Genomic DNA, 53362 nt, shown 5'->3' with positions numbered 1-53362 from the left:
AGAGGGGAACCCGCTTGACGTCCCGGCCGCGGAACAGTTCCTGCGCTCGCTTGAGGGCGTTTCGCTGGACCTCCCAGCGCCGTTGACAGAACTCACAGTGCTCGGTGTCCGGCGCGACGAACCAGTCCTCGTCGAAGTCCGCGACGTCGGCGAGGTCCTCGCTGACGCGGTTGACGACGACGGTGTTGACCGGAATGCCGAACTCCTCTAAGCGGTCGATGAGACGTTCGCTTTCGACGACGCTCATCTCCTCCGGAACCATCACGACCCGGAAGTCGGTGCGGGCGGGGTCCCGAAGCGCCGCGCGCAGGCGCTCGATCTTCGCCGAGAGTTCCTTCAGGTCGTCCATCCCCTGGTCCATCTCGGCCTCGGGGTCGTCGCCGCCGAAGAGGCCGCCGAGGTTGCTGAGACTGCCGGCCATCCCCGAGAGTTTCTCACGGAATGAAAGCAGACGACCGACCATCGAATCCATCACGTCTGGGAGTTCGAGCAGTCGGAGGGTGTGGCCGGTCGGGGCGGTGTCGACGACGACGCGGTCGAATCGCGGGTCGTCGAGGTACTCCAGCAGTAACTGCATCGCCGCGGCTTCGTCGGCACCGGGCATCGCCCCGCCAGCGAGCGGGTGGCCACCGCCACCGAGCATCTCTGCCATACCGCCCATGCCACCCATCCCATCGTCACCACCCATCGGGCCGAAACCGCCGGCGTCCGCGTCGGCCCCACCTTCGGCCTGCGGCCCGCCCTCGGCTCCGGCCGTGAAGGGCCCTTCAGGCGCGGCCTCCGGGTCGATCTCGACCGCGAACAGCGGGATATCGTCCTTGATCTTGGCGGGCTCCGAGGGGATGTCGGTGCCCAGCGTGTCCGAAAGCGAGTGGGCGGGGTCCGTCGAGACGACGAGCGTGGCCGTCCCGTCGCGGGCGCTGGCCAGGCCCGTCGCGGCCGCGCAGGTGGTCTTCCCGACGCCGCCCTTGCCGCCGTAGAGGACGTATTCGGGGGCGTCGATACCCGCCGGCACGTCCGCGTCGTCGACCGATTCGACCGGTTCGACGCTGAGTTCGCTCATACGCGCGCTGGGAGTTCGCCGCTTGTGTACCCGTCGATACGGTGACTGCCGCGATCAGCCCAGTCGCTCTTCCCAGTCACCCGCCGGCATCGATTCGGCCGTCACGCCACCCGGTTCCTGTTCGAGTAGGAGGACAGCCGCGTCGTTCATCACGTCGGGGTCGAGAATCCCCTCTCGTTCTTCCTCGGGCAGGTGGTCCCAGAAGCCCGTCTCCGCGCGGCCGCCGGGGTCCAGACAGTTGACGTTGATATCCGGTTCGACTTCGTAGGCGAGCGTCCGCGAGAACCCCTCCAGCGCCCACTTCGAGGCGACGTAGGGCGCCCAGCCGGCCTCGCCGCGGCGGCCCAGCCCCGAGGAGATGTTGATGACGTTGCCCCGGTCCATCTCGGGAATGGCGTGCTTCGCACAGAGGAACGGCCCGGTCGTGTTGACCTCCAGGATGTGTCGCCAGTCCTCGGCGTCGATATCGGGTACCTCCCGCAACTCGTCGTAGAGTGTCAACAGGCCGGTCGCGGCGTTGTTGACCAGCCCCGTCAGGTCGCCGTATTCGTCGACTGTCGCGGCGACCAGTTCTTCGACCGATTCCTCGTCGGTCACGTCGGCAGTCACGACCAGCGTCTCGCCGTCGACCTCGTTGGCCACCGCCTGCAGGTCGTCGGCGCTCCGGGCCGACAGTACGGTGTTGGCGCCCTCGCGGGCGAACCGTTTCGCCATCTCGGCCCCGAGGCCGCGGCTAGCACCGGTTACGATGACCGTCTCGTCGTCGAGTCGTCCCATACCCGATTCCTCGCGGCGAGCGGTCAAAAACGCGAGGGGCGCGGTGAGATGCGAAGCTACCGGAGTGGCGTCGAAAGAAAATCGATAGTCGGAAAGCGGGACAGACGCGAAGCGGCGGGCCTTAGCTCGCGGAGATGACGTCGTCGATGCGGACGATCATCGTCGCCGCTTCGGTCGCGGCTTCGACGGCCTCGCGCTTGACTGCGGCGGGGTCGAGGATGCCGTGTTCGACGGGGTCGCCGACGTTGCCGGTCTGGCCTTCGCTGATGAGGCCGGCGCGGCCCTCGGCGTCGTGGGTCGAGCGGAGGTCGACCAGCGCGTCGATGGGGTCGGCACCCGTGTTCTCGGCGAGGGTGCGCGGCAGGACGTCGACGGCGTCGGCGAAGGCCTCGATGGCCAGCTGGCGACGGCCCTCGACGGCTGCGGACTCCGAGCGGATGTGGTCGGCGATGGCGATCTCGGTCGCGCCGGCGCCGGGCACGACGCCGCCTTCCTCGATGGCTGCGGTGACGACGTCGAGTGCGTCACGGAGCGCGCGCTCGAGTTCGTCAGCGACGTGTTCGGTGCCGCCGCGGGCGAAGACGGTCACCGTCTTCGCGGCCGTGCCGCCCTCGATGAAGGCGAGTTCGTCGTCGCCGAACTTCTGGACACTGATGGAGTCGGCCTCGCCGAGAACCTCGCTGTCGAGGTCCGAGAGAGTGCCGACGGTCCGCGCGCCGGTCGCGCGGGCGATGGAGGCCGCTTCGTCGTCGTCGACGCCGTCGAAGGCGAGAACGCCCTTTTTGGCGAGATACGAGGCGACGACGTCGTCGATGTCACCGGTGACGAAGGCGACGTCGACGCCGGCGTCGGCGACCGACTCGGCGTAGCCGCGGAGTTCGGATTCCTCGGCCTCGATGGCGGCGTTCAGCTGGTCGACGTCGGAGATGTCGTATTCGGCGTCGATCTCGGCCTCGCGTACCTCGAGGTCGAGGTCGAGGACGGCGACGGAGGCGTCCTCGAAGGCGCGGGGCATGTCCTCGTGGAGGGGCTCTTCCTCGCTGATGACACCCTGGACGAGTTCGGTCGCGGAGGCGCCGGCACCCGTCTGGGTGCGGATGGTGATGGCGTCGCGGTCGATGCCCTCTTCGCTTCGGACCTGGAGGACGGCATCGACGACGGTTTCGGCGAGGGCGGCGGCGTCGATGTCGCCGGTACCCTTGCCGGTCATGGAGGATTCCGCGACTGCGCGGAGTTCGTCCTCGTCGACGTCGTCCGCGAGGGTGACGTCCTCGATGGCTTCGAGCGCGAGGTCGGCAGCCGCTCGGTAGCCCTCGACGATGGTCGTCGGGTGGACGTCGTCGTCCAGCAGGTCCTCGGCCTGCGCGAGGAGCTGGCCGGCCAGCACGGAGGCGGTCGTGGTGCCGTCACCGACCTCCTCTTCCTGTGTCTGAGCGACCTCGACGATCATCTGTGCGGCCGGGTGCTCGATGTCCATCTCCTGCAGGATGGTCGCGCCGTCGTTGGTGATGACGACGTCGCCGGAATCGGAGACCAGCATCTTGTCCATCCCGCGGGGGCCGAGCGTCGTCCGTACGGACTCGCTTACGGCCTTCCCGGCGGTGATGTTCGACGATTGGGCGTCCTTGCCACGGGTACGCTCCGTGTCCTCGCTGAGAATGAAAAGCGGCTGACCGCGCCGCTGGCGCATCTGCTGTGACATGTTCATTGAATATGTGGTCAGCAGTTCTATATAAAAGTTCCGTAACGACCGAACGATGGGAAGTCCTCAAAGCGGCTCGCGTCGGGGGGTTTATCTGTTATCGTAAACTGCGACCGCCCGGTCGGCGCGGTCCGACCAGCCGTTCGGGTTCCGCTTGGGGCTCCGGTCGGTGTAGCGTGCGCGGAGGCCATCCGCGTAGCCGCCGACGCTGCCGACGAGGACGCTTCGGCCGTTGCCGAACCAGCTCGTCGGTTTGGCCTCGCCGCTGGCGACGTCTCGGAGCGCGCGGTAGGCATCGCCCATCGCGTGGCGGACCGTCCGGAAACCGACGGTCGGATGGAAGCCGTAGTTCTTCGCCAGCCGGTAGGAAAGCGACCGGTATCGCGAGGTCCAGTCGCGTTCGTCGAGGCCGCCGTCGGCGGCCGTCTCCCGGGAAACGCACATCTCCGAACTCCACGCGATGCCGAAATCCTGGCCGGCGAGTCGGTGGGCGGCATCGCGGGCCCCGCCGGTGTCGAGATACTCGTCAAAGCCGTCGATGGCCTCGATGACCGCGCGGTCGAAGGCGACGTTGCCGCCATTGAAGTAGGTGATAGAACGGCCACGGATGGTGCGTGATTCGACGGTGTCGGTGGCGACGCCGGCGCGTAGCTCCTCGTGGGTGGGGCCGGTAGCCACGTCCGCCTCAGCGAGCGTCTCGAGGGCCGCCTCGCGCCAGCCCTCCTCGACGGTCAGCCCCGGGTTGACGAAGGCGACGGCGTCGCCGCGGCTCCGGTCGAGGCCGGCGTTACGGGCGACGTTGGCGTTCCGTTCGTCGATCTCGACGAGGACCGCCACGTCCTCGCGCTCCCGGACCATGCCGGAGGTACCGTCCGTCGAGGGGCCGTTGACGACGATGATTTCGGTGGGGGCCTCCGCGGCGAGCGCGTCGAGACAGCGGCGAAGCTCGTCGCGGTCGTTGAGCGTCGGGACGACCACCGAGATGTCCATACCCCGGATAGCGGGGCCGATGCCTAAAAGTTCCGCGGGTGGCGGCTAACCGAGTTATTCGGTGACGCGCGTATCCCAGTAGGAGACCGAGGCGAGTTTATCGCCGACGGGCGTGCGGCCGAGCGTCTGGTCGAACTTCCGGAACGGGCGGGCCAGCCAGCCCGGCACCTCCCGATAGAAGCCGTAGGGGAAGACGAAATCGTGGCCGGCGTCGACGAGTTCGAGTTCGGCGCCGACGACGAGTTCCTTGACCTCGCGTTCGGAGTAGAGCCGCGACCCCATCGGCAGCGCCCAGTTGTAGATCGAGCGGGTCGAATAGCGGTTGAAGGTATCGAAGAAGACCTGTTCGCTCGTGACCCGGCGCATCTCCTTGATGAAGCCCTCGGGGTCCGGCGCGAGGTGGAAAAAGCGCATGGCGAAGACGGCATCGAAGTGATCGTCGGGGAAGGGAAGGCGGCCGGCGTCGCCCTGCATGAACTGGAGCGTCTCCTCGAGGCCGGCGGCGTGGGCCTTCTTGCGGCCCTGTTCGAGCATGGCCTCGGAGATATCCATCCCGACGATATCCGCGCCCTGCTCGGCGAGCATGACAGTAAAGCGGCCGGTTCCGCACGCGACTTCGAGGATCTTCTTGTCCTCCAGCGGCGCCAGCGCGTCGAGTACCGCCTGCTTCTCGCGGCGGTCGATGAAGCGGCCGCCCTGGGAGAAGCGCTTCTCGTCGTACGCTTCCGCGATATCGTCCGCCTGATACCACTCCTGTCCCTTCACGTTATCCGATTCGACCCGCCCACAGCATAAAAGGATGCTGGATACGACGCCCTCGAGGGGTCATACTGTCGGCCGTAATTCCGTGAAGATGGTCCCGAGAGGCGGGGACCCAGAGGGGACGAAGCTCCGGAAATCGAACACGTGTTAAGATAGTTACAGCCGACCGTATCAGTCGCCGGCCGTGACGACCCGGGTAGGGCGTGTCTTGATCAGCACGCGCGCGCCCGATTCGTCGCCGTGGTGTGGATACTCGTCGACCCCCATATAACGCCTCGCGAGCGCGTCGATATGGTCGACGGCCCCCTCCTCGGTCACCTCGTCGACGACGCCCCGCACGGAGACGTACCGGTACGGGTCCTCGGGGTCGCACATGCTCACGCCGACCTTCGGGTCCCGCTCGACGTTGTCGACCTTCCGTCGGCCCCGCGCCGTGTTGACGAGCACGTGGTTCGCCTCGGCGTCGTAATCGACCCAGACCGGCGTCGAATGGGGCGTTCCATCCGGCATGAGCGTCGAGAAGTGAGCGATAGTTTCCGTGTCGAACAGTCCGTGGAATCGTTCGGGGATCCGCTCCATGCAGGGCCGTCGCGCGCCAGCCGGATAACCGCCAGGTCGGTCCGGAAACGTCGCCGAACCCCCTCCGAATCGAAACTCTCAACGAAGGGTCGGTTCTCGGAAAACGTACCAGAATACAGACTATATTGTCGGTGGTGGGTGGGACCACAGCACAGTCGCCGGCCGATAGTATATGAAAGAACCGTGAAGAACCGGCGTTTCACCCACATTTCTTGCCGCAATTGTTGCCAGCGCATACCATGTAAGCGTTCAATGTATAAGGGGTCATTATACACACCCAAGTGTACGTATTGTTTTGTCACACATATAGCGAAGTTTTACCAGTAGGTTTCCCACAGGGGGCAGTATGAGCACGACCACGGAGGAACGCTCACGCCAGACCGACTCGCCACTATCAGATCCCGAGTTCCGCGATACCCTTCGCGAACTCCCCCCGAGCGCCAAACTCGTCGCCAAGGTGCTTGAAGGCGCCTCGCCGCTTTCGCAGGGCCAACTCGCCGAGGAATCGCTCCTGCCCGATCGGACGGTCCGCTACGCGCTCAACCGTCTCGAAGAGGAGGATCTCGTCGACTCCCGGTACTCCTTCCACGACGCCCGCAAGCAGGTCTACTTCCTGACCGAGTAATAACTCCACTTTCTGGGCGGACCTCCCGCCGCCCACTCTTAAGCCCCCGCCGTCGTACCCTTCGGTATGCACATCGAGCGGATTCCCGTGGACGTGCCGACCCGTGCGCCGACGGGACGGACCGCCGCCTACGTTCTCGGCACCGACGACGCCCTGCTCGTCGACCCACCGGCGCCCGACGAGCGCATCGAAGCGCAACTCGACCGGGTCGGCCACGTCGCCGTCACCCACCACCACCCCGACCACGTCGGCGCCGTCGCCGACTACGCCGCCATCACCGACGCCACCGTCTGGTGTCGCTACGGTCGCGAGGACGCCTTCGTCGACGCGACCGACGCCGAACCGGACCGCACGTTCCGTGAGGGAACCCGTATCGACACCGGACGCGGCCCCGTCGTCGTTCGTGAGACCCCCGGTCACGCACGCGAACACGTCGCCTTCGAGGCTGCCGGCGACCTCGTCGCCGGCGACCTCGCCGTCGCCGCCGGCAGCGTCGTCGTCGGCCCACCCGACGGCGATATGCGCGCCTACATCACCTCCCTTCGGCGGGTTATCGGTATGGCGCCCGACCGCATCTATCCGGGTCACGGCCCCGTTATCGACGACCCACGCGCGACCTGCGACCGACTCATCGGACACCGACTCGACCGCGAGCGGCGCGTCCTCGATGCCGTTTCGGCCGGCAACGAAACCCTCGCGGAGATACTCGATGCCGCCTACGTGAAGGACCTCTCGGGCGTCCGTGACCTCGCGGCGGCCACCGTTCGTGCACACCTCGAAAAGCTCGCCTACGAGGGACGCGTCGACTGGGACGGCGACCGAGCTGTCCCCGCTTGACCGCGATTCGGATTTCATATCGCCCGGAGCCACCCAAGAAATATGTCGGGACGACGCACAGAGAGGTGTATGAGTGCGTGGGTGAGGTTGGGGAGATATATAGGAGCGTTAGGGCTGGTCGTCGGTGGGGCGGCGGCCGGCCTGTACATGGAGGGACGGCTCCTCGGTACCGTGGGGCTGTTGGTCGGCGGGTGTCTGGCGTTCGGCGCCCTGTTTCTGACCTCGCCGACCTGCGACCGATGCGGGAGCATGCGCATCAATCACATCAACGACGCACCCCCGAAATGCGGACGCTGTGGGCACGTCCACGGCGGGTCAACGGAGAGCGTCGTCCTGACCGACCCGATCACCGAGCCGCCCCGACCCATCCAGCGACCGGATGGCCGCCGGTGGCTCAGCACCCTCCGTGCGTTCTCTCTCGGCGTGTTCGTCCTCGGGGTCCTCATCGTCATCTACTCGGTGACGACCCTTACCGTTCCGGACCCACTGGAGCCCGCGACGTGGGACGCCACGAACACGTGGCAGATCATCGTCTCCATTTTCGGCCTCGCGCTGAACACCGTCGGTATCATGGTATACATCGTCAGTTACAAGCTCTCCTAACGGCGCCCTTTTGCGTTCGCACACGAAACGGTCGGGCATGGAGAGCCTCGAAGCCGAACTCGAACAGGCGAAGGACCTGTCCGTGGCCGAACTGGCAGACGCCATCGAAACCATCGGCTTCGAGTGCACCCGCTGTGGCGCCTGCTGTAAAGCCGCCGACACCGACGACGGCGAACCGGAACCCCACACCGCGACCCTCTTTCCGGACGAGGCACGCGAACTGCAGGGCGCCGCCGAGGACGCCTTCGACGAGGAATACGACTGGCGGGACGTCGCCCGGCCGATGCCCTACGGCATCAGCGAGGGCGACGACGGCCCCGAGGGCGAGACCTTCGAGTGGGCCATCGGGACCGACGATTGCGGCAACTGCACCTTCTACGAGGAGGACGAGGGCGGCACCGGCGCCTGCACCGTCCACGATAGCCGCCCGCTCGTCTGCCGGACCTACCCCTTCAGCGTCGCCCTTGGCGGCACCAGCCAGCCGATGGGCGAGGCCGTCGACAGCGAGGGGATGGTCCGCGCCCACGAGTGTGAGGGCCTCGGCCGCGACATCACCCGCGAGGAGGCCGAGGACCTCGCCGCCGCGCTCAAGGAACGCGCCGTTCGCGAACTGGAGGAAGCGATCGACCTCCGAGACGCCTACGAACCCCGCCCCGACGTCGACGGCGTCGTCGTCCACGACTCCGAAGGCGCCAAACGACCTGACGGAACACGGCTCGAGCCCCGGTAACTACTATATATCGGGCCGTTCATTTCCGAACCGAAGGTCTATGGAAATCTCCGATAAGCTCCTGTGTCTGTTCAGCGCCGAGGTCGAGGAAGAAGAGGACCGCTACGTCGTCGAAGTGCCCAAACGAGAGATCAACACCGGCTCCGTCGACCCCGGCGACACCTACCGCGTTGCCCTCATCTCCGGCGACGGCGAGGCCGAACCCACGTCCGAAACGACCGGCCACACGCCGACCGACGAACCCCAACCGCCCGTCGAGGAAGGCGAGATCCGCTACGTCGAGATCGAGGACCTCGGCAAGCAGGGCGACGGCATCGCCCGCGTCGAGCGCGGCTACGTCATCATCGTCCCCGGCGGCGAGGTCGGCGAGCGCGTCAAGGTCGAGATCTCCGAAGTCAAGTCGAACTTCGCGGTGGGCGAGATCATCGAATAGGAACGTTTTGCGCGGTCCGCACGGTCCGAGGGACCTTCGGTCCCTCGCTACCCGGCAAAACTTGATGAAAAGACACTTCGCACTCCTACCGTCGGGTCTCGTGGCCGTGCGTGGCGGCCTGCGGCCGCCACGACGGTTCGGTTGCGGGTAGAGCCCGAAACCCGCGCTCGCGTTGCTCCGGACGGACCACTCGCGTCCGGTGGGCGCTCGCGGATACCATCTCCACAACCGAAGTCATGGTCTCCGATTTCCCACCCATACCATCTCGCCCCGCTCTGACGGCTCACCATCCCTCTCTAACCGAGGGAATCGCAACAGGGCGGTGTGTTGGCCGACCGTACCAAACCGCCTTTTGTGGGTGACCGCCTTGGGAGATATATGAGCGCGACCGTTCAGGCACCGGCGACCGACCTCTCGGACAAACAGCGGCAGATCCTCTCGTATCTCCGCGAGAAGGGACAGATGAAGACCTACTTCAAGTCCCGGCTCATCGGCGAGGAACTCGGCCTCTCCGCGAAGGAAGTCGGCACCAACATGACCGCCATCTGCGAGGGCGATTTCGATGTCGACGTCGAGAAGTGGGGCTACTCCTCGGGCACGACGTGGAAAGTCACGGTTTAGATAGCACCACGGTTCGGCTGGTCGGACACTACCGAAACAGCCCTCTAGACGGGCCCGTGTATCACTCGATGCTCACCTAGTCGTTGAGCGATACTTGCGGTTCGAGTGCCGATTCCTTTCCACAAACCGTGACCCGTGTAGGGGCTTATCCGCCACCAGTGTGAACCACCCACATGGTTAGCAAACCCAAGCTGCAGTGTAGCCTGTGTAATGAACGACTGGCGGAAGGTGAGGACATCGAAGAACACTTGCTAAACGAACACGAGCCTCGCGAGTTAGCCAGCGAGATAGCAGCGGAGTGGGAAGCAGAGGAGTTCGCTGGCACCGAGTGACCCCTCCGTTTTCCATCGAGCGCCAACGCTAGTTACGGATTGTTGTAACGATTTACCGATCATCGCCAGTACGGGACGGCGATGACCGGTAAAAGACTAAAACGATCCGTAAGTGGCGGCAGTAGGCTCGGCTATTCACGCCATTCGTCGGCGAAGAGACCGTAGATGACCCGGTCGACGTACTCGCCGTCGATGTAGTAGTGGTCTCGCTGGCGCCCCTCCCGTGTAAAGCCCAGTTTCTCGAGCGTACCACGCGAGGGGTCGTTGTCCGCACGGGCGTTCGCGACGAGTTTCCGGAGCGCTCGCTCCTCGAAGGCGTATTCGACCAGCAGCGAGGCGGCCTCCGTCCCGTAGCCGTCGCCCTGGGCGTCGGGTTTGAGCCACGCACCGAGGCGGGCCCGTCGGGAGTCGGCGTCGACGAGGAACATCGAAGCTAGGCCGAGCGGCTCGTCGCCGTCGCAAACGAGGAGACTGACGCCGGAACCGTCCTCGCCCTTGACGAAGCCGTCGTAGAACTCCTCGGTGTCCTCGGGCGTTTCGGGGCGACTCCGCGGCATCCACCGCCGGACGTCGGGGTGGTTGCGCCACTTCGTCACGAACGACAGGTCGTCTTCGGTAGCGACTCTGAGGTCGAGTCGGTCACCCTGGAGGAATACGGGGCCGGGCATACGACGGGCGACGCCGCCGTCCAATAAGGGTTTTCGGGAGGGTTGTGAGTCCGACTCATACGTGTCGTTGTAGTCTTTTACCAGTCATCGCGGCCCCCGGACTGACGGATAAATCGTTACAACGACCCGTATCAGGGGTCGTAGCGAACGAGGTCGTCGGCGTTGCCCGCGAAGGCCATCGCCTCCTCGCCGAAGGAATCAGCATAGCGGACGACGAGCGTCAGGAGGGTCTCCGGCCGCCGGATCTCGTAGCCGTCCTCGCGGGAGAGCAGGCCCGCCTCGTCGAGTTCGGCGGCGTACTTCGAGACCGTCGACCGCGAGACGTCGGCGGTCTCGGCGATGTCGGCACCGGAGGCGTCGGGGCTGGCGAGCAACGCAAGCACCATCTTTCGGGGCGTCTCCCGGCGGAGATAGCCGAGGGCACGCTGTTCGAACTCGGAGAAGCGGTCGGCGGGGAAGTAGCGTTTGTACTCGCCGTCCTTGCGGTGTTCGACGGTGCCGTCGTGTTCGAGACGGCGGAGGTGATGTTGGGTCTCGCCCGTCCCGAGTTGCAGGTCGTCGCGGAGCTTCGAGAAGTGGGCGCCGGGCGTCGTCGCGAGGTAGCCGACGATGGCGTCACGAACGTCGCTGTCGCCGTCGTCGCCGGAGAGGCGGACCAGCGGCGTCGTCGCTCCAAGCGCCGCGAAGCGCTTGAGCGTCGCCCGCTTGCTCTCGTCGATACCCCGCTCGCTCATTGGCGGTTCTTGGCGAGTCGCTAATAAAACCCCTTCGCCGCCCGCTTCCGGGCGTTTTTATTCCTTCTCCGTCTCGAAGTCCTCGCCTTCGGGCATCTCCTCGTCCATCTCGGCGATGACCTCGTCGGGGTCCTTGATGTCGGCCGGGTCCGCGCCTTCCTTGATGGCCTGGGCCTGCTGTTCCATCTCCTCGATGTCCATCTCGGTTTCCTCCTCGATCTGCCCGAGTATCTCCTCGATGTCGTCGAGTCCGAGCAGTTCGCGCGTCTCGCTGTCGAAGTCCATACTCTCGAGCATCTCGCCATCGGTCGCCACGTCGCTGCCGGTCAGATGCTTGCCGTACCGCGACATCAGCGAGGTGAGTTCCTGCGGCATGACGAACGTCGTCGACTCGCCCTTGCCGATCTCTTCGAGCGTCTCCATCCCGCGTTCGATGACCGCCCGCTCGCCCATCGACTCGGCGGATTTCGCCCGGAGGACCGTACTGATGGCGTCACCCTGTGCTTCGAGGATCTGGCTCTGCTTTTCACCCTGCGCGCGGATGATGTTGGACTGCTTGTCACCCTCGGCCTTCTCGACGGCGGAGCGCCGTTCACCCTGTGCTTCGAGAATCATGGCGCGGCGCTTCCGTTCGGCGGAGGTCTGCTGTTCCATCGCCTGCTGGACGTCCTTCGAGGGGTTGACCTCGCGGACCTCGACGCTCTCGACGCGAATACCCCACTCGTCGGTGGGTTCGTCGAGTTCCTTGCGGATCTTGGCGTTGATCTCCTGTCGCTTGTTCAGCGTGTCGTCGAGTTCCATGTCGCCCAGCACCGCCCGCAACGTCGTCTGGGCGAGGTTCGAGACGGCCTTCTTGTAGTCGTCGACCTCGAGGAACGCCTTCCGGGCGTCCATGACCTTGATGTAGACGACGGCGTCTGCCGTGACCGGGGAGTTGTCCCGGGTGATGGCTTCCTGCCGTGGCACGTCCAGCGTCTGGGTCCGCATGTCGAAGGTGTACGTTCGCGAGACGAACGGCGGGATGAAGTTGATACCCGGTTCGAGGAGTTTGCGGTACTCGCCGAAGACCGTCAGCGCCCGCTTCTCGTAGGCGTTGACTATCTCGACGGCCTGATAGACCGCCACCACCGCCACGACGAGCAACAGCAGCGCGACGATGGGGAATACCGTACCACCAAGCTGGAGGGGAGTGAACATACCTTTACATTGGGCGAATATTGCATAAGGGTTCGCCCCACAGCGGGGGCATCGACACGCTGTCGCCGCCTGTAGATGCCGCTATCCACGAAGGCGCAACGCGACGACGATGAATCCGACGGCGAGAGCCGCGACGGTGATGCGAATCAGGCCGCCACCCAGGGCGGCAGTGGTCCCGCCGGCCGCGGCGGCCCCACCCAAAGCGGCGGTACCCGACGGCACCGCGAACACACAACAGAGACTCGCGACGCCGCCGAGGCCGAGTAACGACCACCGGGAGGCCGTCTCCGACTCGTCGTCCTGCTCGCTCATTGCCACCGTCTACTCGGGGACGATTGTTGTATGTAACGGCAATAGAGAATCAAGAGCAGTCGTCAGTCGCGGTCTTGCAGGCGTTGCCGGCGGCGTTCGAACTCCTCGTCGGAGAGTTCCCCGCGAGCATAGCGCGCTCGCAGCGTCGCAAGCGCCGAATCGTCGTCTCCGTCACCGTCGTTGGCGGGGCGGGACCGGTCGACGATAGCGTAGACCGCCAGCAACACCGCGACGAGGACGAGCACGGAGAGGAACGGCCACCAACCGAAGCCACCCATGCCACCGCCCATCCCACCGTTCATGCCGCTGCCAGGACTGCCGCCCTGTGCCGTGGCAACGCCGACGAGCGATGTCGCTAGCGTTGCGCCGAGAAGGCCACGAACGATGAGTGAATGGAGTTTCGGGGGCATAGAAGTACTAAAAACGGCGGTTACTGTCGAAGCGTCTTAGACCGTCGCTTGCAGCGTCTGTTCTGCCGATTCCTCGATCGATTCGAGGTAGTCCTCGGCGTCGAGGGCTGCCATACTGCCGGTGCCGGCAGAGGTGATCGCCTGCCGGTAGTTGGGGTCGGCAACGTCGCCGGCGGCGAAGACGCCGTCGACGCCCGTTTCGGCGGTCGGCCGCCCGTTCTCGTCGGTCTCCGGGAGGATGTAACCGTCCGCGTCGAGTTCGACGCCGGTGCCTTCGAGGAACCCGGTGTTCGGCGTGTGTCCGACCCCGTAAAAGACCCCGCCGATGTCGACGGTCTCCGTCTCGACGTCGACGCCGTCGGCAGCCTTCTCTTTGGGGTAGCCGTCGGGGTGGGAGACGAGCGTCGCACCGGTGACACCCTCCTCCTGCGAGCCGTGAATGGTCTGCAGTTCGGTGTTCCAGCGGAACTCGATGTCCTCGTGGTCCAGAGCGCGCTCGGCCATGATCTCCGAGGCACGCAACTCCTCGCGGCGGTGGACGACCGTCACCGAGTCGGCGAACCGCGTGAGGAAGAGCGCCTCTTCCATCGCGCTGTCGCCGCCACCGATGACGAGGACGTCGTCGCCGCGGTGGAAGGCCCCGTCACAGGTCGCACACGTCGAGAGGCCATAGCCCATCAGTGCTTCCTCGTTTTCGGCGCCGACCCACCGCGCGCTCGCGCCGGTCGCGACGACGAGGGCGCGGGTGCGAATCGTCTCGCCGGTCGACAGCGAGAGTTCGAAGGGTCGGCCCTCGAGGTCGGCCGCGTCGATGCGGCCGTGTTCGAAGGTCGCCCCGAAGCGCTCGGCCTGCTGTTTGCCGCGCTGGATGAGTTCCATCCCGCCGACGCCCTCGGGGAACCCGAGGAAGTTCTCGACGTCGGTGGTCAGCGTCAGCTGGCCGCCGGGCTCGTCGCCCTCGAGGACGAGGGGGTCGAGGTCCGCGCGGGCGGCATAAACCGCCGCCGAGAGACCGGCGACCCCGGAGCCGGCAATGACGAGATCCTGTACGTCGCCGTGCATTTATTCGGTATACTGCTGGATGAGCGACCGCAGCTGGTCTTCGCCCTGCAGGCCGACGATCGATTCGGCCTGCTCGCCGCCGGCGAACAGGATCAGCGTGGGCACGCCCTGCACGCCGAAGGCGGCGGCGAGTTGCTGGTTGGCGTCGACGTCGACCTTCGCGACGGCCGCGTCCGTCTCGGCGGCGAGCGTCTTGACGGTCGGCTCGATCATCTTACAGGGGCCACACCAGTCGGCGTAGAAGTCCGTCAGGACCACGTCGTAGTCGTCGATGACCTCTTCGAGGTGGGACTGTCCGTCGATGTGAATAGGTTCGGTAGGAGCTTCAGTACTGGTCTCGGATGCGGTGTCTGCTGTCATCACCTCTTCGTAGACACCGACGGTAATTAAGGGTTTTGGACAGTATGCACAATACCATGAAAGAAGTCGTGGAGACGGGTCTCGTTGTCGGTCGAGAAACGGAGCGGAAAAGGAAAGAAGCTCAGCCGAGCGGAGCGCTCAGCTTTCGAGGGACGGCGCAGAGGTGTCCTGGTCTTCGTATTTGGCCTCGAACTCCTGGATGAGCTGGCCCATCTTGGCGTACCAGTCGTTGAGGAGCCGCTGCATGTTATCAGCAATTTTTGCGGGGTCAGTCGGCTTGTAGACGTGGTAGTACCCACCCTGATCGTAGTTCACCTGCTCCTTCTGGATGAAACCGGCCTGCAGGAGCCGTTGAACTGCTCGGTACGCGGTCGACCGTTCGCGGTCGACCTCCTCGGCGATTTCGTCGATCGTCAGCGGCTCTTCGGTCCCGACGAGCTCCTGAAAGATCTCCTTGTCGAGCTGTTTGAGCCCGTGGAAACACTCGAGGAGCCCCTCGCACACCATGTCCCGCTGGAGTTGTTCGGACATCGAATCCGGCATTATTATCGATTTCTCGTAGGTACTGCGCCGTTAAAAGACTTTTGCACGGATTGCACAATCGCGTGGCAAACCGATGGAGCGTCATACGGCGACGAAACGCGAGCGCCGTGCCGTCTGCTCGGGAGACTACGCGGTGTCCAGCCGATATAAACGCACGTCCGAACGCAAGCGAGGGCGTTCCGGCGTGCGAAAAAGATCAGTCCGCGACGGTTGCTTGCTGTTTGCGCGTCGTGCGCAGCGCGGCGATCGTCGTATAGATGATCGCCGCGGCGACGAGGACAGCCGCGCCGAGGACGAGTCCCAGCCCGACAGTCTCGAGGATCGGGCTGCCGATATAGGAGCCGACCTCGCCGACGCCGACCGCGATGGAGCCGACCAGCAGCATGCCGCCGAAGTAGATCTTGATACCGTCGGATTCAACGACGGCGGTCGCGGCGGAACCGATACGGGCACCGAGCGCGCTACCGAACAGCAGCGGGACGACGATACCGAGGTTGACGCCGCCGCCCTGTCCGTAGAGGTAGCTCCCGAGACCGCCGGAGAAGACGATCTCGAAGAGGTCCGTCCCGACGGCAACGGGCACCGGGACGCCGATGGCGTACATCATCGCGGGCATCCGGATGAAGCCGCCACCGACGCCGAGGAAGCCCGACAGAACGCCGGTCGCGAAGGCGACGGCCGTGATGACCCACGCCGAAACGCGGACGTCACCACGGAGCGTCACCATCGGCGGGATGCGAACCGTCTGCTGGATCGTCTTGGCGATGTCGGGGATCTCGTACTCGCTGAGGTCCTTGTCGGGGTCGGCGGCCTCGTGGTCGACGCCGCCGCCTTCGCCCTTGAGGGCGTCGCGGGTGACCATCGCCCCGACGCCACCGAGCAGGACGACGTACACGACACTGATGACGCCACCGGCGAGTCCCAGCGACTGGAGGTAGTAGACGCTGGCGCGTCCGACCTCGATACCGATGGTCGTCCCGGTGATCATGATGATGCCGAGTTTGTAGTCGACCTGTCCGAGGTCGCGGTGTTTCAGGGTCGCGATGACGGCCGTCCCGAAGACGAACGCCATCCCGCTACCGACGGCGACCGATGGCTCGTAGTCGAGCATCAGCAGGGCCGGCGTAACGAGGAACGATCCGCCCATACCGAAGAACCCGAACAGGATACCCACGACGAGGCCGAACCCGACGAACAGGGCCAGCATCTCGGGGCTCGAGTTCAGGATTCCGAGTCCACTGAGTACGCTATTGAGCATTCTCTTCACCTCCCATTAGGAGTTTCATCAGGCGGGCCCCGAAGATCCGTTCGAGAACACCGTAGCCGACGTACAGCACGACCGCTTCCAGCAGAATCGTGCCGATGATCAAGGCCGTTTCCGGGTCCCATGTTGGTACTTCTAGTCCTGCCATTGCTTCTCACTCTGATATCCGAACGCGGTAATTCGGCGTTGGTACATTTCTGTTCAATACCTCCTATCAGACCTATTCTTATAACGGTTTTGGAAGTATCGCACAATACTATATTTCCGTAACCTCCCTTGGACTATCGATAACTTATGGAAAACATACAGGCGGAAAACCGGTACGCACGGGAGTCGAGCCCTCGATCGTACCGCACATTGACAACTGCCAATCAAAACCGTGTTATTCGTTGACGATGAACGGGCGTGTATGAGGGTACTGTGTGCGACGGACCTGTCGGCCGCCAGTGAGGCTGCCGTCGAGAACGAGACCTGCCTCGAGTGTCTGGGCCGTATCGGCGTCGATACGATCCATCTCGTGACGGTCGTCCCGTCGAACGTCCACTCGGGGATGCCGGGCGTGAACTTCGACGAGCGACGTCGGCGGGCGTTGGACCGCTATCGGAAGGTGATAGGAGCCGCGGGGTTCGACGTCGAGACCCACGTCGTTCGCGGGAGGCCCTATCGCCGTATCAACGGCATCGCCGAAAGCGTACAGGTCGACATGACGGTCGTCGGCTCGCGGGGGAAAAGCCCGCTGGAGAACCGTATCATCGGCTCGACCGCCCGCAACCTCGCACGAACGACCGTCGTCCCGCTTCTGGTCAACCGCGTCGAACGGGCGGCCGACGACCCCGACGTCCTCCGGGAACACCTCTTTCAGCGAATCCTCTTTGCGACGGACTTCTCGGAGAACGCCGAACGCGCCTTCGCCGCCTTCTCGTATCTCCGCCATGCGACCGAGGAAGCGACGCTCGTCCACGTCCGCTCGCCGAAAGACGAGGAGGCCGACGCCGAGGTCGACCCACGCGAGCGGCTGGCCGAGCGTGCGAGCACGCTCGAGAACTGGGACATCGAGACGCGAATCGAGGTCCGGCAGGGCGACCCCGCCGACGAGATCCTCGCGGTAGAGGAAGCGGTAACGCCATCGACGGTGCTCGTCGGGTCACGGGGACGAAGCCGCATCCGACGGCTCCTGCTGGGAAGCGTCTCTGAGGAAATCGTTGCGGGAGCGGCGGGGAACGTCTTCCTCGTTCCGCCGCCGCGGGCGGTTTAGGAAACGACCGGCAGCAGGACGGTCACGCCGTAGCCGAGCACCAACGCCAGCGCGAGCGACCCCGCCCACGCGCCGACGGTCTTGAGGATCTTGTTCGAGTCGATAGCGTCGCCGCCGCCGACGGCCGCCCCGCTGCCGATGATGGCGCTGACGACGATCTCGTTGAACGAGACGGGCACGCCCAGCAGGACCGCCACTTGGGCGATGAGGAACGACGGAACCAGCGCGGCGATGGAGCGGCGCGGCCCCAGCGACGAGTAGTCCTGCGACAGGGATTTGATCATCCGTGGGGCGCCCGTCCACGACCCGACGAGCATGCCGAGGCCACCGCCGACGAGGACGGCCATCACGGGGACCATCTCCACGTCGTCCAAGAGCGGGAGCAGCGGGCCGACCGCGAGGCCGACCTGACTCCCGCCGGCGGAGAAGGCCACCAGCGATCCGAGCGCCAGCAGGACCCGCCGCAGTCCACCACTCATATCCCGTGAGATGTCCCACGAGACGAAGAGGGCGACCGACGCCGCCACGAGCAACGAGACGGCGACCGGTACCGCCAGTCCGTCGACCTCGAGCGTCCGCTGGGCGAGTCCTGCAAGCGAGCCCATCGAGTCCCCGGGGCCGAGATAGGCGAAGTTGACGTTCGCCAGAACCGCCCCCACGAGCCCCGCGAGCAGGGCGACGCTGTAGCGTTCGGGAACGTCGGCCCGCGGGAGGACGCTCGCGATGCCGTAGGCGAGGCCGCCACCGACGAAGGGCGTCAACACCCAGACGGCACCGATCTGGAGGTACTTCGGCCAGACGGGCGTGCCGCCGAGGGCGAGGCCGACGCCGATGACCGACCCGGTCACGGTGAAGGCCGTGGCGATGGGATAGCCGGTCTTGATGCCGAAGGCCATGAGGCCGGCCCCGATCAGCAGGACGATGATGACGCCCGAAGCCGGGAGGCTGACCCCGCCGATGAGGCCGCGGCCGACGGCTTCGGAGACGTTGGCGCCCTGTACGACCGCGCCGGCGAACCCGAAGATGCCGACGACAAAGGCCGCCCGCATCGTCGAGATGGCGTTGGCACCGACCGCGGGCGCGAAGGGGGTCGCGCCGCTGGAGCCGGCGCCGATGACCCACGCCATAAAGAGGCTCGCGAGACCGGCGACCAGAAGTAGAGCGATTACTGACGAGTCCATCATCTAGAATGCGACAGTTAGTAGAACGTGAAGATGGCGGATTAGTCCGCGCGGGTAGCGGTGCGGCTGGTGTCAGCCGTCCGGCTTCGCCAGTAGCCCTGCGCGTACGCGCCGACGAACATGCCGGCGAGCGCCCAGAGGATGGTGACGTTGCCGACGCCGAGGCTGGCGTAGGCCGCGCCGGGACAGATGCCCGAGAGGCCCCAGCCGACACCGAAGATCGCGCCACCGATCAGCACGTTCTTGTCGAACGGCTTCAGGCGCCGTTCGTACCTGCTGCCGGTCAGCGGCGCAGTGTCTCGAATCCGGGGCATCACCGCGAAGGCGATCCCGGAGACGATGGCCGCGCCGAACATGACGAACAGCAGTCCGAAGTCCTCGAACTTCAGGAAGTTCAGCACGACCTCGGGCCGCGCCATGTGGCTGAAGCCGAGCCCGAACCCGAAGATCAGGCCGCCGACGAAGATCAGCGGCTTGAACAGGGGATGTCGGTCCGCCATTACGGGCTCACCCCCAGCGCTGCGACCAGTTGTGCGGTTCCGATAGCGACCAGCAGGAACGTCGCCACGCCGACGAGGGACGTCTTCGAGGCCGAACCGACGCCGCAGACGCCGTGGCCGGACGTACAGCCCTTCCCGATTCGGGTACCGATCCCGACGAGGATGCCACCGAAGAACAGCCGCCACGGCTGGACGTCGGTCAGCCAGAGGGTCACGCCGGCGACCTCGTAGGTCTGGCCGGTCGTTCCGGCCTCGTAGAGCGACGTCGTGATGACGCCGGACTGGACCGTCGCCGCGAACAGCGTGGCACCGAGGATGATGCCGAGCGTGAACACGACGCGCCAGTCGCGGGAGCCCACGTATCGCTGGAACCGCGACTGGTCCGAGACGTACGACAGCGTCGACTCGAGGAACGTGCTCGCGCCGGCCGGGATGCCCGTGCCGACGTAGATCACGACCGCGCCGAGACCGACCAGCAGGCCGCCGATGGCGTAGCGACTGATCCCGTTGGGGAACAGCTCGGCGGCCAGCTGGAAGACGAGTAGATCAGTCACCATCGGCGGTGTTAGTCACCCGCGAGGGATTCCTGGCTCGCGGCGCAGTTGTTCGGTCCGAGTTCGAGCGTGAACGCCTCGTCGTCGTCGACGGCGTTCTGCCCGAGGTTCGTCGCGATGATGTCCTCGTAGTTGGCCGGGCGGGGCGGCATGTCCGAGAGGATGAGCTCGACGAAGTCGTCTTCGTCCATCGTCAGGGCGTCCATCTCCTCGACGAGGTCGCCGATGGGTGCGGTGTAGGTGCCGTCCTCGGCGGGTTCGGCGGCGTCGCTGAAGTGGGCGCCACCGATGAGGGTGTCGTCGGGCAGCGTCAGGACGCGTTCCTGCAGGGACTCGTAGAGCATCCGGGCCGCGTCGGGTGCGCCCTCGTCGCCCTCTTCGAGGTCGGGGCGGGCGACGCTCTCGATGAACAGCCCGTCACCGGTCGCCAGCAGGCTGTCGTCGATGAGGTAGGAGGTCATGCCCGTGGTGTGGCCGGGCGTGTAGACGGTCTCGATGGTGGCGTCGCCGACTTCGAAGGTGTCGCCGTCCTCGGCCGTGGTCAGCTCGTCGGCGTAGGTGACGCCGCGGTCGACTGCGGCCTCGGGGATGACGCCTTCGACGCCTTCCTCGTCGAGGTTGCGCACGCCGGAGATGTGGTCGGCGTGGATGTGGGTGTCGATTGCGTACTTCAGTTCGACGCCGAGTTCCTCGGCGTCCTCGAGGTAGCGGTCGGTGAAGGCCCGGAGCGGGTCGACGATGGCGGCTTCGCCGTCGTCGTAGACCAGGTATCCGAGACAGCCCGAGGAGGGACGCTGGTACTGCAGCAGCGTGCCGGCGCCGTCGTAGTCGGTGACCTCGACGGCCTCGTAGATGCTGGCCCAGCCGTTCATGCCGTCCTCGAGGTGGTTCACGTCGTAGCCGCGTTCCGCGAGCGTGCCCGCGACGTACTCGCTAGCGCCGCCTTTCGCACAGAGGACGGTCACTTCGCGGTCCTCGGGGATCTGTTCGAGAACGTCCTCGTCGAGGTCGTCCTCCAGGAACTCGAAGTACGGGATGTTGATCGAGGTGACGTTCTCACCGTCGATGCGCCACTCCTCGTAATCGGATTCCATACGCGCGTCGAGGAGAGTCACGTCCTCGCCGGCGTCGATGCGGTCCTTCAGCGCTTCCGGTTCGATCGACTCGACTTCGACGTCGGGAGTCGGGAAATCTTCGGCGTTCATGTCGTGCACTCGTTCGTACTGGACGGACCTACTAAAGAGTTTGCATAGTAATCCATAAATCGCACAATATAGCTTCAGGTCTGAAGGACAATTAGTGTTTGTCGTGCGTGCGTTAAGGTCTCTCTGGGACGTTGAATCGCGAGAACCGGAGGGATAGTTGTTTGTGGTACGTACAAGAACCAACATTCTTTTAAACAAGGGGCTGATATTGTGCGATAGCTCCAATACAGACCAACGGAGCAGACAAACCATGAGCGCTGAATACGATATCGCGGAGACGCTAGACGTGAAAGGTGAATCGTGCCCCATGCCGGTCGTCAAGACAAAGGGTGCAATCGACGACCTCGCCGAAGGCGAGGTGCTGGAGGTACTGGCAACGGACTCCGGTAGCATGAGCGACATCGACGGCTGGGCGTCCGGGACGGACGGCGTCGAGCTGATCGGTCAGGAGGAAGGCGACGACGTGTACAAACACTACGTCCGCAAGACGGAGTGAACATGAGTACGGACACACCAGACGCGTCGGCCGACGACATGCCCTCGCGTGCGGAGCTGGCTGCGCGCATCGACGAACTCGAGGAATCGCTGGCCGAGGCCACCGAGGGCGACGACCAAAAGAAGATGAGCATCATCGCGACGAAGGGGACGCTCGACATGGCGTATCCCCCGCTCATCCTCGCTAGTACGGCCGCCGCGTTCGGGTACGACGTCACGGTCTTCCACACGTTCTGGGGACTGGACATCCTCCACGAGGAGAAGTCCAAGAACCTCCAGCTGAGTTCGGTCGGCAACCCGAGCATGCCCGTCCCGAACATCGTCGGCGCGCTCCCCGGTATGGACCGCATGACGACGAAGATGATGGAGAAGAGGATCGAGGACAACGACACGGCCTCCATCCAAGAGCTCATCGAGACCTCCCTCGACATGGGCGTGGAGTTCCAGGCCTGTCAGATGACCATCGAACTGATGGACTACGACGAGGACAATTTCTACGACGGCGTCACCACCGGCGTCGGCGCGGCGACGGCCCTCGAAGACATGGCCGATGCCGACATCCAGCTCCTCGTCTAACGCTCCCGGCTCGCAGTATCCCGACTGTTCTCCCCTCTGTCCCATTCATCGCGCCGACGACGGTTTTTCGACGGAAACCGACCCCGGCCAGCAACAGGTGCTGTCGGCGTGACCCGATACGTTTCACCAGTCGTGCTGGATAGGGGGCGCCCTCGTACAATCGAATAGGCTGAAAACGATGTCGACACCACGAGAAGGTAGCCCGTTCGGAGTGGGGCTACTCCTTCGTGCCGCGTTTACTATCTCTTCGTGCGTTTCAACACGTCCTGCTTGGCCAAGTTCGCTCCCGTCTCGAGGAAGGAGGCAAGCGTGAACGATTCAGGCACGACGCCGAGCTGTTGCATCTGTCCGAGGGCGTCCCAGACAGCCCAACCTTCGACGACCATGCCGTCCTCGCCGATCTTGTGGACGAGGATACCAGGGGAACTCCCGAACTCGTCGGTCGGAGGGATTCCCATGAACTCGCCGTCGTGCGTTCCTTCGACAGTGAAGCCGACGGTGACCATGTCATCCTCGGCCACCATGAACTCGACGTCCATGTGGAAATCCGAGAACCCTTCCCTGGCCGACCGGATGAATGCCTCGAGGCCGTCCCGGTCAACGTCGCCCTCTTCTATGTCGAACCAGTGGCCGACGTAGTCCTCGCTGACGGATTCCTCGATGATGTCGTAGTTGCCGCTGTTCCACGCTTCGTCGATGAAGCGCTCTTCGTACTCTTTCAATTGCTTCGGAGTTTGCTCTGTGATTGCCATCAGTATCTCTCCGGTACACGTCCCTCGCCGGAGAAGGACACTGTACCGGCTAAGAACTGGTCACTACAGTATTTTGTTATGAGCGTGATACACGGTATAGGCTCGAACTATCGTCGAGACACGCGAACGAGAATACGATAACACGGTGAAGCAGGCGTAGGGTATGCTATTGTTACTGATCTACTGAACCCGCTCCCTGTACCCAGCACGCCAGCCCTGCCACATTCGGAGAGATTCAGCAGAACAGAAGAGCCGAACCCTCCTCGTCGATTCTCGCTGGAGAAAGCGCCCGCGTTCACTCCCACTCGGGAGCGAGCGCCTCGACGAGGCGGTCGACCTCCGAGGCCGTGTTGACGGCGTGGATCGACGCTCGAACCGCGTTCGACGCCGGGAGCGCCCGGATGACGATGCCGTCGTTGGAGAGTCGCTCGACGGTCGCGGCCGAGTCCTCGACGTCGACGGTCACCAGTCCCGATTCGGGCGTTTCGGGGCTCCGAAGGGCGTCGCTCGGGACCGAATCGACGAACCGGGCCGCCAGCCGCTGGATGCGCTGCTGTATCCGCTCGACGCCGACCTCGTCGATCACCTCGATGGCTTCCCGAAGCGCGACGTGAGGCGCGGGGTTGGCCGACCCGACCTCGAAGCGGCGCGCGCCCGCGGCGAACTCGTAGGGGTCGGCGGTCGGCGTCTCGACGCTCCGGTAGCCCACGGTTCGCGGCGCGAGCGATTCGGCCACCTCGCGGTCGACGTAGAGGAACCCGCCGCCCCAGAGCCCGAGCAGCCACTTGTGGCCGGCCGCGGCGACGACGTCCGCGTTCCACTCGGTGACGTCCATCGGCATCTGGCCGGGGACCTGCACGGCGTCGACGAGCGTACGGGCGCCGGCGTCGTGAGCGATATCGACCAGTTCGGCGACGGGCAGCCGCGTGCCGTGGGTCCACGTCACCGCACTGAAAACGGCCAGTTTCGCGCCCTCGACGGCCTCGGCGAAGTCCGCCGGGTCGAGGCGGCCGTCTTCGGTTTCGACCACGCGAACCTCGACGCCGTCCGCCCGGAGCCGCTGCCACGGGAGGATGCCGGCCGGATGTTCGAGGTCGGTCCGAACGACGACGTCGCCCGGTTCCCAGTCGATGGCGTTGGCGACCGCGTTGATGCCGGCCGTCGTGCTCTCGGTGAGCGCGACCTCGTCCGGCGCGGCGCCGATGAACGAGGCGACGCGCTCGCGGGTGCGGTCGAACGCTTCGAAGGCTGCCCCGTAGGGGTCGTCCCGCACGGGGGCGTGGTACTCGTGTGACTGCTGGAATTCGTTCGCGGCCTCGACGACGTATCGGGGGCTCGGCCCGTGGGCACCGAAGTTCAGGTAGACAGCCTCCTGAAGTGCGGGCACGTCCGCCCGGAGTTCTGTTGGATTCATATTGCGTTAGAGGGAGGACTCGGCGAGACGGACACTGACCGGTTCGGTGACGGTCGCGAGCGACCCCGCATCGAGCGGGATGGCACTGTCTCTACCCGTTTCACCTATAGCCATATCGAGAGGTACGATTCGGGTGTTTAATAATTTTGGGAATATAACACAATACTATAATGGCGGACTCTCGACCGGACGGAGACACCCCACGACGACCGTACCGAGCCGAAGACGAAATCGAACGGCCGCTTACGGTTCGACACCGTCCGCACGCGAGCGGCCGATGGCCGCCGCGATGGAGAGCAGATACCCGAGGCCGTACTGGACGTCCGGGTCCCGCGAGGCCTTCACCAGTCCGAGGGGGCCGACCTTTTCCGGCGGCTCGCTCTCGGCGTCGCCGACGCTCTGCATGACCGTCTCGAGGCCGTTCCGAGTGTCCTCGTCGGCGGCCGTTTCGGCGACCTCGCCGAGCGAGGAGCCCGTCTTGGCGAGCGACCGGACCATCTCGTCGTCGAGTGCGGCGGTCAGAAGCGAGGCGACCTCCGCGAGTTCGACCAGTTCGTCGAGCGAACCGGACCGCTGGAGAACGACCAGCGATTCGAGTGCCTCCTGCAGTTCCGCGCCGTTCTGGCCGACCGACTCGGCCAACCCGATGGTCTCGTCGGTCGCGATGCCATCGGCGGATTCGGCCAGCGTCGCCGTCGTATCGGCCATATCCCGCACCATCTCGTCGGTGAGGGCGCCCTCGCCGAGTGCGAGCACGTCGAGCAACTCGTTGACGGCGTCCAGCCGGCGGACGAACTCGGCGACTTCGTCGGGGTTCTCGGCGATGGCCTCCTCGAGTTCGGTCCCCTCGAGCGGCGACTCCTCGGAAGCGGCCTCCGCTGTGGGCGTTTCCTCGGACATGGTCAGAGCAACCCTTTCGCGGTGAGCCAGTAGGATTCGTTGTACGCGAGCTTCGACCAGTGGAGCTTCTGGGAAGGCGGCGCCGGCGACGGCGGGTTCTCGTAGTCGAACTCGACGAACGAGGCCGCGTCCATGCCGGTCTCGATGAAGCACAGCGTCTTGCCGTCGTAGGTCGCCGTCGCCGGGCGGCCGCGGATATCGCTGGCGAGTCGCTGGGCGACGACGCCCGCCTGATAGTGGGCGACGCTGCCGGCGTTCGGCACGCCCGTATCGGCCGTGTCACCGAGCGCGTAGACGTTCTCCGCGGCCTCGGCTTCGAGGGTGTGTTTGTCGACGTCGACCCAGCCGTTGTCGCCGAGGCCCGCCTCCTCGACGAGGTCGATACCGCGGTGGGGCGGAATCGACACGAGGAGGTCGTACTCGAGGTCGGACCCCTCCATCGAGGTGATGGCTTGGGCCTCGGGGTCGATCTCCTCGGCGTTGAAGAACGTCTCGATATTGATATCGCGGTCCTCCATGATCGGCTGTGCCCACTCGGCGATGTTGGGGTTGCCGTGGACCCGCTGGATGGGGTAGGTGTAAGTGATGTCGACGTCCTCGCGGAGGCCGCGCTCTCGGAACCAGTCGTCGGCCATGAACACGAACTCCAGCGGCGCGGCCGGGCACATGTGCGGCGTCCCGATGACGCTCAACACGAGGTGGCCCTCGGTGAAGGAGAGCAACTCATCGCGAAGCCGTTCGGCGCCCGTCTCGCTGTAGTAGTCGTGACCGGCATCCTCGAGGCCGGGAATCTCCTCCGGGGCGAGCGTCGACCCGGTCGCGAGGACGAGGTAGTCGTACTCGAGCGAGCGGCCCTCGCGACACCGGAGTCGCTGGGCGTCCGTGTCGATGTCGGTCACGCGGTCGATGCGGAGGTCGATGCGGTCGTCGACGAGTTCGGAAAGCTGCCGGCGGCCGTCCTCGGGTTCGCGCTGACCGAACGGGACGTACAGCCAGACCGGTTTATAAACGTGGTCCGGGCCGTCGTTGACGAGCGTGACGCGGACCTCGTCGGCGTCCAGCTCCGAGTCGAGTCGGTCGGCGAGGTCGTTGGCCAGCACGGTCCCGCCGGTCCCGCCACCGAGGATGACGACGTGTTCGGTCATGCTTTCTCCACGTAGAACTCGTAGTGGTCCTCCAGTTCCTCGACGGTGAGGAGTTCGTTACCGGCCTCCTCGGCCCACTCGGAGACGTCGGTCAGCGACTGCTCGTTGTCGCTCAACAGTCGCACGACGTCGCCGGACTCCACGTCCCGGATCTTGCCGATGAGGTCCATCAGGGGACCGGGGCAGGCGGCGCCACGGGCATCGACGGTCGCGGTTGGTTCGATATCGGTCTCGGTCATTGGTACAGGTGTACCTTCGACGGGGACGTATTAATATTGCACTCTAATTCCAAGATAATGAAACAACGCTTCGCGGGCCAGTCAGCGACCTCGGGGACGGCCTTCGGAAGGGACCGACCGCGCTACCGCTCGAAGCAGAGCGCGTAGTGGTAGGGCGGTAATTCGATGCGACGGACCGTCGAAAACGGGGCGGTGTTCTCGACGATGGCCCGCGTCTCCGAGGGTGAAATCCGGAGTTCGGTCGGCGGCCCGCGCGGTTCGCCCAGAACGGTCGTCTCGGCACGCGAGCGGTCGTGCCAGTTGACGACGAGGAACCGACCCTCGGAGGCAAGCGCTTTGAACGCCTCTGCGGCGAAGGACTCGGGGTCGGCGATTCCGTGGAACGTGTTCGCCAGCAGGACCGTATCGACGGCCTCGGGAAGGTCGTTCGTCAGCGCCCGCGCGTCACAGCAGCGGGGTTCGACGTTGTCGATGCCCTGCCGGTCGGCGAGGGTTTCCAGTTCCGCGAGCAGGGACTCGTCGAGGTCGATGGCGTACACCGTTCCGGGGCCGGTTATCCTGGCGGCTGGAAGCGCGAAGTAGCCGTTGCCGGACCCGACCTCGGCGAGCGACTCGCCCGATTCGACGCCGAGTCGGCGCAACGTCTCCCCGGGCGTCGGCCACAGCCGACCCCACCAGTCCCAGTCGGGTTGGCCCGTGTTCTGGAACCGCTCCATCCTACCGCGTCTGGCAGGTATCGACGCCGGCGATCCGGTAGATCAGGCACATCCGGGTCATGGCGGTCCCGACGAGGACGGCCCCGACGATGATGGCGATCAGGGCGACGGTGTAGCCGAGTTCCACGACACCGGCGAAGTTCGCGAGGCCGAGGCCCGCCAGTATCACGCCGGCCACGAGTCGGACGATCCGGTCGGTGGAACCGATATTGGTCTCCATACCCAATATTACGCCCCATCCGTATTTAAGTACTTGTGGCGATTCCCACGGACGGGGACCGTCCGTCGGCCCGTCGCTCGAACGCTGTCACCGAATCGCGCTCGCCAGCGCCTCCGGGAGGCGGGCGTAGACGGCCGCGTTATCGACGAGGGCATCGACGGTCGTGTACTCGTCGACGGCATGGACCGTATCGGTCCCGAAGGCGAACTCGACGGTCGGAATTTCAGCGGTTCTGAGTTTCTTCGCGTCGCCGCCCCCGGTCGCGCTTCGTCGGTAGACCCGCTCGCCGACCACGTCCTCTGCCGTCGAGGCGACGGCTTCGACCAGCGGGCTGTCGACGGGTTCGGCAGTCCCGTTGCTCCAGGAGACGTCGACGATGGTGACGCCCTCGCAGTCGGCGGCACACGCCCGGATCGCCGAGAGCATCGCCGGCGTCTGGACGCCCGCCGTCAGCCGGATATCGATCTCGGCGCGTGCCGACTGCGGGACGCTGTTGATGGCCTCCCCGCCTTCGATGGTCCCCAGATTGATCGTCGGGGACGTGAACAGCTTCCGGGCCTCGGTTTCGCCCATCATCGGCGCGTAGTACTCGACCGACTCCTCGACGATGGGGACCATCGCGGCATCGAGGTCGAACTCCCAGGTGCCGAACCACTCGCGAAGCGTCTCGATACCCGCGTAGAGGCGGTCGATGGCGTTCTCGCCAAGCATCGGCCGCGATCCGTGGGCCGCCTCGCCGCGGGCGTCGAGCGTCAGCCAGATGCTCCCGCGGTCGGCGACCGTCACCGAGTGGCGGCCCTCCTCGCAGGTCGGCTCGCCGATGACGCAGGCGTCGGCAGCGAGGCGGTCGTCCTTCAGAAGCGCCGGCAGACCGGCATCGCCGCTTACCTCCTCGTCGCTGACGAACGCGAAGGCGAGGTCGACGGGCGGGGTCGTTCCGGTTTCGGTGTAGGCCTCGATGACGAACAGCATCGCGGCGACTGAACCCTTCATGTCGGTCGCGCCGCGGCCGTACACGCGGTCGTCGACGCGTTCCCCGAGCGGGTCGTGGCTCCAGGCGTCGGCGTCGAACGGGACCGTATCCAGATGGCCGTTGTAGAGGAGCGTTCCGTCGCCCGCCCCGTCGACGGTGACCAGAAGATTGGGTTTCGCCGGGTCGACGGCGACCCGTTCGATATCGACGTCAAAGGAATCGAGATACGCCTCGATGAAGTCGACGATATCGCGGGTCGACCCCGGCGGGTTCGCGGTGTCGACCGACAGCAGATCGAGGGTGCGTTCGACCAGTTCGTCGCGGCGGCGCTCGACGAACGCGGTGGGAGTGTCGGCAGCCATCGTTAGTCGCGGGTTCCCTCGGTGCCGCCGTGTTTCGCCTCGTCGGCCGCGCTCGTCCACGCGGTATCGCCGCCGCTGACGAACGTCTCTCGCATATCGCACCGTTCGGCCGGTACCGGCAAAAGGGTTCCCTGCAAACAGCGGATTTCGCTGAGACGAGTCCTCGAACGGTCCGATAGTGTCGGGCGATGGGGGGACCGATCAGTTACGGGAAAATACGAACGGCAGTTCTCGGTAGCCCTGTCTTTAACGAGGTTCGCGTTCGTAATGGAGACACGGAGCATGGGCGTTGATCCGGCCGCAGACGACCACAGGAGAGCGTGACGTGTCCGACGGTATTCGTCGTCTCCCGACGTTTGCCGCGCTGAGTGGACAGGCGGTACTCGACGGGCACAGGAAGGGAGCCAGCATCCAGCTCGACGAGACGTATTTCGCCGGGCAGTCGCGAGCACTGCGGACGGCCGACGAGTTCTCGCCCAGTGAACGACGGCTAGCCGGCCTGCGAGACTCCAAGGAGACCTACGAACGCATCGACGTGAGGGTCGAATCGCTCACCGAACAGCACCTCTGGGAGGCGTCCCGTCGGTTTCGTCGGCAGTTACGAACCGTTCCGGAAGTCGACTACCTCGACCGACAGTTTCCCGGTCGCTGTTTCGTCGTTCCGGAGTGGCTACGTACGGACAACCGTCTCCATTACGGCGCTCGCGTGTACCTCTTCCGGGAAGACGACGCCCCGACGCCGGAGGCGGTCATGCGAGAGAACGTCGAGGCGGTCGTAGCGGATTCGTTCGAAGCCTTCGAGCGGTATCAGGGCCGATTACACGGCTATCCCGACTGTTGTATCGACTTCTATCAGAACCGGTCTCCGGACTCGCCGTCACCGGAGTGGCAGTCCGTCGCCCCGTTTGCCGACCGGATACACGATGCGGCGCTCGAAGCGGGCCCACCCGAGTCGATCGAAGACGTGGTCCCGGAGTTCCTCGATGCCGAGGCGGAATACGCGTTCTTCGCCAGGGAGTTCTTCCCCGAACCGGGGTGTGAGACCGCCCGAACCAAAGGCCGGGTGATTCACGACGCCCTCGCAGCGACCATCGACGAAGGGCTCGTCGAGGACTACTTCAAACTCACGTTCGGGTTCAACTATCTCGTCGCGCAGGCCGTTCACACCGGCGGTGACCGCCGGCCAGCCCCGGGAGACCTCGGACGAGAGCACCTCCTGTTTTATGCGCCGTTGGGCGAGTTGACCACGCTGCCTCGCTATTCCTGAAGCCGGGCCGTAACAGCCGAACGCGTCCGGCGAGATACCGGTATTATCCCATCACCGAATGTCAACCGAGATATAAATCCACGAGAATTTGGGACTATACACGGGTACAAGCCGTCTTTCACTACTTTCTGAAGGGTCAGAAGAGGTTACAATATATGTGCATCGAGAACAATAGTTTAGTACTATGGAACGAATGCCACGCGGGAAGGGAAAGCGACGTACGGTTCTCAAATCGATCGCCACACTTTCGGCAGCGGGCGTCGCGGGGTTAGCGGGCTGTGCCGGCGACGACGGGAACGGAAACGGTGCGGACACGATTCCGGGAAGCGACTATCCGGCCGTCGACGAGTGGATGACCGAGACGGACGTCGGTGATGCGGCGAATAATTACGATGGGGAGATCATGGATCTCCGTGAGGAGAGCGATGTGTCGATAGACGTCGGAGCCGGGGACGACGGGTTAGCGTACGGACCATCCGCGGTAGCTGTTTCGTCCGGAACCGAGATCCTGTGGGAGTGGACCGGTGAGGGCGGGGCCCACAACGTCGAGGCCGAACCGGACGATCAGATCGGCGAATCCGACTACGAGTTCAGTTCCGGTGAAGCAGTTGATGGAGCCGATAACGAGTACTCGTACACGTTCGACGAGTCCGGCATCGCACTCTACCACTGTGAACCACACCTGTCGCTCGGTATGAAGGGCTCTATCGTCATCGACTGAGGCGGTGGGAGCCGACGCCTCTTGCTGTCCTTTCATTGCCCTTCGTCCACCCCAGCCGAGGGAAACGACTATAGAGTCCGGCGGAACGTCGAGATTTCCGGGTCGTCCCGTGCGGTGGGAAACGGCCGAAAGCATAGAACCGACGAACCGGTAGACACGGATATGGACACGGACTGGAAGGCCGAGATTCGAGCGGACCGTGAGGCGAAAGACGAGTACTTCGGGACGAACCCCCACTCGCCGATACCGGCGGCCGAACGGGGCGGCTTCGAGGGGCTCTCCTACTACCCCATCGACGAGTCGTATCGGTTCGAACTCGAGTTACACGAATACGACGACAAGGAGACGGTGACCGTCGGAACCAGCACCGACGGTGAGCGGGATTACCTCCGGTGGGGACAGTTCCGGTTCGAGGTCGACGGCGAGGAAGTCACGCTCGAAGCCTACAAGAGCGACCCCGACGACGAGCGGCTCTGGGTCCCGTTTCGCGATGCGACCAGCGGCGAGGAAACCTACGGCGCCGGTCGCTATCTCGACCTCGAACCCGAGAGCCATCGGACCGACGACGGGACATGGATTCTCGATTTCAACGAGGCCTACAACCCGACTTGTGCCTACTCCGACGAGTACGAGTGTCCCCTCCCGCCGACCGAAAACTGGCTCGACGTACCGATCGAAGCCGGCGAAAAGGCGTACCACTAGACGAGGCCGCGCGATAGGCCGTCCGAAGCGCGCGGCTTACTCGTCCTCGGGCGAGGCCAGCAGTTCCTCCTCGTATGCCGCTACCGCCTCGACGACCGCATCCGCGTCCTCCTCGGGAACGTCGAAGGCGTCGAGGCTCTCGTAGAGGAGTTCGACCGCTCGTTGGATGTGGTCAGGCGTGAACGGGACGTGGAGGTGGGCCTCACGGACCGGAGCCGCGTCGTAGGTCTCCGGCCCGCCGGCCGCCTCACAGAGGAAATCCGTCTGCGTCTTCCGGAGCCGCTCCATGTCGGCGTCTTCGAAGAACGGTCCCAACTCCTCGTCGGCTACCAACCGGTCGTAGAAATCGTCGACGACCGCACGGATGCCGTCGTGGCCGCCGAGCCGGTCGTACAGTGTCGTATCGCTCATATCAGGTCGTGAATATCGTGTCGGCACGGTGGCCTTTCGGGACCACCGAAATCCCACTCCGAACGTCGTGGAGATGGGCCTCCTGCTACAAGAAATCGCCGCCGGTTCCCAGTTTCTGGAACGCGGCCGATTTTCAGGTCGGGGGGCCGATCCGCCTCTCAACAGCGCGTACAGCGTCGGCGCTGATAGGAGAGCAGGCCGACGAAAAGCAGGACGCTCACGGTTCCGAGGACGGGCCGGAGGGGGTCGAAGTAGGTCATCAGCGCCGACGAACTGAAGAGCGCGAGCAACACCGCGTTACAGATCGGACAGCCGAAGGCGAGGAAACCGCCGACGATGCCGCCGGCCGCAAAGCGGTCCCCGATGGGGTCGTCGGTCAGCGACCGCTGGTAGACGAACGCCGCAGCGAAGGCGGCAGTCGCGACGAGGAAGACGTAATCGGCCGGCGTGCGCTCGACCATGCGAACGTAGATGGGGTTCGGGAGAAGGCCCGTGACGACTCCGAAAAGCAGGAAGGCGCCGATACCGACGCCGAGACTCTTGAGGAGGCGCCGTCGGCGACCCGAACGTTCAGCGTCCGTCACGAGAGGAGCCCTCCGTCGATGGAACAGGTCCGGGGGTCGCCGGTCCGGCCGAGGAAGAACAGGAGTAGGAGGATACCGCCGAGTCGAAGGAGGTTCCCCTCGAAGGGGAGAGCCGCCATCGCGCCGACGAAGCCCAAAGCGCCGAGGACGCCGGCGCCACAGCTCGCACAGCCGGCCGCCAGAAAGCCCGGGAGGATGCCGAGCGCCGTCGAGGCGCTCCGGCGGCGCGCTCGGCGGAAGAGCGTGACCGCGTTCGTCACGGCCACGCCCGTCAAGAGCGCATATGTCGTGACGAGACCCAGGCCGAGCCAGCCGACGCTCAGATACGTCTCGCGGGTCAGCGACGCCACCGCATAGAAGACGTCCGTCGGGTTCCTCGTCAGAAGCTGTATCGTGAACTGCGGGAACGTACTCAACACCAGCAGTGCGTAGGTCAGCACCGCGACGGCACCCGCGACCAGCAGTCGGCGGTTCGACGTGAGCGGGTAGCCGAGCGCCGACGCGAGGTTACGGGCCCACGGCCCGCCGGGAGGATGCGTTTCGGTCATGCCTGTCGAACCTGCTCGATGGCGCTCTCGAAGTTCTCGTAGGGGTGGGCGCCGACGAGTTTGCCCGCCGCCTCCGAGTCGCGATTGTAGATGAGAAAGCCCGGCGTGCCCTGTATCCCTGCCGACTGCGCGATCTCGAGGTTCGGCTCGATGGAAGCACGGATATCCTCGCCGCGGTTCTGCCGGCAGGACTCGACCTCGGAGACGGCGACGCCGTCCGTTCGCTCGGTGACGCCCCGGAAGGTCTCCTCGTCGGCCCAGTCCTTGCCGGACTCCGCCTGTTCGTCGAAGGCCGCCTCGTGCCAGCGCCAGAAGGCAGCCGGGTTGCTGTCGGCGACCTGCGACCAGACACACCGGCTCCAGACGGCCGCCGGCATCGAGTACTCCCCGATGTTGGGATACAGAAGCGTGACGAGTCGCACCTCCCCGGTATCGAGGTAGTTCTCACCGATGTCCGGAAGCGTCTCCGTCTCGAACTTCTTGCAGAAGGGACAGAGGTAATCGGTCCAGTAGTAGATATCGACCGGTGCATCGGCGTCGCCAGCGACGGGCCGGCCGGCGAGTTCGATACCGAGGCCAGTCGTCCCGTCGCTCGACTGGGAGGACTCGGGAACGTACGTCGGACTGCTCGATTCGGAGCGGGACGCGAGATACGCGATACCGCCGCCGAAGACGGTCGTCGCCCCACCGGCGAGGAGGGCCCGTCGCCGAGTAATCTTGCTCTCGTTATCCATTTATGTACAAGAATACTATCGACGTTGATTGGCTTTGTGGTTGTTGACCGCCCGATTCGACCAGCACAGACCGTGACCGTCGGTGTCGGTGTCGAAAGGGTTTTTCTGCAAGCACCCAATATATTACAGGAATGCCACTCCCTATCGACCCCTCGCAGATCGACCCGGACGAGATCGGTGAAGAACAGACGACCCTCGAGATGGGCCACGAGGAAGCCATCGAACACGTCCGTGAGGCCTTTACGGACGCCGGATTCGGCATCCCCGTCGAGTTCTCCGTCTCCGAGATGCTCAACGAGAAGGTCGACGCCGGTCGGGACCCCTACTACGTCCTCGGCGCCTGCAACCCCTCGGTCGCCGACCGTGCGCTCGACGTCACCGACAACCGCCTCGGTGCGCTGATGCCCTGCAACGTCGTCGTCTGGGAGGAAGCGCCCGGCCAACAGCGCGTCTACCACGTCTCCATCATGCGCATCGCCCGTCTCCTCGGCATGTCGCCCGACGACGAGGAGATAGCCGACATCATCGCCGAGACCGGCGAACTCGTCGACGACGCCTTCGGGAACCTGTAATGGGGTTTCACACCTTCGACGCCTCCGGCGCCGACCGACTCGAAGACGCCGCCCGACGGTACCGGTTCCTCTCGGCGGAGGAACTGCTCTGGGCCGTCGCTCCCGAGGCGACCGACACCGTCGCCGACCTCGGGAGCGGCACCGGCTTCTACACCGACGAGGTCGCCCCACACGCCGACGAGGTGTACGCGGTCGACATACAGGAAGAGATGCACGACTACTACCGGGAGAAGGGCCTCCCGGAGAACGTCGAACCCGTGACCAGCGGCGTGGGCGACCTCCCGTTCGCCGACGACAGCCTCGATGCCGCCTTCTCGACGATGACCTACCACGAGTTCGCGAACGACGAGGCCATCGCCGAGATCGACCGCGTGCTGGCCTCCGACGGACGACTCGTCATCGTCGATTGGGCCGCGACGGGCAGCGGCGAGCACGGCCCGCCGGTCGACGAACGGTTCACCGCCGCAGAGGCGGCCGACGCACTCGGCGAGCACGGCTTCGAGATCGAACACGAAGCAGTCCGGCCCGAAACGTTCCTCCTGGTCGCGACGCTCGGCGGCGAGTAGCCAGCACGTCGAACCGGACCGGAGCGTCGAACGACGACCGCGCCGCAGTCAGGCGGGGTCGCGTTCCCCGTCGGCGTCGCGGTCGGACTCGCGGTCCTGTTGCAGGCGGTCGGCGGCGAGTTCGCGGTCGATATCGTCCTCGAAGGTCGAGACGGATTCGACGGTGACCACGTTGCCGCCGCCGGGGTCGACGACCATCACCTCCTCACCTTCGGGGATCTCGCCGCCCATCGCCCGAGCCTGATAGTAGGGGTTGAAACCGCCACTGTCCAGTTTTATCTCCCCATCGTCTTTCGTGACCCGTTGGGTCACACGGCCCGTTTTGCCGCGCAGGGACGACGAATCCGAGGTCTTGCCGGCGCCCTTCCCGCCGTAGAAGTCGAACGTTCGATAGACGTAGAGGGCGGCACCGCCGGCGGCGAGGACGACGCCAGCAAGGACCAGCGGCAGGACGGCGGTCGGGAGCGCGGGCCCGATGGCCAACCCGACGAGGCCCGCCGTCAGCAGGGCGAGCCCGATGACGATGAAGTGGGCACCGGGGGCAAACGCCTCCATGACCATCAGCACCGCTCCGATGAGGACCAGCAGGAACGGTACCGAGTAGCCGAAGAGTTCCGCCATACCCGCTCTAGGGGTTACCAGAGGATAATGGTTCGGACGGTATCCGCGCGAACGCGGCGGCCTCATACGACTCGGTGTAACGAGCCGTATCAGCCCACGAAGAGCCGCGAGATGACGAACACGGCGAAGGCGACGCCGAGCAGGAAGAAGACGGTCCCCTCGAGCGACGGAGTGTTGGCCTCGATGGGGCGGATTCGCTCCTCTGCGGCCGCTTCGCGGTCTTCGAGGTCCGAGAGCGTGAAGGCCCACTCCTCGTCCGCAACGTCCTCGGCCGACTCCTCGGCGTCCTCGCGGTCGCTCATATCCGGTCATAACAGCACCGCGCGCAAATGGTTGTCGGGATACGGCAGGCGTCGCTGGCGGGTTTAAAAGGGAGGACGACCGCTACCGGATCTTCGTGCCCGGTTCGGAGTCACCGTGGGTCGTCAGGAGGTCCGCCTCCTCGCCGGCCGCAAGCAGCATGCCATTGGATTCGACGCCGAACAGCTCGTTCTTCTCGAGGTTGGCGACGACGACGATGCGCGTTCCCGGAAGCTCATCGAGGTCGTGGAGTTGCTTGATACCCGCCACGATCTGCCGTTCTTCGACGCCGATGTCGACCTGCAGTTTGGCGAGTTTGTCGGCGCCCTCGATGGGTTCGGCCGACAGTACTTCGGCCACGCGGAGGTCGAGGTCCTGGAACTCCTCGAAACGTACCCGTTCGTCGTTGATGGGTTCGATGTCCATATCCTCGCTCTCGTCGGCGGCCTCCTCGTCGCTTTCGGTTTCGGCATCGGCTTCTTCCTCCGCGGCCGCGATGCTTTCCTCCAGTTGCTCGTTGAGTTCCTCGACGCGGTCGTCCTCGATCTGGCCGAAGAGTTCGTCGGGGTCGTCGAACTCGGCGGGCGGTGCCGCAAGCGCATCGCCGAGGTCCGCCTCGTGGACGGAGCCGTCCTCGCCGAGTTGGCTCCAGAGGTCCTCGGCCTTGCCGGGCAGGACGGGTTCCATCAGGACCGCGACGGCCTTCGAGATCTGGACGCAGTCGCGGATGACCTGCGCCGCTTTCTCGGGGTCGTCGTCGGTGAGCTTCCAGGGTTCGTGCTGCTGGATGTACTCGTTGCCGAACTTCGCGAGTTCGACCGGCGCACGACCGAGGCCGCGGACCCGGTAGTCGTTGATGGCCTCGCGGAACTCGGCCATCGCCTCCTCGATGCGGTCTCGGACTCCCTCGCTGACGTCGGTGTCGGGCGTGCCGTCGTAGTTCCGCTCGGCGAAGAGCAGCGAGCGATAGCAGAAGTTCCCGAGCGTGCCCACGAGTTCGCTGTTGACGCGCTCCTGGAGGCCGTCCCACGAGAAGTTCACGTCGGCGGTGAACTCGCTTCCGGTGATGATGTGGTACCGATAGAGGTCGGGATGCAGGCCTGACTCGATGTAGTCGTCGGCCCAGACCGCCCGATTCCGGGAGGTCGAGAAGGCCTTGCCGGCGAGGTTGACGAATCCACAGGCCATGACTGCGCGGGGTTCGTTGTAGTCGGCGCCCCGCAACATGGCCGGCCAAAAGACGGTGTGATGCTGGATGATGTCGTGGCCGATGATGTGGACGAGGTCGCCACCCTCAGGAGGCGTGCCGTCGCTCTGGTTCTTCCAGGCGGCTTCCCAGTCGAAGGCCTCGGTGCCGACCCGCTCGGAGTACTGCTTCGTCGAGGAGACGTACTCGATGGGCGCGTCGACCCACACGTAGAGGACGAGGTCTTCGGCTTCCTCACCATCGCCCGGATAATCGATTCCCCAGTCCATGTCGCGGGTGATACAGAGGTCCTCCAGTTCGCCCTCGATCCATTCACGGGGCTGGTTCTGGGCGTTCTCGGTGCCCTCAAGCCGGTCGATGAAGGCCTTGAGGTAGTCCTGGAAGTCCGACAGGCGGAGGAACTTGTGCGGCCGTGTGCGGTACTCGGCGGGGTTGCCCGTGATCGTCGAGACGGGGTCTTCGATCTCGCCGGGTTCGAGGTGGCGCTGACAGCCCTCGTCACACTCGTCGCCGCGGGCCTTCTCGCCGCAGTAGGGACAGGTCCCCTCGACGAAGCGGTCCGGCAGCGGCTGGTCTTCCTCGGCGTCCCAGGCGACCTCGATCTCCTTTTCGACGACGTGGTCGTTGTCGATCCACGAGCGGACGAACTCCCGTGTCACCTCGGTGTTCGTCTCGTCGTGCGTGTGGCCGTAGTTGTCGAAGTCGACGTTGAACTTCGGGAACGTCTCCTCGTACTGCTCGTGGTACTCGAGCGCGAACTCCTCGGGGTCGACGCCCTCCTCGGCGGCGTTGACGGCGATAGGCGTGCCGTGCATGTCCGAGCCGCAGACGAAGGCGACGTTCTGACCGACACGGTCCAGCGCCCGGGAGAAGGCGTCACCGCTGACGTAGGTCCGCAGGTGGCCGACGTGCAGGTCGCCGTTGGCGTACGGCAACCCGCAGGTGACCACCGCGGGGTCGTCGGTAGGGAACTCCTCGTGCATACACGACATGCCGTCCGTCGGGGGTAAAACAGTCCCGCTATGGGACGCACCTTCGGGGTTCGAGCGGCGAGACCTCTATTCGACGGCCGCAAGCGACCCGATCTCGGCCGATATCGACCCGGCGCCGAGCCAGCCATCCGGTTCCCGTCGGAGCAGGAGGCCGCCGGTCGTGCCCGCGTAGACGTTCCCGTCCGCCGCCGCCCACGAGAGGACGAACTCGCCGGGCGCCCCCGCGTATTCGACGGGTTCGAGCGTGTCGCCGCCGTCACAGGACTCGTAGAGGGCGGCGTCGGTTCCCTTCGGGCCGTCCCACGTCGGCGGTGGACCAGCCGTCGCGGCCGCATAGAGGCGGCCGTCGTAAGAGAAGGCCTCGCGGAAGTACCGCCGGTCGAGGTCCCCGTCGAGACGCGTCCACGACCGGCCCGAATCCCGCGTCCGATAGAGCCCGGTACCCGTCGAGGCGACCCACTCCTCGGCGTCCTGCACCAGCACGTGATGGACGTCGTCGTGTACCCCCTGTCGGCGCTCGGTCCACGTCTCGCCACCGTCCTCGCTGAGATGGACGCCGCCGACCTCGACGCCGGCGACGATGCGCTCGCCGCCCGCCGACCGCAACGCCCGGACGTGGGACTCGTTCCGATGTCGCGGCGTGTACCACTCCTCGCGGGAGGGGAGTTCCTGAAACGTCTCACACTCGGCCCACGACTCGCCCGCGTCCTCGGAGACGTAGACGTGGGCTGGGTGCGTGCCGACGTAGAGCCGTTCGCCGACCGGGGCTTCCAGCACCGAATACACCTCCGGCCGCGGCGTCTCGATGTGGTTCCACGACCGGCCGCCGTCCAGCGAGCGATAGAGGCCGCTGCGGGTCGCCGCGTAGACCCGTGGTCCGAACGCTCGAACGCGGAGGACCCGGTCACAATCGAGAACGCGGACGGGGGCCTCTACCGCCTCGGGTCGTCCCCGAAAGACCCCGGTCCGTGCCCCCAAAAGCAGGTTCATGAATGGCCCCAGTACGTCGGGGGACTTAAGTCTGGAGCGTCGGGTCGACCGGGGCAACGTACCGGTTACCGATGGGTTCGCAGTCGTGCGGTCAACACGTCGAGGCGCCGAAGAAGCCCTTCACGAAGTTCGGGACCGGCAGGTTACTGAATAGGTCACCGAGGAACCCGGCGACCCCATCGAGGAGTCCGCTCACGAAGCCCGGCGGTCCCGCATCACCGCTCGGCCCTTCCTCGGCGTTCTGACACTCGTCCACGTTGCCGCCAGGCTGGGCGGCCACGGGCGCGGCGAAGGCGCTCGCGACCACCAGCACGGCAAACAGGATCGATATCGTTCGCTTCATCGTACCCGGTCGTAGACGACGAACCGACTTCAACCGACGAGACCGTTCGACCGTTTAATCGGTTTATGAACGTTTAAACGGTCGAATCCGGCCATTCGACTCACGCCAACCGGTCGAGGTCCGAAAGGAACTCCTGGAGCATCGGCCGGGTGACGTGGGGCATACAGACGACCCGAGCCTCGCCGTTCTCGGTCGGCGAGATGCGCCAGCCACGGTCCCGTAGCTCGGCGATGCGGTCGCGGGAGAAATCCATCGCGACGATGGGGAGGACGGGCGAGACGACGTCGAAGCCGCGTGAGCGGACCTCCGCGGCCAGCCAGTCGGCGTTGGTCTGGGAGCGCCGATACTGGGCCTCGTAGCCTTCCGGCCACAACTCCTCCATCGCGGCGACGGCGCTTGCGACGCCCGCGCCGCTCCGGGTCCCGGTCAGCGTCACCTGCGAGGTGGATTCCAGATACGGCGTGTCGATCGCGAGTTCGTCGAGCAGTTCCGGGCCGCGGGCCAGCAGGCCGCCGGCAGGTACCGCCGCCTGCCCCATCTTGTGGGGGTCGATGGTCATCGTGTCGATGTCGGCGTCGTCGAAGTTCCACGCGTGGGCAGTGAAAGGGAGGACGAAGCCGCCCCACGCGGCGTCGACGTGACAGAGAGCGTCGACGTCGTTGGCCATATCCGTCAGGGCGGGAATCGGGTCGACGCGGCCGTACTCAGTGGTGCCGGCGACGCCGACCACGAGGATGGTGTCATCGTCGATGAGTTCGGCGACGCCATCGAGGTTCGCGCGGTAATCTTCGAGCGGTGCGGTCCGTAACTCGACGCCGAGGATGTCCGCGGCCTTGCGGAACGAGAAGTGCGCGGAAGCCGGGGCGACGAAGTTGGGGTTCCGGGTGTCGGCACGGTTGCGGGCGATGCGAACCGCCTGGATGTTGGCCTCGGTGCCGCCCGAGGAGATGTAGCCCGCCGCGTCGGGCAGGCCGGCCACCTCCCCGAGCATATCGACGGCCTCGCGTTCGAGTTTGGCGACCGTCTCGTAGGTGCCGGGGTCGCCGGGGTTGGTCGCGAGGAAACGTTCGGCCGCCTTGCGGGCCGACGGATGTGGCTCGGTACACATCGACGACAGCACTCGGCTGAAATCCTGCGGTTCGGCCCGCTGCATACGTATCGGAATTCGTGTCCGTACTTTTAGCAGTAGCGGTTGCGGATAACACGCCTCGGGCCTCGCGGAGCGAGGCGAAGCAAAGCGAGTCGTAGAAGAATCGTATCGCCCTACGATTCGAGATCGTCGACCCATCCGGGCCGTTCGACGCCGGGGTCGCTGGTCGCCGTGACCTCGAAGTCGAGTCGATACTCGGCGGGTTCACCGTTCAGTTGGTAGTCGGCCTGCGCGCCGAAGGCCAGGATGCGCCCCCGCTCGTCGATGACCAGTTCCGCCTCGTAGTTGCTGATATCGGCCGCTTCGTTGGGGAACGCTGACGCATCCGACGGCCGGCCCGTCGCACGGAGATGGATGATGTTGGGCCCATCGCGTTCTTCGATCTCTTCGACCTCGTATGGCGCCGTGAGGTGCGATTCCAGGAGCGTTGCCCCGGCCAGCGATTCGGGGGGCGTGGGGTCGGAGCGCCGGAACTCGCGGCTTCCACCCGCCTCGATGCTCTGATATTCGACCGTTTCGTTGCCCCAGACGAGGAATCGCGACGACGCACGTCCGTCGTTTATCAGTTGGAACTGGTATTCGGCGGCATCGGGCGCCACGCTGGTCCGTTGGCGGCGCGTGGATTCCGTCCGGTTCTCACCGGTGCTGACTCGCTGACTCACGTTGAGTTCGTGGGTATACCCCGACCCAGTGAGTTCCTCGACGTGTGCGTCGAGCAACGCCTCGGAGTCGGTCAGTTCGCCGTCTTCGACGCCGGGCGCTCCGCCGTCGGACGTTCCGGGAAGCATCGAACACCCGGCAAGGGCGACTAAACACACCAACGCAACAGCCGCGAAACCCCGTCGCATGGGCCACACCAGGGAGTCGGCGAATAAAAGTGACGTGATGGGAGTTCTGCCCGAAAAAGCGGTCCGACCTACCGACTGGAACTTAGCGGACCGAATCCAGCAACAGTTCCTGCTCTTTCCGCTTGACCTCGTGTTGGACGTCGCGGACGGCGTCGATGTTCGCCGAGATGGAGGAGACGCCCTCCTCGACGAGGAACTGGACCATCTGCGGCTTGGAGCCAGCCTGTCCGCAAATCGAGGTGTCGATGTCGTGTTCGCGGCAGGTCTCGATGGTGGTGCCGATGAGTTTCAGCACCGCGGGGTGGAGTTCGTCGAAGCGGTCGGCGACGTGCTCGTTGTTGCGGTCCACAGCGAGCGTGTACTGGGTGAGGTCGTTCGTGCCGAAGGAGGCGAAGTCGATGTCCTCCTCGGCCATCTCCTCGATGGTCAGCGCGGAGGCGGGCGTCTCGATCATGACGCCCCAGCGGCGCTTCTCGGGGTCGATGCCGACCTCTTCGAGCAGGTTCCGCGCCCGAAGGACGTCCTCGGCGTCGTTGACCAGCGGGAACATGATCTCGACGTTGTCGTAGCCCATGTCGAACAGGCGGTTGAACGCCTCCAGTTCGTATTTGAAGACGTCCGGTCGGTCGAGGCTCCGACGGATGCCACGGTAGCCGAGCATCGGGTTGTGCTCGTGGGGTTCGTCCTCGCCGCCTTCGAGTTGCCGGAACTCGTCGGTCGGCGCGTCGAGGGTGCGAACGCGAACGGGGCGGGGATAGAACTCGTCGGCGACGCCGCGGACGCCCTCGACGATCTCGTCGATGTAGGCGTCCTTGCCGTGGTCTTCGAGGTAGCGCTCGGGCGTCTTGTTCGTCGAGAGGATCATGTGCTCCGTCCGCAGGAGGCCGACGCCGTCGGCGCCGGTCGCGGCGGCGCGTTCGGCGGCCTCCGGGATGGAGACGTTGACCTTCACTTCGGTCGCGGTCATCGGCTTGACCGGGCTCTGCGGGCGGACCTCCTCGACGGCGTCTGTCTCCTCTTCGGGTTCGGTCGCCCCTTCGGTGACCGAGCCCTTGTCGCCGTCGATGGTGACGACCTGCCCGTCACCGAGGACTTCGGTGGCGTTGCCGGCGCCGACGATCGCGGGGGCACCGAGTTCACGGGCGACGATGGCGGCGTGGCTGGTCATGCCACCCTCGTCGGTGACGATGCCGCTTGCGCGTTTCATCGCGGGCACCATGTCGGGCGTCGTCATCTCGGTGACGATGATGTCGCCCTCGCTGACCTTATCGAGCTGGTCGAGTTTGCGGACGATACGAACGGGGCCCGAGGAGATGCCGGGCGAGGCACCGAGACCCTGCACGAGTTGGTCGCCGTTGCCGTCGGTGGCCGCCGTTTCCTCGGTGGCGTCCTCGGAGATCGTCGTGATCGGCCGGGACTGCAGCATGTAGACCTCGCCGTCGACGATGGCCCACTCGATGTCCTGCGGTTCGTCGTAGTGGTTCTCGGCACGCTCGCCGAGGTCGACGAGGTCCGCGATCTCGTCGTCGTCGAGCACGCGGGCGTTCCGTCGGTCGTCGGGGACCTCCTGCTCGACGGTCTTGCCGGTCTCCTCGTCGCGGAGCATCATCGTCTTCTTGTCGGCGATGGTCGCATCCAGTACCTCGTCGTTTTCGCGGTCGACGACGTAGTTGTCCGGGGAGACCGAGCCGGAGACGACGGCCTCGCCGAGACCCCAGGCGGCCTCGATGATGATCTTCGGCTCGCCGGTCGACGGATGGGAGGTGAACATGACGCCCGACTTCTCGGCGTCGACCATCTTCTGGACGACGACGGCGATGTCGACGACGTCGTGTTCGAAGCCCTGCTCGTTGCGGTAGTAGATCGCACGCTGGGTGAAAAGCGACGCCCAGCAGCGCTTGACGCGGTCGACGAGGTCCTCACGGGTGATGTTGAGGAAGGTCTCCTGTTGGCCCGCAAAGGAGGCGTCGGGCAGGTCCTCGGCGGTCGCCGACGACCGGACGGCGACGAAGGCCTCGCCGTCGTCGAGGTCGTCGTAGGACGCGAGGATGTCCTCACGGACCGGTTCGGGTAGTTCCGTCTCGAGGATGAGTTCCTTGGCGGTGGCCTCGGCCTCGGCCAGCGCGGCGGAATCCTCGGAATCGACGTCGACTGCCTCGAACAGCTCGTCGTCGATGCCGGTCTCCTCGATGAACGTTCGGTAGGTCTGCGCGGTGACTACGAAACCGGGCGGAACGGGCAGTCCCGCGGCCGTCATTTCGCCGAGGGATGCGCCCTTGCCGCCGACCGCCCCGAGGTCGTCGGACCCGATTTCGTCCAGCCAGAGTACAGCCATCTTGTACGTGAGTGACCGTCCACACCGCTAAAGAAGGTTCCGAAGCGTGCCTTTCCGACAAGGATTGTCAGGAACGATATCGGGTTGCTAGCGGCCCACACGCGTCGATTCGGCCAACAGCGCCAGTTACAGTGGTCCGCCTACGCCTCGATGATATCGTCCTCGTCGAACTCCGGAACGACGATACTGCCGTCGAAGGCCGTCACCGCCCGGCCACCGACCGCAACGGGGTCGCTCCGGGCGCGCACCCGAACCCGCCCCGGCCGGTCGAGGAAGTGGCCCTGCTCGAAGACCATCTCGTCGGGAAACTCCCCGTCGAAGGCCCGGTACTCGCGGAGATACGCGCCGGCCGCACCCGAGGCCGTCCCGGTCACGGGGTCCTCGTCGACGCCCGCCGCGGGCGCGAACATCCGTCCGTGGAGTGTCGAATCCATATCCAGCGCATCGAAGGTGAAGGTGTAAACGCCGGTCACGCCCAGTTCTTCGGTCAGTTCGGCGATGGCGCCCATATCGGGGTCCATGCCCGAGAGGGCTTCGAGGAAGTTGACGGGTACCATGAGAAAGTCGAGGCCGGTCGAGGCCGTCGCCAGCGGCATGTCGGCGCCGATGTCGGTCATGGTCGCGGGGTCGACACCCAGCGCCGCGCCCACGCGCTCGTACTCGAGGTCGACGCGGTTCACCTCGGCGGTGTCCTGTGTCATCCAGACCGTTCCGTCCTCGATTTCGATATCGAGGACGCCGACGTTCGTTTGGAGGGTGTGCTCGCCGTCATCGAGTTGGCCGTCCTCGGCCAGCCACGCGTGGCTGGCGACCGTTGCGTGGCCACAGAGGTCGACCTCCTGTGTCGGCGTGAAGTAACGAATCCGCCGGTCGGCCTCGTCGCTGGGCAACAGGAAGGCCGTCTCGGAGGCGTTCAGTTCGTTGGCGATCGCCCCCATCGCGTCCTCGGAGAGCCCTTCGGCGTCGGGAACCAGTCCTGCCGGATTCCCCGAGAGCGGTTCGTCGGTGAAGGCGTCGACTAAAAGCGTGCGTCGGGTGTCCATACGGGCACGTCTCGCGGGCGGTTCTTAAGTCGGGCGCCGTGTCCGGAACCTGGCGGCCGCCGACGGCGCGCTACCAGAAGGCCTCGTGAACGGCTCTCCCGGCCTCGTTTTCGACCGGCCCGACCACCTCATAATCGAGTATCTCGGCGGCTCGAGTCGCCGGGTCGCCGCCGGTGAACTCGACGACTTCCTCGGCGCTGACGCTGTAGACGACGCGGCCGAAGCCCGCGTACCGCATCCCACCGCTACACATCGGACAGGGTTCGGTGCTGGTGTACAGGACCGTCTCCGCGCGGGCCGCCGGGTCCATCTCGCGCATGGCCCGATGGGCGAGATGGAGTTCCGGATGCCGGCGGATGTCGTCTTCCGTGAGCACGTGATTCGACTCCCGCATGACGATCTCGTCGTCGCGGACCAGCACGGAGCCGAACGGGCGGTCCCCGCGCTCTATGGCTTCGTAGGCGAGGTCGATAGCCGCCTCCATGTGCGCTTCGTGGTCGAAGGCCTCGAAATCAGGCATTGGCTCCCGTTCCGGCGCCCGCGGCTTAGGCGTTCGGCCAGCGCGAAGCGTTCGCAGGGTGCAAGCCTTCGTGCGGGGTCGGTGGGATTAATGCCGGCCGCCCCAGAGTTTCGCAACATGAGCGACCTCCCGGACGAGTTCAAATGCACCGTCACCAACTGGGAGTACATCTACGGCCTCTGTCGGAACGTCTCGAACCAGGTCAAGGCGGCCGACTTCGAACCCGACGTCGTCGTCGCCTTGGCCCGCGGCGGCTGGTTCGCCGGGCGCTGTATCTGTGACTTCCTCGGCCTCGACGACCTGACGAGTCTGAAGATGGAACACTACGTCGGCACCGGCCAGAAGGCCGACGAACCGCAGGTCCGGTATCCGATGCCCGAGGGCAGCGTCGAGGGCAAGGACGTGCTGGTCATCGACGATATCGCCGACACGGGCGGTTCCATCCGCCGGGCCCACGAGTACGTCAACAACCGCGACTGCGCGAACGTCCGCACCGCAACCCTCCAGTTGCTCCAGACCAGCGAGTTCGAACCCGAGTTCGTCGGCGAGCGCCTCGAGGAGTGGACGTGGGTCGTCTACCCCTGGAACTTCATCGAGGACATGATCGACCTCACGAGCGGCGTCATGGAGAAGGCCGACCAGGAGACGTTCACGAAGGGCGACATCCGGCACTTCCTCTCGGAGTATCACCGCGTCGAACGCATCGAGATGGAGATCGCCCAGCCGAACCGCCTCGACGAGGTACTCGACGAGATGGAGCGCCGCAACGTGGCCGAAGCCGCCGGCGAGGGGCGCTGGCGACTCGCCTGACGTGCCCGACGACTCCGGTGACATGCCCGACGACTCGTTCGACGCCGACGAGACCATCGAGGCCCTCACCCACGCGTACGGCCTGAAAGACGAGATCAGAACGGGGTGGCAACTCCGTGGCATCGAGCGGCCGGAATCGGTCGCCGCCCATTCGTGGGGCGTGAGCCTGCTCGTCGTCCGGTTCTGCCCGCCGGACCTCGACCGCGAGCGCGCGCTCGAAATCGCGGCCGTCCATGACGTGGCCGAAGCCGAGATCGGTGACATCGCGACCAGAGCCGAGACGGGCGCCCAGACGGTCGAAAAAGCGGAGAAGGAGCGACGCGAACGCGCGGCGATGGACGGCCCACTTGCGGGACTCGGGACGGATATCAGGGAGGTCTGGGAGGCCTACGAGGCCCGCGAGAGCCCAGAGGCACGGTTCGTCAAGGACATGGACCTGCTGGATACCTGCCTGCAAGCGCTGGTCTACGAACGGGAGGGCCGCTACGACCCCGACGCGGACAACGGGCATTTCGAGGAGTACGACGCCCTCGACGAGTTCTTCGCGACGAGCGAGCCACGACTATCGACCGAACGAGGACGAGAGTTGTTCGAGCGGGTGCGAGAACGATACGAGGCCGCCAGAACCGAATCGGAGACCGGCGGGGCCACCGACGGCGGGCCATAAAGCGAAGTCCCCCGGCCGCGAAGGCCGGGTATGCTCGGTATCATCGGCGGTAGCGGCATCTACGAAGCGCTGGGCTTCGAGAACAGCTACGAGGAGCGCGTCCAGACACCGTTCGGCGCCCCGAGTGCGCCGCTGGAGGTCGGCGACGTTGACGGCACCGAGGTCGCGTTCCTCCCGCGACACGGCCGCAACCACCAGTACGACCCGACGAACGTCCCCTATCGGGCGAACATCTACGCGCTCAAGCAGATCGGCGTCGACCGCGTCATCGCGACCAACGCCGTCGGGAGCCTCCGGGAGGACATCCCCCCGCGGACGCTCGTGATTCCCGACCAGTTGTTCGACCGGACACGGGACCGCCCCCGCTCCTTCTTCGGCAACGGCATCACCGTCCACGTCTCGATGGCCGACCCCTACTGCCCACACCTGACCGGAGAACTGGCCGACCACGCGGACGCGACCGACGCCGAGGTGGTCGATGGCGGCACCTACGTCTGTATCGAGGGGCCGCAGTTCTCAACGAAGGCCGAAAGCGAGTTCTACCGGGACCGCGGCTTCGATATCATCGGCATGACGACGGTCCCCGAGGCGCATCTCGCTCGCGAGGCCGAACTCTGCTATGCGACGATCACCGGCATCACCGACTACGACGTCTGGTACGAGGGCGAGGAAGTCTCGCTGGAGACGGTACTGGCCAACGCCGAAGCGAACGAGGGGTCGATGTCCGACCTGCTCGACGCGATAGTCGGCGCGCTCGACGAGAGCCCTGACTGTTCGTGTCAGCGGGCACTCGACGGCGCTATCAACACGCCACCCGAGGCTATCAGCCGCGAAACGCGTGAGGACGTAGAGCTACTTATCGAGGATTACCGCTGACGGCCGTCCTCGCGGACGTACGTCAGCGCCGTCACCACGTCGTCGGGGTCGACCCGGTCGCGGGTCTCGGCAAGCCGTTCTCTGAATCGTGACGGAGTCATGGTGTGAGACAACATACCATAGTCTCAAATATAAATCTATCGGCAACCGTTTCCGGGTTTCTGAGGGGGTCAGTCGTCGGCCGTCGCGGGTTCCTCGGCGATGGTCGCCGACGGGTCCTGCACCCAGAGGTCGCCGAAGAGGTCGTCCTGCTGGAGTTTGATCTGCCCGCGATGGGCCAGGAAGAGCAGTCCGAGGAAGGTGTTGACCGTCGAGCCGCCGGCTTCCCGAACCTCCGCGAACAGCACCTCGTCGCGGCCCTGATCGTAGTGGCTCTGAAGTTCGACGTAGACGTCGTTGATGATGTCCTCCATGTGCTCGTCGTGGGCCGTCCCCGTCACGTCGTCGGCGGTCGGCTCGTCGTCCATCCGGAAATCGTCGCCCGAGTGGTAATCCAGCGTCTGGGCGCCACGGGAGAAGCCCGACGGTGACTCCGAGGTGTCGTAGGTTCGGGACTCCTTCCACCACGTATCCCGCTCGTGCTCCCGGAGGTCACGGACCAACTCGTCCAGCGTCTCCGGCATCCCACGGGCCCGTTTCCGGTCGATACGCCGGTCGATCTCCCGCTCCAGTTCGTCGAAGGGGTCGACGACCGGCCCGCCCTCCTCGGGCGGTCGCTCCTCCCACGGTTCACCGGCCCACTCGTCTTCCTGCTCCTCTTCGTCGACCCACATCGCGTCGCTTTTCATCCGCAGCAGGACCGACGCGTAGAAGAGCGCCCGCCCGCCGGTCCGGAGGTCCGCCTCGTCGAGGCGGTCGAGGAACTTGTCGGTGACCGTCACGACGTCGATGTCCCACGGGTCGATCTCGTCGTCCTTGGCGAGTTGTACCAGCAACTCGACGGGTTCGACCTCGTCGTCGTCAGCGTCCGGGTCGGAGACGTCGAACTCCGAGAGGACCGCGTCGTCGTCCTCGGCAGCGACGTCGCCGGCCCCGTTGCCGTTGACGTTCGGGTCCGTCCCGTTCGCGCTGGTGCCGTTCCTGCTCGCGCCGTTTTCCTGCTCTCGGCGCTTCTTTTCCTTCTCGTGGCCCGCGATGTTCAGCGGGATGTCGTCGGCCGCGCCACCGTCGGTTCGTTTCTCGTCTTCCATCTCGCCGTCTTCCGCATCGGATCCGTCAATCATCTGCAGGCACCCCCTCGGCCGACAGGTCGATGCCGGTCACCGCGGAGACGTTGTCGTCCTGCATCATCACGCCGATGGCGCGTTCGGAGCGCTCCAGCAGTGCCGAGCGGTGGGAGACGACGACGAACTGGGCGTCGCCGGCCAGTTCCTCGACCATCTCGCCGACCATCTCGGCGTTGGCGGCGTCGAGGAAGGCGTCGACCTCGTCCAGCGCGTAGAACGGCGCCGGGTTGTACCGCTGGATGGCGAAGATGAACGCAAGCGCGGTCAGCGACTTTTCGCCGCCGGACATGGCGTCGAGCCGCTGAACCGGCTTGTCCCGCGGTTGGGCTTTCATCGTCAGGCCACCCTCGAAGGGGTCGTCGGGGTCCTCGAGGACGAGTTCGCCCGACCCGCCCGAGAGCCGCGAGAAGATGTCCTCGAACTGCTCGTTGATGCCCTCGTAGGCGTCCATGAACGTCTCCTTCTTGCGGGCCTCGTACTGGTCGATGCGGTCCCGAATCTCGTTGGCCTCGTCGACCAGCGTATCCCGCTTCGCTTCGAGGTCCTCGAGGTCCTCGGAGACCTCGTCGTACTCGTCGATAGCGAGCATGTTGACCGGCTCTAAGGCCTCCATCTCGGCTTCGAGCCGCTGGATCTCCTTCTGGACCGTATCGTGGTCCGGGATCTCCTCGGGGTCGTAGTCTTCGACCTGCGAGGCGAGTTCGTCGACCTCCCACTCGAGGCGGTCGCGGGTCTCCCGGAGGTCGTCGAGTTTCGATTCGACGCGGGAGACCTGCTCTTTCTGCTCGTCGCGTGCCTCCTTGGCATCGCCGAGTTCGTTCTTCAGTTCCTCGCGGTCGGCCTTGAGGTCCGCGAGTTCCTCTTCGAGTTCGGCGACCTCGTCCTCTTTGTCCTCGAGTTCGGCCTCCTTGTCGGCGATCCCCTCCTCCAGTTCGACCACGCGCTCTTCGGCCTCGGCCTTCTTGTTCTGTGCCGACTCGATGTCGTCGTGGAGGTCCTCGATGGCCTCCTCGGCGTACTGCTTTTCGAGTTGCAGTTCGTTGAGGTCGCCGTCGAGGTCGTCCATCCGGTCTTGGAGGTCCGCGATCTCCTCGCGAATCGCCTCGGCCTTGCTCGTCAGTTCCGGAATCTCGGAGGCCTCCAGTTCCGCTTCGAGTTCGTCGATATCCGCCTGAACGGCGTCGATCTCCTCGTTTTTCGCCTCGAGGGCGGCCTCCAGTTCCTCCATCTGTTCGGCGACGTCCTCGCGTTCGTCCTCGATGTCGGCGAGTTCGTCCTGGAGGCGTTCGATGCGCGCCTCGACGTCCTCGCGCTCGCTTTCGACCGACTCGATGTCGGATTCGATATCCCGGACCTGGTCGGCCGCGTCGGTCTGCCGGTCGCGGGCGTCGTCGAGGCGGTCCTCGACGTCGCGGACGTCCGACCGAATCGACTGTTTCTCGTCTTCGAGTTCGGTGATCTGCTCGGCGACGCGTTCGAGTTGGCCCTTCCCGCTCTTGGTGAACGAATAGCGAGAGCCGGATTTCGAGCCGCCGGTCATGGCGCCCGACTTCTCCACGAGGTCGCCATCGAGCGTCACGAGGCGGAACTCGCCCATCAAATCGCGTGCCGTCTCCATGTCCTCGACGACCAGCGTGTCGCCGACGACGTAGGAGAAGATATCCGCGTAGGTCGGGTCGAAATCGATGAGGTTGTACGCGAAATCGACCACGCCCGGCAGGTCCGGCGCCGACGGCAGCGACCGGCCGTTCATCTCCGTCATCGGGAGGAAGGTCGCCCGACCGGCGTTGCGGGATTTCAGGTACTCGATACACTGCTGGCCGACCCCGTCGTCGTCGACGACGACGTTGGCCAGTCGGCCGCCCGCGGCCGTCTCACAGGCAGTCGTGTAGTCGGGAGCGACGCTGCCCAACTGCCCGACCGTTCCGTGGACGCCGTCCATCTCGGCGTTCAGGATCGTCGTGACCGCGCGGCCGTAGGAGTTGTCGCCGCTTTCGCCCGCGCGGGCCTCCAGTTCGGCGTACTCCTGCTGTTTCGCCGAGAGGTCGTCCTCGACGCTTTCGAGGTCGTCCTGTAGTTCGCGTTTCTCCTGTTTGAGGTCCTCGACGACCTCGGTGATCGTCTCGCGGTTGGCCTCGGCTTTCTCCAGTTCGTTCTCGAGGTCCGACAGCTGGGCGTCCAGTTCCGGCAGTTCGTCTTCGGCCTCCTCGATTTCGGCCTTCTTCTCGCGCTCCTCTTTCGAGCGCCGCCGGGACTCGTCGAGCAGACGGTCCTGCTCGCGCTGGAGGTCGTTCTTCTCGTCTTTGAGCTTTTGAATCCGCTCGCGGTTCTCTTCGAGGGCGTCCCGCACCTCCTCGTATTCGGTGTCGACGGCCTGAATCTCGGCTTCGACCGCTTCGAGTTCGGCCTCCTGCTCCTGGATGTCGGCCTTCAGCGACGACTTCGCGACTTTCTTGTTGCGGATGTCGCCGTCCAGTTCCTCGATCTTCTCCTGCTTGCGATCGACCTGCACGAAGGCCTCGCGGCGCTTGTTCTCGGCTTCCTCGATGCGCTCCTCTTCGGCATCGATCTTGTCCTCGAGCCGCGAGATGTCGCCTTTGATCTCCTCGATCTCCCGTTTGATGGCGAGTTGTTCGTCCTCGCCCTTCCGTTCGATCTCGGCGTTGAGGTCCGCGAGGTCCTCTTCGAGTCGTGTGACGCGGCCCTGACGCTCGTCGAGTTCGCGCTGGAGGTCTTCGAGTTCGTCCTCCCGCCCGTCGATGGCCACCGTCGTCTCGTCGAGTTCCTCTCGCTTGTCCTCGAGTTCGGCGGCCTTCAGATAGCCCTCGTACTCCCCTTTCTCGTCGCGGAGGTCCTGATATTCGAGGGCCGTCTCGCGTTCGTCTTCGAGCTGGTCGAGGCGGTCCTGTTTCTCCTCGATGCGTAGTTCGGCCTCGTCGACGCGCTCCTGGACGGTCTCCAGTTCCTCGAAGGCGTCCTCCTTCTTCGCGTCGAACTGCGCGACGCCGGCGATCTCGTCGATGATCTGACGGCGGGAACCGGCCGTCATCGTGATGATCTCGGTCACGTCGCCCTGCATCACGACGTTGTATCCTTCAGGTGTCACACCCGCTTGCGCGAGCAGGTCCTGGATGTCCGAGAGGTTGACCGAGCGACCGTTGAGGTAGTAGTAGGAGTAGTAGGTGTCCTCGTCGGTCTGTTTGACGCGGCGGCGGATCGACACCTCGTCGACGTCACCGACCTTGTCCGAGCCGGCCGCGGAGACGATCTGCTCGCGGGACAGCGTGCCGTCGTCGTTGTCGAGGATGACTTCGACGCTCGCCTCGCGTTCGCCGCCGAACTCCTCGTCGGCGTCGTCGTGGCCCGGATTGTAGATGAGATCGGTCAGTTTGTCGGCCCGGATACCCGAGGTGCGGGCCAGGCCGAGCGCGAAGAGAACCGAGTCGATGATGTTGGACTTGCCGGAGCCGTTCGGGCCGCTGATGGTGGTGAAATCCTCGTATAAAGGGATTCGCGTCTTACGGCCGAAGCTCTTGAAGTTGTCGAGGACGAGCTCTTTGATGTGCATGGGGGTGCTCGTGGCGCCCCGAATCAGGCAACGATGATGTCGTCGCCGGACTCGGAGTCCGTGTTATCCTCTCCGTCGTCCTCGTCGGTGTTAACCTCGTCGGCCGACGCCTCTTCTTCCTCGTCGGCTTCCGTCGCCTGCTCGGTCGTCGCGGACGCTGCGCTGCTGGTACCCCGCGAGAGGACGTCCGTATCCACGTCGGAACCCTCCTCGAGAACCTGCAGTCGCTCCTTCGTCTCGACCAGTTCGTCGGTCAAGCCGTCGATCGTCGCTTCGAGTTCGCGCACCTTGGCCTCAAGTTCCTCCACACGGTTCCCTGACATACCACCGACTGGCGCCCCCGAACGTATAAATGTGCGTCAGACATTGACAACTGTTCTGATACATCCGAAATCGGACGGTGCTCGCCGTCCAGCCGCGGTTCCCCACCGTTTCGTATCGAGGTTCCGACGTAGTCGGTGGGGTCGTCGTCGGCAGGCCAGCCAGCCGTTCTCGACCTCGGTCAGTAGGTACCGACGCCCTCGCGGACGCCACCGCGGGCGCTCGTCCAGCCCGTGCCGTCGACGAACCCGTGAACGTCGTCGGTGTAGTCGTTACCGTTCCACCCGCCCGTGAACCCGCCCGTGAACCACGCGTTCTCCCCGGTGAATCGGGCGGCCAGCGACACCTC

Annotated in this window: 63 protein-coding genes (1 of these 63 cut by a window edge); 18 read left to right on the top strand and 45 right to left on the bottom strand. The window is 65.2% G+C overall.

Annotated elements, in window-relative coordinates:
• The 6 genes from V5A53_RS00315 to V5A53_RS00290 all read right to left on the bottom strand — a co-directional run.
• Positions 1-1063: the 5' portion of an ArsA family ATPase gene (locus V5A53_RS00315; RefSeq protein ID WP_332311555.1), read on the bottom strand. Its footprint begins 59 nt before the window's first position; only the first 1063 of its 1122 coding nucleotides appear in the window; it begins with the start codon at positions 1061-1063; its stop codon lies off the left edge, out of view.
• Between the two features lie 54 nt (positions 1064-1117).
• Complete coding sequence (locus V5A53_RS00310) at positions 1118-1840, bottom strand: SDR family NAD(P)-dependent oxidoreductase (RefSeq protein WP_332311554.1); 723 nt, start codon at positions 1838-1840, stop codon at positions 1118-1120.
• A gap of 121 nt (positions 1841-1961) precedes the next feature.
• Positions 1962-3542 (bottom strand): thermosome subunit alpha, encoded by a 1581-nt coding sequence (gene thsA, locus V5A53_RS00305; RefSeq protein ID WP_332311569.1) that lies wholly within the window; start codon positions 3540-3542, stop codon positions 1962-1964.
• 90 nt (positions 3543-3632) lie between these two features.
• On the bottom strand, positions 3633-4532 hold the full coding sequence (locus V5A53_RS00300) for a glycosyltransferase family 2 protein (protein ID WP_332311553.1): 900 nt from the start codon (positions 4530-4532) through the stop codon (positions 3633-3635).
• 54 nt (positions 4533-4586) lie between these two features.
• Positions 4587-5297, bottom strand: a complete 711-nt coding sequence (locus V5A53_RS00295; protein ID WP_332311552.1) for a class I SAM-dependent methyltransferase — start codon at positions 5295-5297, stop codon at positions 4587-4589.
• Between the two features lie 168 nt (positions 5298-5465).
• The gene (locus V5A53_RS00290) at positions 5466-5873 is read right to left on the bottom strand and encodes a pyridoxamine 5'-phosphate oxidase family protein (protein ID WP_332311551.1); all 408 of its coding nucleotides are present in this window, start codon (positions 5871-5873) and stop codon (positions 5466-5468) included.
• 346 nt (positions 5874-6219) lie between these two features.
• On the opposite strand from V5A53_RS00290, the gene V5A53_RS00285 reads away from it, so the two are divergent.
• The 7 genes from V5A53_RS00285 to V5A53_RS00255 all read left to right on the top strand — a co-directional run bounded on the left by V5A53_RS00285 (position 6220) and on the right by V5A53_RS00255 (position 10054).
• Complete coding sequence (locus tag V5A53_RS00285) at positions 6220-6498, top strand: MarR family transcriptional regulator (RefSeq protein ID WP_332311550.1); 279 nt, start codon at positions 6220-6222, stop codon at positions 6496-6498.
• 66 nt (positions 6499-6564) lie between these two features.
• The gene (locus V5A53_RS00280) at positions 6565-7335 is read left to right on the top strand and encodes an MBL fold metallo-hydrolase (protein WP_332311549.1); all 771 of its coding nucleotides are present in this window, start codon (positions 6565-6567) and stop codon (positions 7333-7335) included.
• 69 nt (positions 7336-7404) lie between these two features.
• The gene (locus tag V5A53_RS00275; RefSeq protein WP_332311548.1) at positions 7405-7938 is read left to right on the top strand and encodes a hypothetical protein; all 534 of its coding nucleotides are present in this window, start codon (positions 7405-7407) and stop codon (positions 7936-7938) included.
• Positions 7939-7975: 37 nt separating this feature from the next.
• Entirely contained in the window at positions 7976-8668 is a 693-nt protein-coding gene (locus tag V5A53_RS00270) for a YkgJ family cysteine cluster protein (protein ID WP_332311547.1), read from the top strand.
• Positions 8669-8708: 40 nt separating this feature from the next.
• Positions 8709-9101, top strand: coding sequence for a TRAM domain-containing protein (locus tag V5A53_RS00265; RefSeq protein ID WP_332311546.1), 393 nt, complete (start codon positions 8709-8711; stop codon positions 9099-9101).
• Positions 9102-9479: 378 nt separating this feature from the next.
• Positions 9480-9722 (top strand): DUF7123 family protein, encoded by a 243-nt coding sequence (locus V5A53_RS00260; RefSeq protein WP_332311545.1) that lies wholly within the window; start codon positions 9480-9482, stop codon positions 9720-9722.
• 173 nt (positions 9723-9895) lie between these two features.
• Complete coding sequence (locus V5A53_RS00255; protein ID WP_332311544.1) at positions 9896-10054, top strand: hypothetical protein; 159 nt, start codon at positions 9896-9898, stop codon at positions 10052-10054.
• Positions 10055-10185: 131 nt separating this feature from the next.
• On the opposite strand, the gene V5A53_RS00250 is transcribed toward V5A53_RS00255, so the two are convergent.
• The 10 genes from V5A53_RS00250 to V5A53_RS00205 form a co-directional block, all read right to left on the bottom strand.
• A complete protein-coding gene (locus V5A53_RS00250; RefSeq protein WP_332311543.1) occupies positions 10186-10722 on the bottom strand; it encodes a GNAT family N-acetyltransferase in 537 nt (178 codons plus the stop codon).
• Positions 10723-10853: 131 nt separating this feature from the next.
• Positions 10854-11456, bottom strand: coding sequence for a winged helix-turn-helix transcriptional regulator (locus V5A53_RS00245; RefSeq protein WP_332311542.1), 603 nt, complete (start codon positions 11454-11456; stop codon positions 10854-10856).
• Positions 11457-11513: 57 nt separating this feature from the next.
• Positions 11514-12653, bottom strand: a complete 1140-nt coding sequence (locus V5A53_RS00240; protein WP_332311541.1) for an SPFH domain-containing protein — start codon at positions 12651-12653, stop codon at positions 11514-11516.
• An 81-nt stretch (positions 12654-12734) separates the two neighbouring features.
• A complete protein-coding gene (locus tag V5A53_RS00235) occupies positions 12735-12965 on the bottom strand; it encodes a hypothetical protein (protein WP_332311540.1) in 231 nt (76 codons plus the stop codon).
• Between the two features lie 62 nt (positions 12966-13027).
• Positions 13028-13375, bottom strand: coding sequence for an SHOCT domain-containing protein (locus tag V5A53_RS00230; protein ID WP_332311539.1), 348 nt, complete (start codon positions 13373-13375; stop codon positions 13028-13030).
• A gap of 36 nt (positions 13376-13411) precedes the next feature.
• Positions 13412-14437 carry an NAD(P)/FAD-dependent oxidoreductase gene (locus V5A53_RS00225; RefSeq protein WP_332311538.1) on the bottom strand — a complete coding sequence of 342 codons (1026 nt, stop codon included), beginning with the start codon at positions 14435-14437 and terminating at the stop codon, positions 13412-13414.
• A complete protein-coding gene (gene trxA, locus V5A53_RS00220) occupies positions 14438-14797 on the bottom strand; it encodes a thioredoxin (protein WP_332311537.1) in 360 nt (119 codons plus the stop codon).
• Between the two features lie 138 nt (positions 14798-14935).
• The gene (locus V5A53_RS00215) at positions 14936-15340 is read right to left on the bottom strand and encodes a helix-turn-helix domain-containing protein (RefSeq protein WP_332311536.1); all 405 of its coding nucleotides are present in this window, start codon (positions 15338-15340) and stop codon (positions 14936-14938) included.
• A gap of 196 nt (positions 15341-15536) precedes the next feature.
• Positions 15537-16598, bottom strand: coding sequence for a sulfite exporter TauE/SafE family protein (locus V5A53_RS00210; RefSeq protein WP_332311535.1), 1062 nt, complete (start codon positions 16596-16598; stop codon positions 15537-15539).
• Positions 16588-16752, bottom strand: coding sequence for a DUF7512 family protein (locus V5A53_RS00205; RefSeq protein ID WP_332311534.1), 165 nt, complete (start codon positions 16750-16752; stop codon positions 16588-16590). The genes V5A53_RS00210 and V5A53_RS00205 overlap by 11 nt, the downstream gene beginning before the upstream one ends.
• Before the next feature lie 261 nt (positions 16753-17013).
• Here V5A53_RS00205 and V5A53_RS00200 point away from each other — a divergent pair, with 261 nt between their 5' ends.
• On the top strand, positions 17014-17859 hold the full coding sequence (locus V5A53_RS00200) for a universal stress protein (protein WP_332311533.1): 846 nt from the start codon (positions 17014-17016) through the stop codon (positions 17857-17859).
• On the opposite strand, the gene V5A53_RS00195 is transcribed toward V5A53_RS00200, so the two are convergent.
• From V5A53_RS00195 to V5A53_RS00180, 4 genes are read right to left on the bottom strand one after another with little or no spacing between them, the layout of a single operon-like run.
• Complete coding sequence (locus tag V5A53_RS00195; protein WP_332311568.1) at positions 17856-19040, bottom strand: inorganic phosphate transporter; 1185 nt, start codon at positions 19038-19040, stop codon at positions 17856-17858. The genes V5A53_RS00200 and V5A53_RS00195 overlap by 4 nt on opposite strands.
• A 41-nt stretch (positions 19041-19081) precedes the next feature.
• Positions 19082-19540 carry a YeeE/YedE family protein gene (locus tag V5A53_RS00190; protein WP_332311532.1) on the bottom strand — a complete coding sequence of 153 codons (459 nt, stop codon included), beginning with the start codon at positions 19538-19540 and terminating at the stop codon, positions 19082-19084.
• Positions 19540-20097, bottom strand: coding sequence for a YeeE/YedE family protein (locus V5A53_RS00185; RefSeq protein ID WP_332311531.1), 558 nt, complete (start codon positions 20095-20097; stop codon positions 19540-19542). The genes V5A53_RS00190 and V5A53_RS00185 overlap by 1 nt, the downstream gene beginning before the upstream one ends.
• An 8-nt stretch (positions 20098-20105) precedes the next feature.
• Positions 20106-21299 carry an MBL fold metallo-hydrolase gene (locus tag V5A53_RS00180; RefSeq protein ID WP_332311530.1) on the bottom strand — a complete coding sequence of 398 codons (1194 nt, stop codon included), beginning with the start codon at positions 21297-21299 and terminating at the stop codon, positions 20106-20108.
• 250 nt (positions 21300-21549) lie between these two features.
• Here V5A53_RS00180 and V5A53_RS00175 point away from each other — a divergent pair, with 250 nt between their 5' ends.
• Positions 21550-21795 carry a sulfurtransferase TusA family protein gene (locus tag V5A53_RS00175; RefSeq protein WP_332311529.1) on the top strand — a complete coding sequence of 82 codons (246 nt, stop codon included), beginning with the start codon at positions 21550-21552 and terminating at the stop codon, positions 21793-21795.
• 2 nt (positions 21796-21797) lie between these two features.
• Positions 21798-22370 carry a DsrE/DsrF/DrsH-like family protein gene (locus V5A53_RS00170; protein ID WP_332311528.1) on the top strand — a complete coding sequence of 191 codons (573 nt, stop codon included), beginning with the start codon at positions 21798-21800 and terminating at the stop codon, positions 22368-22370.
• Between the two features lie 239 nt (positions 22371-22609).
• On the opposite strand, the gene V5A53_RS00165 is transcribed toward V5A53_RS00170, so the two are convergent.
• From V5A53_RS00165 to V5A53_RS00130, 8 genes are all read right to left on the bottom strand, one after another.
• Positions 22610-23122 carry an ester cyclase gene (locus V5A53_RS00165; RefSeq protein WP_332311527.1) on the bottom strand — a complete coding sequence of 171 codons (513 nt, stop codon included), beginning with the start codon at positions 23120-23122 and terminating at the stop codon, positions 22610-22612.
• Positions 23123-23417: 295 nt separating this feature from the next.
• The gene (locus V5A53_RS00160) at positions 23418-24536 is read right to left on the bottom strand and encodes an aminotransferase class V-fold PLP-dependent enzyme (RefSeq protein WP_332311526.1); all 1119 of its coding nucleotides are present in this window, start codon (positions 24534-24536) and stop codon (positions 23418-23420) included.
• 243 nt (positions 24537-24779) lie between these two features.
• Positions 24780-25436, bottom strand: coding sequence for a DUF1641 domain-containing protein (locus V5A53_RS00155; protein WP_332311525.1), 657 nt, complete (start codon positions 25434-25436; stop codon positions 24780-24782).
• A gap of 2 nt (positions 25437-25438) precedes the next feature.
• A complete protein-coding gene (locus V5A53_RS00150; RefSeq protein WP_332311524.1) occupies positions 25439-26581 on the bottom strand; it encodes an NAD(P)/FAD-dependent oxidoreductase in 1143 nt (380 codons plus the stop codon).
• A complete protein-coding gene (locus tag V5A53_RS00145) occupies positions 26578-26820 on the bottom strand; it encodes a sulfurtransferase TusA family protein (RefSeq protein WP_332311523.1) in 243 nt (80 codons plus the stop codon). The genes V5A53_RS00150 and V5A53_RS00145 overlap by 4 nt, the downstream gene beginning before the upstream one ends.
• A 122-nt stretch (positions 26821-26942) precedes the next feature.
• A complete protein-coding gene (locus tag V5A53_RS00140) occupies positions 26943-27536 on the bottom strand; it encodes a class I SAM-dependent methyltransferase (protein WP_332311522.1) in 594 nt (197 codons plus the stop codon).
• Position 27537: 1 nt separating this feature from the next.
• Entirely contained in the window at positions 27538-27756 is a 219-nt protein-coding gene (locus tag V5A53_RS00135; protein WP_332311521.1) for a YgaP family membrane protein, read from the bottom strand.
• Between the two features lie 87 nt (positions 27757-27843).
• Complete coding sequence (locus V5A53_RS00130; protein WP_332311520.1) at positions 27844-29091, bottom strand: M20 family metallopeptidase; 1248 nt, start codon at positions 29089-29091, stop codon at positions 27844-27846.
• 325 nt (positions 29092-29416) lie between these two features.
• On the opposite strand from V5A53_RS00130, the gene V5A53_RS00125 reads away from it, so the two are divergent.
• The 3 genes from V5A53_RS00125 to V5A53_RS00115 all read left to right on the top strand — a co-directional run bounded on the left by V5A53_RS00125 (position 29417) and on the right by V5A53_RS00115 (position 31781).
• Positions 29417-30358: a hypothetical protein gene (locus V5A53_RS00125; RefSeq protein WP_332311519.1), complete on the top strand. Its 942-nt coding sequence runs from the start codon at positions 29417-29419 to the stop codon at positions 30356-30358.
• A gap of 184 nt (positions 30359-30542) precedes the next feature.
• Positions 30543-31079, top strand: coding sequence for a halocyanin domain-containing protein (locus V5A53_RS00120; protein WP_332311518.1), 537 nt, complete (start codon positions 30543-30545; stop codon positions 31077-31079).
• 162 nt (positions 31080-31241) lie between these two features.
• Positions 31242-31781, top strand: a complete 540-nt coding sequence (locus V5A53_RS00115) for a DUF1684 domain-containing protein (RefSeq protein WP_332311517.1) — start codon at positions 31242-31244, stop codon at positions 31779-31781.
• Positions 31782-31817: 36 nt separating this feature from the next.
• Here the strand turns inward: V5A53_RS00115 and V5A53_RS00110 are convergent, their stop codons facing one another.
• From V5A53_RS00110 to V5A53_RS00095, 4 genes are all read right to left on the bottom strand, one after another.
• Positions 31818-32192, bottom strand: a complete 375-nt coding sequence (locus tag V5A53_RS00110) for a truncated hemoglobin (RefSeq protein WP_332311516.1) — start codon at positions 32190-32192, stop codon at positions 31818-31820.
• Positions 32193-32350: 158 nt separating this feature from the next.
• Complete coding sequence (locus V5A53_RS00105) at positions 32351-32776, bottom strand: hypothetical protein (RefSeq protein ID WP_332311515.1); 426 nt, start codon at positions 32774-32776, stop codon at positions 32351-32353.
• Positions 32773-33324, bottom strand: coding sequence for a hypothetical protein (locus V5A53_RS00100; RefSeq protein ID WP_332311514.1), 552 nt, complete (start codon positions 33322-33324; stop codon positions 32773-32775). Before V5A53_RS00100 ends, V5A53_RS00105 begins: the two co-directional genes overlap by 4 nt.
• Positions 33321-34058: a DsbA family protein gene (locus tag V5A53_RS00095; protein WP_332311513.1), complete on the bottom strand. Its 738-nt coding sequence runs from the start codon at positions 34056-34058 to the stop codon at positions 33321-33323. The genes V5A53_RS00100 and V5A53_RS00095 overlap by 4 nt, the downstream gene beginning before the upstream one ends.
• Before the next feature lie 131 nt (positions 34059-34189).
• Here V5A53_RS00095 and V5A53_RS00090 point away from each other — a divergent pair, with 131 nt between their 5' ends.
• Together V5A53_RS00090 and V5A53_RS00085 are read left to right on the top strand one after the other, a co-directional pair.
• The gene (locus V5A53_RS00090; RefSeq protein ID WP_332311512.1) at positions 34190-34630 is read left to right on the top strand and encodes a DUF302 domain-containing protein; all 441 of its coding nucleotides are present in this window, start codon (positions 34190-34192) and stop codon (positions 34628-34630) included.
• A complete protein-coding gene (locus tag V5A53_RS00085; RefSeq protein ID WP_332311511.1) occupies positions 34630-35196 on the top strand; it encodes a class I SAM-dependent methyltransferase in 567 nt (188 codons plus the stop codon). The genes V5A53_RS00090 and V5A53_RS00085 overlap by 1 nt, the downstream gene beginning before the upstream one ends.
• A 48-nt stretch (positions 35197-35244) precedes the next feature.
• Here V5A53_RS00085 and V5A53_RS00080 read toward each other — a convergent pair whose 3' ends face one another.
• The 10 genes from V5A53_RS00080 to V5A53_RS00035 form a co-directional block, all read right to left on the bottom strand.
• Positions 35245-35817, bottom strand: a complete 573-nt coding sequence (locus V5A53_RS00080; protein WP_332311510.1) for an NfeD family protein — start codon at positions 35815-35817, stop codon at positions 35245-35247.
• 89 nt (positions 35818-35906) lie between these two features.
• Entirely contained in the window at positions 35907-36119 is a 213-nt protein-coding gene (locus tag V5A53_RS00075; RefSeq protein ID WP_332311509.1) for a DUF7312 domain-containing protein, read from the bottom strand.
• An 82-nt stretch (positions 36120-36201) separates the two neighbouring features.
• Positions 36202-38307 (bottom strand): methionine--tRNA ligase, encoded by a 2106-nt coding sequence (gene metG, locus V5A53_RS00070; RefSeq protein ID WP_332311508.1) that lies wholly within the window; start codon positions 38305-38307, stop codon positions 36202-36204.
• Positions 38308-38382: 75 nt separating this feature from the next.
• Positions 38383-39306 (bottom strand): WD40/YVTN/BNR-like repeat-containing protein, encoded by a 924-nt coding sequence (locus V5A53_RS00065; protein WP_332311507.1) that lies wholly within the window; start codon positions 39304-39306, stop codon positions 38383-38385.
• Positions 39307-39397: 91 nt separating this feature from the next.
• Positions 39398-39649: a hypothetical protein gene (locus V5A53_RS00060; RefSeq protein ID WP_332311506.1), complete on the bottom strand. Its 252-nt coding sequence runs from the start codon at positions 39647-39649 to the stop codon at positions 39398-39400.
• 100 nt (positions 39650-39749) lie between these two features.
• Positions 39750-40802, bottom strand: a complete 1053-nt coding sequence (gene mfnA, locus V5A53_RS00055; protein WP_332311505.1) for a tyrosine decarboxylase MfnA — start codon at positions 40800-40802, stop codon at positions 39750-39752.
• Positions 40803-40912: 110 nt separating this feature from the next.
• Positions 40913-41587: a hypothetical protein gene (locus V5A53_RS00050; protein ID WP_332311504.1), complete on the bottom strand. Its 675-nt coding sequence runs from the start codon at positions 41585-41587 to the stop codon at positions 40913-40915.
• A 142-nt stretch (positions 41588-41729) separates the two neighbouring features.
• Positions 41730-43982 carry a phosphoenolpyruvate synthase gene (gene ppsA / locus V5A53_RS00045; RefSeq protein WP_332311503.1) on the bottom strand — a complete coding sequence of 751 codons (2253 nt, stop codon included), beginning with the start codon at positions 43980-43982 and terminating at the stop codon, positions 41730-41732.
• A gap of 140 nt (positions 43983-44122) precedes the next feature.
• Positions 44123-45025: a PhzF family phenazine biosynthesis protein gene (locus V5A53_RS00040; protein ID WP_332311502.1), complete on the bottom strand. Its 903-nt coding sequence runs from the start codon at positions 45023-45025 to the stop codon at positions 44123-44125.
• Between the two features lie 70 nt (positions 45026-45095).
• Positions 45096-45545 (bottom strand): nucleoside deaminase, encoded by a 450-nt coding sequence (locus V5A53_RS00035; RefSeq protein ID WP_332311501.1) that lies wholly within the window; start codon positions 45543-45545, stop codon positions 45096-45098.
• A gap of 117 nt (positions 45546-45662) precedes the next feature.
• Here V5A53_RS00035 and V5A53_RS00030 point away from each other — a divergent pair, with 117 nt between their 5' ends.
• Genes V5A53_RS00030 through mtnP form a run of 3 tightly spaced genes read left to right on the top strand, consistent with a single transcriptional unit; the run spans position 45663 to position 47898 of the window.
• Positions 45663-46355, top strand: coding sequence for a phosphoribosyltransferase (locus tag V5A53_RS00030; RefSeq protein ID WP_332311500.1), 693 nt, complete (start codon positions 45663-45665; stop codon positions 46353-46355).
• A 22-nt stretch (positions 46356-46377) separates the two neighbouring features.
• Positions 46378-47022 (top strand): HD domain-containing protein, encoded by a 645-nt coding sequence (locus V5A53_RS00025; RefSeq protein ID WP_332311499.1) that lies wholly within the window; start codon positions 46378-46380, stop codon positions 47020-47022.
• 30 nt (positions 47023-47052) lie between these two features.
• Entirely contained in the window at positions 47053-47898 is an 846-nt protein-coding gene (gene mtnP, locus V5A53_RS00020; RefSeq protein WP_332311498.1) for an S-methyl-5'-thioadenosine phosphorylase, read from the top strand.
• 170 nt (positions 47899-48068) lie between these two features.
• Here mtnP and V5A53_RS00015 read toward each other — a convergent pair whose 3' ends face one another.
• From V5A53_RS00015 to V5A53_RS00005, 3 genes are read right to left on the bottom strand one after another with little or no spacing between them, the layout of a single operon-like run.
• Positions 48069-49121: a ScpA family protein gene (locus V5A53_RS00015; protein ID WP_332311497.1), complete on the bottom strand. Its 1053-nt coding sequence runs from the start codon at positions 49119-49121 to the stop codon at positions 48069-48071.
• A complete protein-coding gene (gene smc / locus V5A53_RS00010; protein ID WP_332311496.1) occupies positions 49114-52692 on the bottom strand; it encodes a chromosome segregation protein SMC in 3579 nt (1192 codons plus the stop codon). Before smc ends, V5A53_RS00015 begins: the two co-directional genes overlap by 8 nt.
• A 23-nt stretch (positions 52693-52715) precedes the next feature.
• Complete coding sequence (locus tag V5A53_RS00005; RefSeq protein ID WP_332311495.1) at positions 52716-53015, bottom strand: DUF7518 family protein; 300 nt, start codon at positions 53013-53015, stop codon at positions 52716-52718.
• Positions 53016-53362: the final 347 nt, after the last annotated feature.

The organism is Natronomonas sp., assembly GCF_036625485.1.
GTDB lineage: Archaea > Halobacteriota > Halobacteria > Halobacteriales > Haloarculaceae > Natronomonas.
The sequence above is the reverse complement of the archived record's forward strand: the minus strand, read 5'-3'. Positions and strand labels throughout refer to the sequence as shown.

Bases quoted from the DNA above. Each gene is read 5' to 3' on its own strand.
- V5A53_RS00310 (WP_332311554.1), bottom strand. From the start codon at position 1,840: ATGGGACGACTCGACGACGAGACGGTCATCGTAACCGGTGCTAGCCGC.
- thsA (WP_332311569.1), bottom strand. From the start codon at position 3,542: ATGTCACAGCAGATGCGCCAGCGGCGCGGTCAGCCGCTTTTCATTCTC.
- V5A53_RS00300 (WP_332311553.1), bottom strand. From the start codon at position 4,532: ATGGACATCTCGGTGGTCGTCCCGACGCTCAACGACCGCGACGAGCTT.
- V5A53_RS00290 (WP_332311551.1), bottom strand. From the start codon at position 5,873: ATGGAGCGGATCCCCGAACGATTCCACGGACTGTTCGACACGGAAACT.
- V5A53_RS00285 (WP_332311550.1), top strand. From the start codon at position 6,220: ATGAGCACGACCACGGAGGAACGCTCACGCCAGACCGACTCGCCACTA.
- V5A53_RS00280 (WP_332311549.1), top strand. From the start codon at position 6,565: ATGCACATCGAGCGGATTCCCGTGGACGTGCCGACCCGTGCGCCGACG.
- V5A53_RS00275 (WP_332311548.1), top strand. From the start codon at position 7,405: ATGAGTGCGTGGGTGAGGTTGGGGAGATATATAGGAGCGTTAGGGCTG.
- V5A53_RS00270 (WP_332311547.1), top strand. From the start codon at position 7,976: ATGGAGAGCCTCGAAGCCGAACTCGAACAGGCGAAGGACCTGTCCGTG.
- V5A53_RS00265 (WP_332311546.1), top strand. From the start codon at position 8,709: ATGGAAATCTCCGATAAGCTCCTGTGTCTGTTCAGCGCCGAGGTCGAG.
- V5A53_RS00260 (WP_332311545.1), top strand. From the start codon at position 9,480: ATGAGCGCGACCGTTCAGGCACCGGCGACCGACCTCTCGGACAAACAG.
- V5A53_RS00255 (WP_332311544.1), top strand. From the start codon at position 9,896: ATGGTTAGCAAACCCAAGCTGCAGTGTAGCCTGTGTAATGAACGACTG.
- V5A53_RS00250 (WP_332311543.1), bottom strand. From the start codon at position 10,722: ATGCCCGGCCCCGTATTCCTCCAGGGTGACCGACTCGACCTCAGAGTC.
- V5A53_RS00245 (WP_332311542.1), bottom strand. From the start codon at position 11,456: ATGAGCGAGCGGGGTATCGACGAGAGCAAGCGGGCGACGCTCAAGCGC.
- V5A53_RS00240 (WP_332311541.1), bottom strand. From the start codon at position 12,653: ATGTTCACTCCCCTCCAGCTTGGTGGTACGGTATTCCCCATCGTCGCG.
- V5A53_RS00235 (WP_332311540.1), bottom strand. From the start codon at position 12,965: ATGAGCGAGCAGGACGACGAGTCGGAGACGGCCTCCCGGTGGTCGTTA.
- V5A53_RS00230 (WP_332311539.1), bottom strand. From the start codon at position 13,375: ATGCCCCCGAAACTCCATTCACTCATCGTTCGTGGCCTTCTCGGCGCA.
- V5A53_RS00225 (WP_332311538.1), bottom strand. From the start codon at position 14,437: ATGCACGGCGACGTACAGGATCTCGTCATTGCCGGCTCCGGGGTCGCC.
- trxA (WP_332311537.1), bottom strand. From the start codon at position 14,797: ATGACAGCAGACACCGCATCCGAGACCAGTACTGAAGCTCCTACCGAA.
- V5A53_RS00215 (WP_332311536.1), bottom strand. From the start codon at position 15,340: ATGCCGGATTCGATGTCCGAACAACTCCAGCGGGACATGGTGTGCGAG.
- V5A53_RS00210 (WP_332311535.1), bottom strand. From the start codon at position 16,598: ATGCTCAATAGCGTACTCAGTGGACTCGGAATCCTGAACTCGAGCCCC.
- V5A53_RS00205 (WP_332311534.1), bottom strand. From the start codon at position 16,752: ATGGCAGGACTAGAAGTACCAACATGGGACCCGGAAACGGCCTTGATC.
- V5A53_RS00200 (WP_332311533.1), top strand. From the start codon at position 17,014: ATGAGGGTACTGTGTGCGACGGACCTGTCGGCCGCCAGTGAGGCTGCC.
- V5A53_RS00195 (WP_332311568.1), bottom strand. From the start codon at position 19,040: ATGGACTCGTCAGTAATCGCTCTACTTCTGGTCGCCGGTCTCGCGAGC.
- V5A53_RS00190 (WP_332311532.1), bottom strand. From the start codon at position 19,540: ATGGCGGACCGACATCCCCTGTTCAAGCCGCTGATCTTCGTCGGCGGC.
- V5A53_RS00185 (WP_332311531.1), bottom strand. From the start codon at position 20,097: ATGGTGACTGATCTACTCGTCTTCCAGCTGGCCGCCGAGCTGTTCCCC.
- V5A53_RS00180 (WP_332311530.1), bottom strand. From the start codon at position 21,299: ATGAACGCCGAAGATTTCCCGACTCCCGACGTCGAAGTCGAGTCGATC.
- V5A53_RS00175 (WP_332311529.1), top strand. From the start codon at position 21,550: ATGAGCGCTGAATACGATATCGCGGAGACGCTAGACGTGAAAGGTGAA.
- V5A53_RS00170 (WP_332311528.1), top strand. From the start codon at position 21,798: ATGAGTACGGACACACCAGACGCGTCGGCCGACGACATGCCCTCGCGT.
- V5A53_RS00165 (WP_332311527.1), bottom strand. From the start codon at position 23,122: ATGGCAATCACAGAGCAAACTCCGAAGCAATTGAAAGAGTACGAAGAG.
- V5A53_RS00160 (WP_332311526.1), bottom strand. From the start codon at position 24,536: ATGAATCCAACAGAACTCCGGGCGGACGTGCCCGCACTTCAGGAGGCT.
- V5A53_RS00155 (WP_332311525.1), bottom strand. From the start codon at position 25,436: ATGTCCGAGGAAACGCCCACAGCGGAGGCCGCTTCCGAGGAGTCGCCG.
- V5A53_RS00150 (WP_332311524.1), bottom strand. From the start codon at position 26,581: ATGACCGAACACGTCGTCATCCTCGGTGGCGGGACCGGCGGGACCGTG.
- V5A53_RS00145 (WP_332311523.1), bottom strand. From the start codon at position 26,820: ATGACCGAGACCGATATCGAACCAACCGCGACCGTCGATGCCCGTGGC.
- V5A53_RS00140 (WP_332311522.1), bottom strand. From the start codon at position 27,536: ATGGAGCGGTTCCAGAACACGGGCCAACCCGACTGGGACTGGTGGGGT.
- V5A53_RS00135 (WP_332311521.1), bottom strand. From the start codon at position 27,756: ATGGAGACCAATATCGGTTCCACCGACCGGATCGTCCGACTCGTGGCC.
- V5A53_RS00130 (WP_332311520.1), bottom strand. From the start codon at position 29,091: ATGGCTGCCGACACTCCCACCGCGTTCGTCGAGCGCCGCCGCGACGAA.
- V5A53_RS00120 (WP_332311518.1), top strand. From the start codon at position 30,543: ATGGAACGAATGCCACGCGGGAAGGGAAAGCGACGTACGGTTCTCAAA.
- V5A53_RS00115 (WP_332311517.1), top strand. From the start codon at position 31,242: ATGGACACGGACTGGAAGGCCGAGATTCGAGCGGACCGTGAGGCGAAA.
- V5A53_RS00110 (WP_332311516.1), bottom strand. From the start codon at position 32,192: ATGAGCGATACGACACTGTACGACCGGCTCGGCGGCCACGACGGCATC.
- V5A53_RS00100 (WP_332311514.1), bottom strand. From the start codon at position 33,324: ATGACCGAAACGCATCCTCCCGGCGGGCCGTGGGCCCGTAACCTCGCG.
- V5A53_RS00095 (WP_332311513.1), bottom strand. From the start codon at position 34,058: ATGGATAACGAGAGCAAGATTACTCGGCGACGGGCCCTCCTCGCCGGT.
- V5A53_RS00090 (WP_332311512.1), top strand. From the start codon at position 34,190: ATGCCACTCCCTATCGACCCCTCGCAGATCGACCCGGACGAGATCGGT.
- V5A53_RS00085 (WP_332311511.1), top strand. From the start codon at position 34,630: ATGGGGTTTCACACCTTCGACGCCTCCGGCGCCGACCGACTCGAAGAC.
- V5A53_RS00080 (WP_332311510.1), bottom strand. From the start codon at position 35,817: ATGGCGGAACTCTTCGGCTACTCGGTACCGTTCCTGCTGGTCCTCATC.
- V5A53_RS00075 (WP_332311509.1), bottom strand. From the start codon at position 36,119: ATGAGCGACCGCGAGGACGCCGAGGAGTCGGCCGAGGACGTTGCGGAC.
- metG (WP_332311508.1), bottom strand. From the start codon at position 38,307: ATGCACGAGGAGTTCCCTACCGACGACCCCGCGGTGGTCACCTGCGGG.
- V5A53_RS00065 (WP_332311507.1), bottom strand. From the start codon at position 39,306: ATGAACCTGCTTTTGGGGGCACGGACCGGGGTCTTTCGGGGACGACCC.
- V5A53_RS00060 (WP_332311506.1), bottom strand. From the start codon at position 39,649: ATGAAGCGAACGATATCGATCCTGTTTGCCGTGCTGGTGGTCGCGAGC.
- mfnA (WP_332311505.1), bottom strand. From the start codon at position 40,802: ATGCAGCGGGCCGAACCGCAGGATTTCAGCCGAGTGCTGTCGTCGATG.
- V5A53_RS00050 (WP_332311504.1), bottom strand. From the start codon at position 41,587: ATGCTTCCCGGAACGTCCGACGGCGGAGCGCCCGGCGTCGAAGACGGC.
- ppsA (WP_332311503.1), bottom strand. From the start codon at position 43,982: ATGGCTGTACTCTGGCTGGACGAAATCGGGTCCGACGACCTCGGGGCG.
- V5A53_RS00040 (WP_332311502.1), bottom strand. From the start codon at position 45,025: ATGGACACCCGACGCACGCTTTTAGTCGACGCCTTCACCGACGAACCG.
- V5A53_RS00035 (WP_332311501.1), bottom strand. From the start codon at position 45,545: ATGCCTGATTTCGAGGCCTTCGACCACGAAGCGCACATGGAGGCGGCT.
- V5A53_RS00030 (WP_332311500.1), top strand. From the start codon at position 45,663: ATGAGCGACCTCCCGGACGAGTTCAAATGCACCGTCACCAACTGGGAG.
- V5A53_RS00025 (WP_332311499.1), top strand. From the start codon at position 46,378: ATGCCCGACGACTCGTTCGACGCCGACGAGACCATCGAGGCCCTCACC.
- mtnP (WP_332311498.1), top strand. From the start codon at position 47,053: ATGCTCGGTATCATCGGCGGTAGCGGCATCTACGAAGCGCTGGGCTTC.
- V5A53_RS00015 (WP_332311497.1), bottom strand. From the start codon at position 49,121: ATGATTGACGGATCCGATGCGGAAGACGGCGAGATGGAAGACGAGAAA.
- smc (WP_332311496.1), bottom strand. From the start codon at position 52,692: ATGCACATCAAAGAGCTCGTCCTCGACAACTTCAAGAGCTTCGGCCGT.
- V5A53_RS00005 (WP_332311495.1), bottom strand. From the start codon at position 53,015: ATGTCAGGGAACCGTGTGGAGGAACTTGAGGCCAAGGTGCGCGAACTC.